The sequence below is a fragment of the Rheinheimera sp. 1928-s genome (assembly GCF_029269265.1).
Taxonomy (GTDB): Bacteria; Pseudomonadota; Gammaproteobacteria; order Enterobacterales; family Alteromonadaceae; genus Pararheinheimera.
Genome location: NZ_JARIXP010000014.1, coordinates 1 through 45661, shown reverse-complemented (window position 1 = coordinate 45661; position 45661 = coordinate 1). Strand labels below are relative to the sequence as shown.

At 46.7% G+C, this 45661-nt stretch carries 57 protein-coding genes; 39 read left to right on the top strand and 18 right to left on the bottom strand.

All coding sequences use genetic code 11. From position 1 onward, the window contains the following. Positions 1–473: 473 nt before the first annotated feature. Positions 474–1712 (top strand): site-specific integrase, encoded by a 1239-nt coding sequence (locus P3C17_RS20490; protein ID WP_300931156.1) that lies wholly within the window; start codon positions 474–476, stop codon positions 1710–1712. A gap of 83 nt (positions 1713–1795) precedes the next feature. Further along, a complete protein-coding gene (locus P3C17_RS20485) occupies positions 1796–2659 on the top strand; it encodes a hypothetical protein (protein ID WP_300931155.1) in 864 nt (287 codons plus the stop codon). Positions 2660–2917: 258 nt separating this feature from the next. Here the strand turns inward: P3C17_RS20485 and P3C17_RS20480 are convergent, their stop codons facing one another. From P3C17_RS20480 to P3C17_RS20425, 12 genes are read right to left on the bottom strand one after another with little or no spacing between them, the layout of a single operon-like run. Beyond that, a complete protein-coding gene (locus P3C17_RS20480) occupies positions 2918–3379 on the bottom strand; it encodes a hypothetical protein (RefSeq protein ID WP_300931154.1) in 462 nt (153 codons plus the stop codon). Next, entirely contained in the window at positions 3379–5049 is a 1671-nt protein-coding gene (locus tag P3C17_RS20475; RefSeq protein ID WP_300931153.1) for a DEAD/DEAH box helicase, read from the bottom strand. Before P3C17_RS20475 ends, P3C17_RS20480 begins: the two co-directional genes overlap by 1 nt. Continuing rightward, the gene (locus P3C17_RS20470) at positions 5046–5423 is read right to left on the bottom strand and encodes a hypothetical protein (RefSeq protein WP_300931152.1); all 378 of its coding nucleotides are present in this window, start codon (positions 5421–5423) and stop codon (positions 5046–5048) included. The genes P3C17_RS20475 and P3C17_RS20470 overlap by 4 nt, the downstream gene beginning before the upstream one ends. Then, entirely contained in the window at positions 5420–5623 is a 204-nt protein-coding gene (locus tag P3C17_RS20465) for a hypothetical protein (protein ID WP_300931151.1), read from the bottom strand. Before P3C17_RS20465 ends, P3C17_RS20470 begins: the two co-directional genes overlap by 4 nt. Further along, the gene (locus tag P3C17_RS20460; RefSeq protein ID WP_300931150.1) at positions 5620–7443 is read right to left on the bottom strand and encodes a DNA cytosine methyltransferase; all 1824 of its coding nucleotides are present in this window, start codon (positions 7441–7443) and stop codon (positions 5620–5622) included. The genes P3C17_RS20465 and P3C17_RS20460 overlap by 4 nt, the downstream gene beginning before the upstream one ends. Then, a complete protein-coding gene (locus P3C17_RS20455) occupies positions 7431–8279 on the bottom strand; it encodes a DNA adenine methylase (protein WP_300931149.1) in 849 nt (282 codons plus the stop codon). The genes P3C17_RS20460 and P3C17_RS20455 overlap by 13 nt, the downstream gene beginning before the upstream one ends. After that, positions 8276–9301: a phage N-6-adenine-methyltransferase gene (locus P3C17_RS20450; RefSeq protein WP_300931148.1), complete on the bottom strand. Its 1026-nt coding sequence runs from the start codon at positions 9299–9301 to the stop codon at positions 8276–8278. The genes P3C17_RS20455 and P3C17_RS20450 overlap by 4 nt, the downstream gene beginning before the upstream one ends. After that, entirely contained in the window at positions 9298–9510 is a 213-nt protein-coding gene (locus P3C17_RS20445; RefSeq protein ID WP_300931147.1) for a hypothetical protein, read from the bottom strand. The genes P3C17_RS20450 and P3C17_RS20445 overlap by 4 nt, the downstream gene beginning before the upstream one ends. A 1-nt stretch (position 9511) precedes the next feature. Beyond that, positions 9512–9889, bottom strand: coding sequence for a hypothetical protein (locus tag P3C17_RS20440; protein ID WP_300931146.1), 378 nt, complete (start codon positions 9887–9889; stop codon positions 9512–9514). A 2-nt stretch (positions 9890–9891) separates the two neighbouring features. Continuing rightward, positions 9892–10791, bottom strand: coding sequence for a recombination-associated protein RdgC (locus P3C17_RS20435; RefSeq protein ID WP_300931145.1), 900 nt, complete (start codon positions 10789–10791; stop codon positions 9892–9894). Next, entirely contained in the window at positions 10781–11119 is a 339-nt protein-coding gene (locus P3C17_RS20430) for a hypothetical protein (RefSeq protein WP_300931144.1), read from the bottom strand. The genes P3C17_RS20435 and P3C17_RS20430 overlap by 11 nt, the downstream gene beginning before the upstream one ends. Then, positions 11116–11442, bottom strand: coding sequence for a hypothetical protein (locus P3C17_RS20425; RefSeq protein WP_300931143.1), 327 nt, complete (start codon positions 11440–11442; stop codon positions 11116–11118). The genes P3C17_RS20430 and P3C17_RS20425 overlap by 4 nt, the downstream gene beginning before the upstream one ends. A 314-nt stretch (positions 11443–11756) precedes the next feature. Here P3C17_RS20425 and P3C17_RS20420 point away from each other — a divergent pair, with 314 nt between their 5' ends. From P3C17_RS20420 to P3C17_RS20410, 3 genes are read left to right on the top strand one after another with little or no spacing between them, the layout of a single operon-like run. Further along, positions 11757–12038: a hypothetical protein gene (locus tag P3C17_RS20420; RefSeq protein ID WP_300931142.1), complete on the top strand. Its 282-nt coding sequence runs from the start codon at positions 11757–11759 to the stop codon at positions 12036–12038. 18 nt (positions 12039–12056) lie between these two features. Continuing rightward, positions 12057–12563 (top strand): hypothetical protein, encoded by a 507-nt coding sequence (locus P3C17_RS20415; RefSeq protein ID WP_300931141.1) that lies wholly within the window; start codon positions 12057–12059, stop codon positions 12561–12563. Next, complete coding sequence (locus P3C17_RS20410) at positions 12556–12888, top strand: hypothetical protein (RefSeq protein WP_300931140.1); 333 nt, start codon at positions 12556–12558, stop codon at positions 12886–12888. The genes P3C17_RS20415 and P3C17_RS20410 overlap by 8 nt, the downstream gene beginning before the upstream one ends. On the opposite strand, the gene P3C17_RS20405 is transcribed toward P3C17_RS20410, so the two are convergent. Continuing rightward, on the bottom strand, positions 12889–13350 hold the full coding sequence (locus P3C17_RS20405; protein ID WP_300931139.1) for a hypothetical protein: 462 nt from the start codon (positions 13348–13350) through the stop codon (positions 12889–12891). A 175-nt stretch (positions 13351–13525) separates the two neighbouring features. Then, a complete protein-coding gene (bamE, locus tag P3C17_RS20400; RefSeq protein WP_300931138.1) occupies positions 13526–13912 on the bottom strand; it encodes an outer membrane protein assembly factor BamE in 387 nt (128 codons plus the stop codon). Positions 13913–14114: 202 nt separating this feature from the next. Between bamE and P3C17_RS20395 the strand changes: the two genes are divergently transcribed. After that, positions 14115–14321: a hypothetical protein gene (locus tag P3C17_RS20395; protein WP_300931137.1), complete on the top strand. Its 207-nt coding sequence runs from the start codon at positions 14115–14117 to the stop codon at positions 14319–14321. A gap of 764 nt (positions 14322–15085) precedes the next feature. Here P3C17_RS20395 and P3C17_RS20390 read toward each other — a convergent pair. Beyond that, positions 15086–15397 (bottom strand): hypothetical protein, encoded by a 312-nt coding sequence (locus P3C17_RS20390; protein ID WP_300931136.1) that lies wholly within the window; start codon positions 15395–15397, stop codon positions 15086–15088. A gap of 231 nt (positions 15398–15628) precedes the next feature. Between P3C17_RS20390 and P3C17_RS20385 the strand changes: the two genes are divergently transcribed. From P3C17_RS20385 to P3C17_RS20230, 32 genes are all read left to right on the top strand, one after another. Further along, a complete protein-coding gene (locus P3C17_RS20385; RefSeq protein ID WP_300931135.1) occupies positions 15629–16360 on the top strand; it encodes a hypothetical protein in 732 nt (243 codons plus the stop codon). Then, positions 16357–17130, top strand: coding sequence for an ATP-binding protein (locus P3C17_RS20380; protein ID WP_300931134.1), 774 nt, complete (start codon positions 16357–16359; stop codon positions 17128–17130). The genes P3C17_RS20385 and P3C17_RS20380 overlap by 4 nt, the downstream gene beginning before the upstream one ends. A gap of 205 nt (positions 17131–17335) precedes the next feature. Next, positions 17336–18550: a site-specific integrase gene (locus tag P3C17_RS20375; RefSeq protein WP_300931133.1), complete on the top strand. Its 1215-nt coding sequence runs from the start codon at positions 17336–17338 to the stop codon at positions 18548–18550. A 77-nt stretch (positions 18551–18627) separates the two neighbouring features. Next, complete coding sequence (locus P3C17_RS20370) at positions 18628–19101, top strand: hypothetical protein (protein ID WP_300931132.1); 474 nt, start codon at positions 18628–18630, stop codon at positions 19099–19101. Further along, the gene (locus P3C17_RS20365) at positions 19079–19375 is read left to right on the top strand and encodes a hypothetical protein (protein ID WP_300931131.1); all 297 of its coding nucleotides are present in this window, start codon (positions 19079–19081) and stop codon (positions 19373–19375) included. The genes P3C17_RS20370 and P3C17_RS20365 overlap by 23 nt, the downstream gene beginning before the upstream one ends. Next, complete coding sequence (locus P3C17_RS20360) at positions 19368–19619, top strand: helix-turn-helix transcriptional regulator (RefSeq protein ID WP_300931130.1); 252 nt, start codon at positions 19368–19370, stop codon at positions 19617–19619. The genes P3C17_RS20365 and P3C17_RS20360 overlap by 8 nt, the downstream gene beginning before the upstream one ends. Next, complete coding sequence (locus tag P3C17_RS20355; RefSeq protein WP_300931129.1) at positions 19616–19954, top strand: hypothetical protein; 339 nt, start codon at positions 19616–19618, stop codon at positions 19952–19954. The genes P3C17_RS20360 and P3C17_RS20355 overlap by 4 nt, the downstream gene beginning before the upstream one ends. A gap of 175 nt (positions 19955–20129) precedes the next feature. Then, positions 20130–20663 (top strand): hypothetical protein, encoded by a 534-nt coding sequence (locus tag P3C17_RS20350; RefSeq protein WP_300931128.1) that lies wholly within the window; start codon positions 20130–20132, stop codon positions 20661–20663. Positions 20664–20832: 169 nt separating this feature from the next. Continuing rightward, positions 20833–21312, top strand: a complete 480-nt coding sequence (locus P3C17_RS20345) for a lysozyme (protein ID WP_300931127.1) — start codon at positions 20833–20835, stop codon at positions 21310–21312. After that, positions 21312–21791, top strand: a complete 480-nt coding sequence (locus P3C17_RS20340; protein ID WP_300931126.1) for a hypothetical protein — start codon at positions 21312–21314, stop codon at positions 21789–21791. The genes P3C17_RS20345 and P3C17_RS20340 overlap by 1 nt, the downstream gene beginning before the upstream one ends. A gap of 129 nt (positions 21792–21920) precedes the next feature. Then, complete coding sequence (locus tag P3C17_RS20335) at positions 21921–22136, top strand: HP1 family phage holin (RefSeq protein WP_300931125.1); 216 nt, start codon at positions 21921–21923, stop codon at positions 22134–22136. 164 nt (positions 22137–22300) lie between these two features. Further along, on the top strand, positions 22301–22885 hold the full coding sequence (locus tag P3C17_RS20330) for a hypothetical protein (protein WP_300931124.1): 585 nt from the start codon (positions 22301–22303) through the stop codon (positions 22883–22885). After that, on the top strand, positions 22848–24701 hold the full coding sequence (locus P3C17_RS20325) for a terminase gpA endonuclease subunit (protein WP_300931157.1): 1854 nt from the start codon (positions 22848–22850) through the stop codon (positions 24699–24701). Before P3C17_RS20330 ends, P3C17_RS20325 begins: the two co-directional genes overlap by 38 nt. Next, positions 24701–24913, top strand: coding sequence for a gpW family head-tail joining protein (gene gpW, locus P3C17_RS20320; RefSeq protein WP_300931123.1), 213 nt, complete (start codon positions 24701–24703; stop codon positions 24911–24913). Before P3C17_RS20325 ends, gpW begins: the two co-directional genes overlap by 1 nt. Continuing rightward, complete coding sequence (locus tag P3C17_RS20315) at positions 24913–26472, top strand: phage portal protein (protein ID WP_300931122.1); 1560 nt, start codon at positions 24913–24915, stop codon at positions 26470–26472. Before gpW ends, P3C17_RS20315 begins: the two co-directional genes overlap by 1 nt. Next, positions 26465–27772: a S49 family peptidase gene (locus P3C17_RS20310; RefSeq protein ID WP_300931121.1), complete on the top strand. Its 1308-nt coding sequence runs from the start codon at positions 26465–26467 to the stop codon at positions 27770–27772. Before P3C17_RS20315 ends, P3C17_RS20310 begins: the two co-directional genes overlap by 8 nt. Further along, positions 27772–28119: a head decoration protein gene (locus tag P3C17_RS20305; RefSeq protein ID WP_300931120.1), complete on the top strand. Its 348-nt coding sequence runs from the start codon at positions 27772–27774 to the stop codon at positions 28117–28119. Before P3C17_RS20310 ends, P3C17_RS20305 begins: the two co-directional genes overlap by 1 nt. Further along, positions 28119–29171: a major capsid protein gene (locus P3C17_RS20300; RefSeq protein ID WP_300931119.1), complete on the top strand. Its 1053-nt coding sequence runs from the start codon at positions 28119–28121 to the stop codon at positions 29169–29171. Before P3C17_RS20305 ends, P3C17_RS20300 begins: the two co-directional genes overlap by 1 nt. 65 nt (positions 29172–29236) lie before the next feature. Further along, positions 29237–29824: a hypothetical protein gene (locus P3C17_RS20295; RefSeq protein ID WP_300931118.1), complete on the top strand. Its 588-nt coding sequence runs from the start codon at positions 29237–29239 to the stop codon at positions 29822–29824. Continuing rightward, positions 29824–30114 (top strand): hypothetical protein, encoded by a 291-nt coding sequence (locus tag P3C17_RS20290; RefSeq protein WP_300931117.1) that lies wholly within the window; start codon positions 29824–29826, stop codon positions 30112–30114. Before P3C17_RS20295 ends, P3C17_RS20290 begins: the two co-directional genes overlap by 1 nt. Continuing rightward, positions 30111–30749: a phage tail protein gene (locus P3C17_RS20285; RefSeq protein WP_300931116.1), complete on the top strand. Its 639-nt coding sequence runs from the start codon at positions 30111–30113 to the stop codon at positions 30747–30749. Before P3C17_RS20290 ends, P3C17_RS20285 begins: the two co-directional genes overlap by 4 nt. A 434-nt stretch (positions 30750–31183) precedes the next feature. Then, entirely contained in the window at positions 31184–31576 is a 393-nt protein-coding gene (locus tag P3C17_RS20280) for a hypothetical protein (protein WP_300931115.1), read from the top strand. Positions 31577–31578: 2 nt separating this feature from the next. Continuing rightward, positions 31579–32001, top strand: a complete 423-nt coding sequence (locus P3C17_RS20275; protein WP_300931114.1) for a phage tail tube protein — start codon at positions 31579–31581, stop codon at positions 31999–32001. Then, complete coding sequence (locus P3C17_RS20270) at positions 31992–32360, top strand: hypothetical protein (protein ID WP_300931113.1); 369 nt, start codon at positions 31992–31994, stop codon at positions 32358–32360. Before P3C17_RS20275 ends, P3C17_RS20270 begins: the two co-directional genes overlap by 10 nt. Positions 32361–32380: 20 nt before the next feature. Then, a complete protein-coding gene (locus P3C17_RS20265) occupies positions 32381–32668 on the top strand; it encodes a phage tail assembly protein T (RefSeq protein ID WP_300931112.1) in 288 nt (95 codons plus the stop codon). Continuing rightward, the gene (locus P3C17_RS20260) at positions 32649–34979 is read left to right on the top strand and encodes a hypothetical protein (RefSeq protein WP_300931111.1); all 2331 of its coding nucleotides are present in this window, start codon (positions 32649–32651) and stop codon (positions 34977–34979) included. Before P3C17_RS20265 ends, P3C17_RS20260 begins: the two co-directional genes overlap by 20 nt. Further along, positions 34979–35446, top strand: coding sequence for a hypothetical protein (locus tag P3C17_RS20255; protein WP_300931110.1), 468 nt, complete (start codon positions 34979–34981; stop codon positions 35444–35446). The genes P3C17_RS20260 and P3C17_RS20255 overlap by 1 nt, the downstream gene beginning before the upstream one ends. Beyond that, positions 35443–35925, top strand: a complete 483-nt coding sequence (locus P3C17_RS20250; RefSeq protein WP_300931109.1) for a DUF1833 family protein — start codon at positions 35443–35445, stop codon at positions 35923–35925. The genes P3C17_RS20255 and P3C17_RS20250 overlap by 4 nt, the downstream gene beginning before the upstream one ends. Beyond that, a complete protein-coding gene (locus P3C17_RS20245; RefSeq protein ID WP_300931108.1) occupies positions 35922–36302 on the top strand; it encodes a nitrite transporter in 381 nt (126 codons plus the stop codon). The genes P3C17_RS20250 and P3C17_RS20245 overlap by 4 nt, the downstream gene beginning before the upstream one ends. Next, on the top strand, positions 36299–39313 hold the full coding sequence (locus P3C17_RS20240; protein WP_300931107.1) for a host specificity factor TipJ family phage tail protein: 3015 nt from the start codon (positions 36299–36301) through the stop codon (positions 39311–39313). The genes P3C17_RS20245 and P3C17_RS20240 overlap by 4 nt, the downstream gene beginning before the upstream one ends. Before the next feature lie 64 nt (positions 39314–39377). Beyond that, the gene (locus P3C17_RS20235) at positions 39378–41669 is read left to right on the top strand and encodes a hypothetical protein (RefSeq protein WP_300931106.1); all 2292 of its coding nucleotides are present in this window, start codon (positions 39378–39380) and stop codon (positions 41667–41669) included. A gap of 8 nt (positions 41670–41677) precedes the next feature. Continuing rightward, complete coding sequence (locus tag P3C17_RS20230) at positions 41678–41935, top strand: hypothetical protein (protein WP_300931105.1); 258 nt, start codon at positions 41678–41680, stop codon at positions 41933–41935. Positions 41936–42053: 118 nt separating this feature from the next. Here P3C17_RS20230 and P3C17_RS20225 read toward each other — a convergent pair whose 3' ends face one another. Together P3C17_RS20225 and P3C17_RS20220 are read right to left on the bottom strand one after the other, a co-directional pair. Beyond that, on the bottom strand, positions 42054–42788 hold the full coding sequence (locus tag P3C17_RS20225; RefSeq protein WP_300931104.1) for a hypothetical protein: 735 nt from the start codon (positions 42786–42788) through the stop codon (positions 42054–42056). Positions 42789–42866: 78 nt separating this feature from the next. After that, positions 42867–43550 carry an SOS response-associated peptidase family protein gene (locus P3C17_RS20220; protein WP_300931103.1) on the bottom strand — a complete coding sequence of 228 codons (684 nt, stop codon included), beginning with the start codon at positions 43548–43550 and terminating at the stop codon, positions 42867–42869. A 490-nt stretch (positions 43551–44040) separates the two neighbouring features. Here P3C17_RS20220 and P3C17_RS20215 point away from each other — a divergent pair, with 490 nt between their 5' ends. Next, entirely contained in the window at positions 44041–44526 is a 486-nt protein-coding gene (locus P3C17_RS20215; RefSeq protein ID WP_300931102.1) for a hypothetical protein, read from the top strand. 441 nt (positions 44527–44967) lie between these two features. Here the strand turns inward: P3C17_RS20215 and P3C17_RS20210 are convergent, their stop codons facing one another. After that, a complete protein-coding gene (locus tag P3C17_RS20210; RefSeq protein ID WP_300931101.1) occupies positions 44968–45447 on the bottom strand; it encodes a hypothetical protein in 480 nt (159 codons plus the stop codon). Between the last annotated feature and the right edge of the window lie 214 nt (positions 45448–45661).

The following is a 45661-nucleotide window of genomic DNA, read 5'->3' as shown; positions in this document are numbered from 1 at the left end:
GTCTGCTCGGTAAGCTATAAAACTTAAATAAAAAGCCGCCAGAGATATAGCTAAAGACAAAAGCGAAATATTTTCAGAACTCATTTTAATCTCACACTTTAAGTTTTCTGCGGTAATAAGCTAATGATGTCAGATTATAGCTTCTGTGAATATGGTCTTAGTTTTGCTATCATGCCGCTTGCAGGATAAATTTTGTGTACCAAGCTGTGTACCAAATGGCTCTTAGTGGGGGTCATCTACTGGCACGTAAGGCGCATAAAATCTGCATTATACCATTCAACAACGTGGCCCTTGGTATAAGTCCCCCTCTGTATTTCACCTGTTTTCGCATTAGTTCATAAACTTCCATGTAAGCCACGCCAATTCTGGTGTTTTCAGTGGTTTTCACTCTTTATCATTTCACACCTTTTCATTGATCTATCACTTACTATCAGACAAACTGTGTACCAAATGTGTACCAAATCGGCTTTAACATGGCACTCAGCGACACCAAACTACGAAGCATTAGCGGCAAACCTTACAATGGTCCAGCAGAAATAGCTGACCGTGATGGGTTGTCTGTCCGGATATCACCTAAGGGTTTGATCACGTTCCAGCGTCGGTATCGCTGGCAGGGCAGTCCTGTACGGATCCGGTTCGGTAATTACCCAGATCTCAGCTTAAGTGAAGCCAGAGAGCGTAACGCCGCTGCTAAACGCAATGCAGACAAAGGTATCGATCCTCGCTTCGAAAAGAAAATTGGTACACAACTCAACCTTGGCCCAGTGACAGTGCGAATGGCCATAGACTATTGGTTAACTGAGTACGTCGATAAAAACCTTAAATCAGCAGGCAAGGTGAGAAAGTTGTTTGTTAACCACGTTTACCCGTTCATGGGTGAAGTGCCGCTGGAGAAAACTGAAACCAGGCACTGGATCGCAATGTTCAAAGATATGAAAGGTGTTGATGGAGAGCATGCGTCAGTTCAGGCAGGTATATTGCTTAGTAAGTTGAAACAGGCTTTACGTTTTTGCCGGGTTCACCGTTTTGCTGACTGCAGGGCCTTAGATGATTTGCGAGTTGCAGATATTGGCAAAAAGGAGAGTGTAGGAGAGCGCCGGCTGGTCGATTCAGAACTGAAGCTTCTTTGGCCATATCTGCACGAAACCAATTTAATCGGTGCCAGAAATCGCTTGGTTACAATTCTTGTGCTTCTATACGGTTGTCGTACAGTTGAGCTACGCTCTTCACTGAAATCGGACTGGGATTTAAAAAACAGAGTCTGGACGGCTTCGGATACAAAAGCAGGCCATACCGTTCGCCGCCCAATACCGGAACCGTTCATGCCATATATTCAGCGTTTAATTGATTTTTTCCCCAACTCGCAATATTTGGTACCCGTTGAGGACGCTTACAACAATGGTAAAGATAAACCTGTCAGCGGCCAAAGCCTCGTAAACATCACCAACCGGATTTCTGAGCATCTTGGTTTAGCTACTTGGGGCCTGCACGACTGCCGCCGAACGTTAGACACTTCGTTGTCGGAACTCGGCATTCCGCCGTATATCATCGAAAAAATGCTTGGCCACAAGCTTGCTGGCGTAATGGCTGTGTACAACAAACACGATTATCTAAAGGATCAGGAACACGCTTACATTACCTGGTATAACCATTTGCAGCTTTTAAACAAAGAGCAGAATGTTGTTTCGTTCAAAATCAACCGAGCTTCATAGTTTGTTTGTAACACAGTTTAATTAGATTGTCTGTCTAAGTGCCTATCTGATATTTTGGGGAAAACAATTTTAAGGAGCCAGGTATGGCGGGTGACGGTGGTAAAAAAATTAACGTTTCAGAACCTGAGGGGCCAATCGATAGCATATTAAGCTATCTCAAAGAGCGAATAGAGTCCCCGTTTCTTATGTCCTTCGTGTTTTCATGGTGTATTTTCAACAGGGATTTTTTGTTTTATTTTTATCTTAGCACTGACCATTACGATTATAGACTGCTCGCAAATTGGGATTATAGTTTTTGGTTACCTTTGCTGGTCAGTGTTTTGTTAACTTTGTTTTTTAGCTCTGTTTCGTCACTTTTATCAGGGTGGCGATATTTTTTTCTGAAACACTGTATTTCTTTCACAAAGAGAAACAAAGATGGTTTTGACACAGTCTATGCTCAAAATATAGAGCAGATGAAATTGGAGAAACTGCAATCAGAATACGCTGACCTTGAACGAAATCGTGATTCTCTATTTGCAAAAGTAAATTCTACAAGAGAGCAATATGAGCGAGTTGATTCGCTAAAACTGACGATGAATTTAGGGGAGCTAACTGTCTTTCTTCGAGATGCAGCCAAATTCGCAATTTTATACAAAATTGGAAGTTTTTCTGATTCAAAAAAATCGTCAGAGGTTAAGGTATTACCAAACTCGATTATAAAAGTTGCGATTTTAGATAAAACTAATCCGAACATTGAGATACAGAGTTTTGAAGGGACTACTTTTGAATTCATGACCAATGAAACTTTTTTTGATTGGAATGACGCTGACTCGGTTGACTGTATAGGTCGATTGTTGGCTACCTTAGCAAAAGACAATAACGTAATCTGTAATCTCAATAAACTTGGTCGTGTCAGGTGTGCGCTGATTGAATCTGTTGTATACGAAGATAATTCAGTTGAGTGACCACTCAGCCGCTACGCGGCGGTGGTCTTAATCAAGTCATCCTGTTTTAGTCTTTTGTTCTTCCGGTTTTCTTCCTCCCAGGCTAGTAAGGTACTCTCCAGCCATTTATTTGGTCGACCATCAAAGTCGGCGAGTGGGAAAGGGATTCCGTAGTCGTTTGTTCTTTGCCGCCGCCATAGCGTAGTTTCACTCCAGCCATAACGTGTACACACTTGGCTGGTCGTTAAAACATTGTGTTGGTTTGTGGACTGAGACATCTTAACCCCCAAGGTTTGGCAATAGTGGCGGCATCTTGCCAGTGCGCTGCGCTTCATCAATTTCTGGCAGCAGGCGTTGGCCTACTGTCTGGCCACCTGGTAGCACCAGGTGAGCCATGAACTCTTCTTCAAATGTGGTGATCCCGGCTTCAACTGCTTCCAGCTTTGCTTTAACTACCAGCGAAAGGGCACGGTACTTTTGCTTACAGGCCTGTTCCCACTCTTTGAGTGCAACTGACTCAGTGCGGGCTCGGCCTGTTTCGGAAGTCCAGAACTGTCGGTCGGCTTTATCTGGCAGTGGCACAGTGATCCGCACTTGACGGCCAGACATAACAAAACCGATAACAGCGTATTGGCCTGTCTTTCCGTACATGAATTGATCGGCGCCGTATCTGGCCAACACCTTTTCAATTTCCAACAGGCTGGCTGTTTGGCTAACTTGTGTGTCTTTTGCGTAGGCCATTATGCTGACTCCTTAACTGCTGCATTGCGACTGGCAAGGTAGCGTTCGGCCAGCGCTTGAATACGGGTTTTATCTGAATGCCTGGCTTCAAGCTGTTTGCCCGGGTCTATAATGCCAGTGGCTTGAGATTGTTTCAGGCCCAGCAGTTCAACCATCGGCGGATCTGAACCTTCATCAGTATTCAGGTAAACAGCAGTGATCTGCTCTTGCTGGCCTTCACGGTCCAAACGACCAATGATTTGCTCATGCACTTTAGGGGACCAGTCCAACTCGCCAAACAGTACGGTTGAACAACGGAACTGCAGGCCATCAAGGCCAGCGCCACTTCGCAGCGACATAATGAAGATGTTGGTTTCACCTTCAACAAAACGGCGCTTGGCTTCGTTTTTCTGTGCTTCAGATTCGCTGCCTGTGTACATAACAGGTTTGAATCTGGCCAGCTCCTTCAGCCAAATGTCATACACATCACGGTGCCAGCCCATCAGCATAAACGGCACTCCGTTTTCAGCCAGAATGCTGGCGTAACGTGCAACGCTGAGAGCCTTTGATACTCCGGTTGCATGGCGCAACAGCAGGTCCAATTCACGGCCAGCGCGGCCACGCTCCATAAAGGAGCCAGACACTGTTTTAAGCGCCAGCTGCCTGGCTAATTCGTCGATAGATTTAATGGCTTTTTCGTCTGCTTCGACATGTTCAATGATCGAATTAATTGGCGGCATCTGTTGGCCAACATCACGCTTAGTGCGGCGTAGCATTACGTTTTGTTCACGCAGGTAAGAACCCAACGCCTCAGGGTCTGCTACTTGCTTGTCGTCCTTACACCATTCACGGGTAAATTCGTCAAACGATCCTAAAAGTGAGCTGTCCAGAAACTGCATGATGTTCCAGATTTCGGCGCCATAGTTGTAAATAGGTGTGGCTGATAGCCCTAATTTGTATTGTGATGAATCAGATAGTAGTTTTGCAGCTTCGCCTTTGCCGCTCTTGGTACCGGTCCGCAGTTCCTGTATTTCGTCATATGCTACGGTTTTAAAGAACCCATCAGAAAAGGTATCTATCCAACCCAGTAGCTGACTATAGCGGTACAGATAAACGTCTGCTGGTGGCAGGCTGTATGGTTTGGTACCTTTAATTTTGTGAACCTTTAACGTAGTGAAGCTTTCTATTTTCTCTTGCCACTGCGCCTGTAAATGGGTTTGCATAACGACTGCAGCAGGCACTGTACCAGCTTCAAGTAAAAGTCCGGCTGTGGTGTAGGTTTTGCCAAGGCCAACATCATCACCCAGCAAAAGAGCCAACCGCGCCAGCGTTAAGTCTATCGCTTGACCCTGATACTGCCGGATCTGTTGCCCTTCTTTTAACCCATGGCGATCTGCAGGCTTATAATCAGGCCGCAGTATTACTTCCATCCGAGCCTGGGTGTTTTCAAAACTAATCCGGCCATTGTTCAGGCTGATGCTATCGCTACCTGACATCTGCATGGGGTAGCGCTGCTGGAACCACGACAGATCAGCACAGTGAGCTGAGTCGTTGGGAAAGGTGAATTCGCCGGATTGCCATTTAGGGATCCGTGGGAATAAGTGTTTCAGTCTTATGGCTACATGAGGCGGAATGGCTGTCATGATCCATTTGTTATCCACCAGGCTTAACTTACCGTAAGTTTTTATCATAACCAGCCGGCTCCCATCGATGATACAAAAGCGGGTTTACCTTCAATAAGTGCAGGTAACTGCATTGCTGTTGCTGTCAGTAGAACCACTGCGTCCACAGATTCATGTTTTGCATAGCGCTCAAGTTGGCGATAGATCCGGATGCGCTGCGCTTTGGCCTTCAACTCTAAAGCAACTTTACAGCCGTCAATCGTCAGGTAAAAATCAACGATATCGCTATCAGACAAGCGTTTTTCACGAACGAATGAATAGCCACTTTCAGTAAGTGCGGTTTCTAACTGGCTCTGAGCTTTCTTTTCTACAGTTGCATCCAGCCTCTGGTTTGAAAGCCATACCAGCAGAACAGATACTGGTGTTGTTTTTTCCAAGCTCATACAGCACCCCACGGGAAAAGCCGGAATACAAAAAAGGCAGAGCCGACACAGATGGCGATCACGCCATAAAATGTCCAGCGTTCAATGCTACTCAGAAAACGCCTGCTTTGGCTGATGCGTGAGTACTTGTGCATCCATATAGCGATAGCGCCGGCTACTAACATCAATATCAGGGCCACAGCCCAAAGGAATATGATCATGCTGCTTGCTCCTGTTTGCTGGTGCATAGTTCTGGTAGGTTCGCCCGGGTTAGTGCTTCGGCAAATACAGGTGGGACGGCATTGCCACAGCGAGCCACCTGAACTTTTTTAGATACCTTGTTACCTTTGGCATCTTGGTCAATTTTGTAATTTGCAGGGAATGACGTTGCTAAAAACAGTTCATCAGGATCAACCATTCTCATGAAAAGGTCCGTCATTATTCTGTTGCCGACAGAGATAAACTGTTTGCGTGGCTCTGGGATAATTACCTTTTCTTCGTCGGGGCCATACATTTCCATAAAACGAGCAACCCACCAAGCATCGAGTCTTTGCTGTTCAGTTAGTGGAGGTATATCTAACTGGCAGTTAACAGCAGAAAACCTATCTCTGGTTGTAACTGTGCCGAGTGGGTCATCAACAGACTGGGCTACACTGGAACCATAATATTTGACGAGTAGTGAACGGATTTCACCGAAATGATTACCGCCTGCAGTGATGGTGTCTAAAGGCTGGTCTAGTGACTGGCCGAGATTAGTACCTTTCATCTTTATAATGTGGCCAAAGACTAACGATTGATGAGCAATCGGGTCGTCAGGTGTAGGTATTGGCACCAGAACTGGCGCTGCCACATAGCTGTGTTGAGTAGCACAAAGAGTATTCATTGGGCTCTCTAATGACTTTGGATTTCTGGCGTATGCGGGTCCACCTATACCCATAGCAAAAGGTGCAAGTTGTGCGTTCACCAATGCAAAGTGACCACCTTTAACCTGAGCGCATATAGTCCGCATCGGTTCATCTGCTGCCATATTTCTCTGATTGCTTGCATTAGCATGTTCAGTAAGGAAAGGCGCAAGACCAGGTTTAACAAGACCATGTGCATCATGGGCAGCGACTATCGTGTTAAATGGTTCATCAATAGACTGTCCTCTAAAATGGTCACCGCCATGGTTGCAGGTAACGATAAAAGGACGTTCAGCATCAATCACAAATCGTTTGGTTCCCTTCGCTATCCGTTTTAGAGTGTTAAGAGCCAACCATTTTGGACGATCGAAAATAGAGGTGATTGGCCGGCTGAAATCAATACACTCAGCTGCAGTTCTGTAAGGCAGTAGTTTGCCTGATTTAACATCTACGCTATTTGGTGCGCCGTGAGTTGGCTCTGGCCATACAACAGGCCGACCATCACAACGTGCCACCATAAACAGACGTTTGCGGATAGTTGGGGCGCCATAGTCACAGGCGCGCAGCTCTTTGTATTCTACTTTATAGCCGAGGCCTTTGATTAATGGAGTTGGATCATCGATACCCAACACATCACAACACTCAGCCAAGCCCGGGTGGTCCGGTGAAATACCGTTACTCAGGATTGCAACGAATGCTTCAAATGTTTCGCCTTTACGCTTAGGGCATGGGTAAGCACGGCCTTCAAGGTCGACAACAACAGGGCCCCACGTTTTGAACTCTTCGACGTTTTCAAGCATCAGCACTTTTGGCCGAACAAGCAGAGCCCAACGCACACCAATCCAGGCTAAACCACGGATCTCTTTGTTCACTGGCTTACCACCCTTAGCTTTCGAAAAGTGTTTGCAGTCCGGCGACAACCAACACAGATCAACAGGACGGCCAGCGGTTGCTTGCACCGGATCGACATCAAACACAGATTCGCAGTAGTGCAGGGTGTTCGGGTGATTGGCTGTGTGCATGGCAATGGCGTCAGGGTCGTGGTTGATTGCGATATCCACAGAGCGGCCGATTGCCATTTCAATACCTGTGCTGGCGCCACCGCCACCTGCGAAGTTATCTACGATTAAGCCGCGCATTGTTCTGCTTCCTTTTCTTTTGCCGCAACTGCAGCTGGGTTGATCCAAAGGCATTCAGTGCGTAAGCCAGTACCACGGCCAGCACTCATTCGGGCCGTTGTTTTACTCAACTGCCAGCCTGGTAATAAGTCGTTATAGAGTTCACTTTCATAGCCGCTGATGATGACCATGCCTTCCAGCTGCTTCAGGCCTGAAAGCAAAACCTCATGATCTGCCACTGTCATTTCGTGGCGGTAATAGCGGTTTCTGCTGCACCTGGTTTCTGGTAGATAGGGCGGATCAACGTAGTGCAAAGTGTCCGGCGTATCGTGCGCTTGCATTACCTGCAGAGCGTCACGGTTTTCAATCAGTACTCCGGCAAAGCGTTTACCAAGTTCAGCCATGTGATCTGGATACTCAGCCCAAAGGTGCATGGCGTTGCCGTATTTGCGTTTGGTGTCTGTTCTGAATCCGGTATTGCCTGCTGTTCCAGCTGCTACACCAAAACCCATAGTGGCCCGAACTACTACACGTCTGGCTCGTTCAATCCGGCAATCACCCTCATAGGCTTGGCAAGCCAGTACAAACTCTTCTCTGCTGTATGGCGTTAATCTGCAGGCCCGTTCCAACTTCTGGTTGGTAGCAGGGTCACGCAACACCTGAAAGAAGTTTACGATTTCAGAATCAAGGTCGTTATACACTTCAGAGTAAGAGGGCTCTTTGCGCAGCAGTACGCCTGCAGCACCGCCAAAGCATTCGACATAGCATCTGTGTGCCGGAAAGTGGCTAATCACCCAGGGAGCCAGTCGGAACTTTGCTCCGTGATAGCGCATTGCTGGTTTTTTTAATGTACTCATGCCGCATCACCTTGTAAGTGATCAGCAGCGACTTCCTTCAGAGTTGCCACTACAGCCTGAATAGCTTCTTCATTTGATTTACCGGAAAGGCGCAGCGCATTAGCCAGAGCGCACAACTCTGCATAGAAAGCGTCATTGGGTTCACAGGGGCATTGGTCTAGCGCTGATTCAACGAGCTCAGTGACTTCAATAGGCCAGGTGTCGTTTAATACAGGTAAAGCCGGTTCTGATGCATAGTTGGATTGATCTGATGCAATTTCAGTATGGTTTAATACGTTTTTGGCTTGTTCTGATGCAGTTTCTGGCTGTTTTGTTGCGCAAACTGAGGTTTCTGTTTCAGCTGGTGCTGATAAACGTACATCAGCAATCTGTTCAGCCCGGGCGTTGATCATGTCTAAAAGCATGCGGCCAGTTGTGAAAAGCTGGTCACGGCTTAAGCGCTCCACGGGGCGGCGTTCCAGTTTCCAGTCTTTATCCCAAATGATCACTGCACTGGCAAAACCGCTTGAGGCTGGTTTGTCTTTTTTCGGATCACGTGGCTTGTACCAGCTCGGTGCTTTGAAACCGATGCGACCAGCAATAAACTGGATAAAGTCAGCATCTTCAGGCCACCAGCCCTCAGACGTTGCCACTTTGACCAACAGCATGATTTTGGCGCCCTGGTCGCGTTGAGCCCGGCACCAATCCAGAATGTTCTCCATACCAGTAATTGGGTTGTTTTCGCTATCCACCTTAGGGATTGAATAAGGGGGATTACCAAATGCAGCACCACTTAACTGACGAAGGTCGCCGGCTAAATCTTGCTGCAGTGCGTTATCTGCGGCCGTGTAATAGTTCGCCACCAGTGCATTGCAGTCGTCTGCAAAAATATCCAGCACAATAGGGCCAATCTTTGGTGCGAAGGTGTAGAACAGGCCCCATGCTATTTCTGGTGGAGTTTCCCACTGGTCGCCAATTTGTTTTAATTCGTGGTCTGGCTGCTGCTGAAGAGTGGCCAGCGCCTGGGCATATGCATTTGTCATTGCTGAACTTCCTTTACTTCAATAGGCCAGCCGACCCAGCTCACACAGCTGCGGGATTCAACCAGGCGGCCATCATTTACACGGCGGGTAACCATTTCTTCAGCACAGTACTCAGCATGAGTCGTAGCAGGGCGAGGGTAGACGGCCATTACTATTACCGCGGCGAATCCGGCAATGCCGATGGCAACTAATAGGTCAGGGCGTTTCATCCTAAAACCCCTTCAACTGGTAATCTTGGCCCGGCACAAACTGCACATAACGCTGCACGGTTTTGCTGCGGCCTTTTTTGTCTTTCGATACTGCTGGTGCTTTGATAAACACAGCGCACCGGATAAAGCCTTCTTTCTCTGCCATGGCTATGTACTGCTCGCACGTAGTCGGCATGCTGTATTCGGGGCTGACGCGAATGGGGGGGGTAGACTCAAGCAGCTTTGCTAAAAGCTCAGCTTCGACCACCTCAACGGCCGGAACCTTGGTTTTACCCTTGGTTTCCTTTGCCTTCTTCTGCGCTTTACCGACAACCGCCAGAGCCAGCTTATGGGCCTTCTCTTTCACTTTTTTAGGGTCGATACCGAATACAGCGAACATGGTTAGGCCTCCGGTTTTAAGTTGGCCAGAAGGCAGGTAAGGGTTTGCTTGAACTGACCGGACATCAGAATAAAGTCGGCATCCAGGCGGCCTATCACATCGTCCCAGCCCAGTTCTTCGTTGTCGCTGCAAAGCAGGTCATGGAATTTAATGCCGGTTAAGCTGCCGTCATCACGTACGGTAAAGCTGATTTTTTCGTCCTGCTCTAACTGCAGCTGCGTAACCAGCTTGTCTTGCAGGTGGCTTTGCACTTCATCAGCAGATAGCAGGTGGTTGATAAACTTGGCCTGTGCGCCTTCTTCATCCGGTGCTTTCAGCACGGCCGAACTGCCCAGCGTAATACCTGCCGGCAACTCTTTACCCTGCAGCCAGAAGTACATCTGTTGGTTTAACTGGTGGTTGTCCAGAAGCGGCATGGCTGGTAGTGAGCCAAAGGCCTTACGCAGAAGTGCCAGAAACTCTTCAGCCGTAGCTGCACTTGCTGTATCAACAATCAGCATGCTGGTGCTGCGGTCGTAGTACGCAGTGGTTACAGTCGATTTACTGAAAGCACGTGGCAGCAGGGTCTGGATCAACTCTTCTTTTAAGGCCTGTTTTTCTTTGCGGCTAAGTGGCCGGCATTTTTCTTGCTCCATAGCTTCAACTTTCGGCGCCAGTTCTTCATTTACCACAGGTGCGGGCAACAGCTTTTCCTGCTTTTTAATACTGAACACCATCAAATCGCCCACCTGGTGGCAATACTCTTTAGTGCCCGGGTGCATTGCAAAGCAGAAGCCCAGCTTTAAAGCTTCCTGTGAAGTGCAGGGCGCAAACTTGAAGGCCGCTAAGGCCTGTTCAATTTGCTCAGCATCAGTAGATAAGGCCTCGGTAATGGCGTATAGCCTGGCGTTTTTAAACCACATAATTCTGCTCCTGTGTAACGGCAGATAAGCCAGCTCTTGCGCCTTGAGCTATCAGCCAGTTGATTGCTTTTGGTGAAGGCCTGTAAGCGCCTTCGTGTGATAACAGCCAGCCTGATTCAGCGAGTAGGTTGGTTTGGTAAACTGCCTGGGCGTGACTGTGGAAAACACCCAGGCGTTTAATAGCGCCAATCCCCATCACCGACTCAGGGTGAAAGCAGTTCTGGTCTATCAGGTAAATGGCTGTGCGTTGCAGCAGCGTCAGTTCTGAATCTGTCTGCACGGTAAAAACCGAAGTAGGGCATAGCTGTGCTGTTTGAACTGCGCTCATGCACCACCTCTTAAGAACTGGTGAACGTTGGCCAGCGTGCTGGTGCGCAATACAGTGCAGTGCGTCATATCGTTGTTGATATGCAGAGCAAAGCGCCCATCCGTGCCAATAGTGCCCATATGGTCCATGTAATTAGCCTGAAACTCAGGGCTTGGCAGGGCGCGTTTGATTTGATTCAGCAGACGTTGCTGCGAGGCCTTCACCTTTGGATCTTGGCTCACATCAACGTAGGTACTCATAAAGCAGCGGAAGCGCAGGCTTAACAAATGCAGCTCTTCCATTGCGTGTTTGCGGCGGTGGGTGGTTTTTGTTAAGACTGACATACAACCTCTCTTATTTGAGATAATACCGTTGGTTTTTGCTAAATATACGCAAATATCTCAAATGTGCAACAATAAAATCTCTAAAATGAGATAAATAGCTGTTTTTTGTCTCAGTCATGAGATAATATGGATGTTATTGAATGGTTTCAGAACGGAATTGAGATTTTTCTGAGCGAAAAATGTACTTTATTAATCATAGAGTTAACTAAAGTTAAAGAAATATCAGAAGTTTATGATGTGTTAGTGCTGGTAATCTTGTCTCTATACTGAAAAAATGAGATGTATTTAGGTCAACATCTTAAAAGGAAGTGTGTATGAGTTCAGTAAACGCAACTGGAATTAAAACTTCTGTATTAACAGAAGGTTCCGTATCAACAGCGGCTGCCACAGCATCTGTAAAAGCAGAAGGCCAAGTAAAGACGCAGGCAGTATCTGCGGCTGATAAAGTCACTATTAGTGAAGAAGCTCGATTGTTGTTGGAAAACGCTTCTGTTGATGACACTGGTATTGAGCCACCGAAAGCTACAACTCTTGATACTGGTATCGAGCCGCCGAAAGCTACGGCTCGTGATACTGGTATCGAGCCACCAAAATAAAACGTAAGGTGCATCGCGATGTGGGGTGAGGTACAAAATCTTTTGATGAGCATTAGCAGTCTGACTTGGGTTATCTACCTTGTCGCAGCATTCATTGCTTTCTTAGCTCTAAATAATGTTTCATACCGTATAGCTGTAGGTGTCTGGCTATTGTCAGACCTGGTAAAGGTTGCTGTAACCCCTGCGATGTACTCCCTTTCTGAGGTTAGCAAGGAGATGACCAGGCTGATTTGGTACCCGTCTTTTATGCTAATGAGCCTGGTATCGATTTACTTTTTATATTTTCTACACAAAAAGTTTAACGTAGAACCTGAACCCGAATCCAAGGAGCTTTTTTTGTGTGTATTTATGCTGTTGTGTTTCAACTGCATGAGGTTTTTTGATCGGGTAATTTTCAACTTTGATTTAACCGGCGATATTTATAAGTTCGGTATACCAGCATTAAAGATATTGGCCGCTGTTGCAATTTTTCGCCATATTTGGTCTATTTGGAAGCGCGAACAAGGAGTGTTTAAAATTGGATAATCTAGTAGTTACCGGTTTAGTAGTTTTAATTTTTATACTGAGTGCTTTCTTTGGGTATAGATTTTTCACTTTCCGTAAAATAGCCTTAAGATCTATAGAGGATATAGCTATAGAAAAGCTCAATTCACGAGCTCACTATATTGCCATAGAGCTCTTAAAGGTCTACGAAATGCCGAATGATATGCGAAAGGTCACTGAGCTAGAGCGCTGCAATCAGATGCTAAATGATTACGGTTATAGCTTTAAAACTGAAGTTGAAGAATTGCTGAAAAAAGACGCCGTAGAAGGCAAAGTAAACGTAGTCAGAATTTCTCGCTGGAACTAATTAACTGGTTTTACTGGTGAGTTCAGTCCCAGTCTTTACTACTTCGAAACCAGCATTCTTCATGCTATAGACTGAGAAGTCGACAAGTGTCTGCATCGAAACTTCATTGTTTAACTGAGCCCATCTCAGTTGAGACAGGTCAACAAACAATTTTGCAAACATCTGTTCTAATTTTTCATGCTGTAGTACTGGGGCTTGGATTTCCTTCTCAGCATTAAGCAGGTTCTCAGTAAGTAGATCAACCGCATTTAAATCTCCGAAACCATCTAATAACCGCAAGCCTCTTACAATCTCATCCAATTTATCTAGCCTTAGTGATGCGCCATTTTTAAAACGAGACAGCATCGATTTATCAATTTGGATACCATTTTGCTTGCATAGATCACTGAACGCTGTCGGCGCTAAGTCTAATTTCTTCAATATATCAGCTAAGTTTTTAGCAACTATATCCTGAGTATTCATTCAAATGGCCCGCGTAAAATGCCTGAGATCAAATGCAATCACTTTTGCAACGTGTATACAAACATACACGATAATATCTCTAAAATGAGATTTATTAAACCTGAATTTAATTATCTGATAATTAAATGCATAAAAAAGTCCCGCATTGCAGGACTTTTCTCTAGTTCGTTCGGAATTAGCCTGAAAACAAGCCGTGCTTTGACTCAACAGCAGATTCAGAGAGGATATAGTTTTTTACAGTTCCTTTGTCATCGAACAAAACAGTAAGTGTTTTTTGAATGCCTGAAGAAGAACTATAAGCCCAGGCTGTGTAGATAAAATAGCATGAAGCGTTGCAGCTTTGCTCTGTAAACACATACTTCCACATTTCATTGCCACTATCATGAAACGTTGCATCAAGAGGATCACCAAACGTTGCTCTGACTTCTGCTTTGGTGGTTACACCCTTTACCAGCTTACTTTCTATTGATGCTTGGTCTTCTTTACTTATCTTCTCGTTGCCTACGCTTGAACAACCGCAGAAGATAAAAGCAGCCGCCAAAAGTAACATTAGTTTTCTCATCAAACTCTCCTTTTTTTAGTTTTTACACGTGCAGATTTCCTACTTGCAACGCCTGAGTACTTTACCTCTATTTGATAAACACTGAAATACGTACCTATTTAAACTCTGATCACGTTTAGACATTACAGCTTAACTTGATGTTGCAAAAATGAGATATTGATCTTAATATCTATCCAAATATCTTAAAAGTGAGATTTTAGCCTTGAGCACCGATGAACTGAGACAGAGATTAATTGAAATTCATGCTGGTCGTGGAAAGCTAAAGGCCCTCTGTGAAAAAGCTAACGTCGAATACAAGAACGTATGGAAGTTCACAAGTGATGCCGTAAAGAAAATAGACCTCGATATAGCAACAAAACTGATTGCTGAACTTCAGCGCCAATCAGAAAAAGAGGATGAAGCGGCATGAATTCAACATCACCAGCAGCTGACTCACAGTTAACGGATCTAACCGTACCTCTGCAAAGCTTCACATTGGACGTTATTCAGCAGCGTACATGCAACTGGTGCGGCAAGCCTGTACCGGAATCTACTTTGTTTTGTGGCGACATCTGCAGGAACGAAAACGAGCAGCAAGTTCGACTGAACGGCGGTTTTTGATTACCGGCATCGGTAAGTGCTTTTGTAAGAGTGCTTACCGATGCTGGTGCTGGGGGCTGATAGCAGATGCCTCTGCCAGTCAAACCTTCGGTACTGCGTCAACCAATCAAACTCAGGTGACATTGGTGTTAATTCGTGTTGGCAGCTTGGAAAGACAAGCACGTTATTCGCCACTAATCCGGCTAAGCGCACGGGGATCATTAGATGGCCGACTATCCGACTGGTAATGATGTAACCAGTCACTGGGAGGCACCCAGGGTGGCGAATAACAAACACTTCGGCGAAAGCCGATAAGCCAGATAAGCGTTGCCGGATAGTAGCGGAGTGCTGGTTAGTTTTTAATTTCCTCAACTTAATGTAGGTAACCCTAATGAAATCGAGTAGAGCCCTACACCGTATATTCAGCCGAAAATGCACCATATTCTCCACCTGGTGTTCGTATCTGGTGTTTATGTTCGGCTTTGTGCCTATGTTCCCACCACAGTCCACATTATTAGCCTGGTTGTTCATTGCCGCTACAGTGGTGCTTTTAGTCTTTACGGCTGCGTGGGCATACCTGCTGGAGCAAAACCTTCAATTACTCGAGGGTGAGAAGTGATGTTCAGCCATATCAGCCAGAACCTGTCTGGCATCGTCGGGCATTGTCCACAAGTCAAACTCTTCAGACATAGCAAAGAGAATGTCAGCCTGCGTCATGGCTTGTATTTGGCCGCGCGTCCAGTGGTGCTTTTCCATCAGAAAGTAGTGAACAGCATTCAGGCCTGTGTGTTTTTCATAGCCTTGCAGTGTTGCGAGGTGATCGCCAAAAATCGCCAGCGTATAGCCAATACGGGCTTCTTCCAGCACTTTGCGGTAAAGGTCAAGGTAATAGGGTTTGCGGTCCATATGCGCCTCCAGTGTGCATTGGGCGGCAACCTGCAGAACGGCGGCAGGTACGACTGCCAGAAAAGCGAAAGGCCTGCGTCAACAGGCCTATCCAGAACACTAACCACTACGACGAGGTTTTAATGTCCATGGTTAAAAATGTAACTGAAAACCCCACAAACCGCAAGTGCGTTAGCTTGCAGGCGAGTATTTGATATGGCCAGAGCAAGGAATATAAAGCATGCGTTCTTTATGAACGACGATCTGGCAGAACATAACTGCGCTTTGGGTCGATTGTTCTTTATTGGTCTTTGGACTCTGGCCGATTACAAAGGCGATCTCGAATGGCGAGCGGCCAAGATTAAGGCTCAGCTTCTGCCGTACGACGATACTGATGTGAAAAAACTCGCGATTAATCTCGATAAATCTGGATTCATTCGGTTTTACTCGGATGGCGATAAAATTTACCTAAACATAGTGAATTTCGAGAAACATCAGAACCCGCATAAGAACGAGCGTGAAGGCGGTACTGATGTTCCAGGTTACAACGAATCAATGCGGCAAATTATTGATTTAAATACACTCACGATTAATCGCGATTTCTCTGGATTAATTCCAGAGCAAGACGGAACTGCTCCTGCTGATTCCTTGATCCTGAATCCTGATTCCTTATCCCTGAATCCAGAAGATTCTGCCAAACAACCGGAGGCTGAACCTCCGGAAAAACAAAAGCGTTTTATGCCCCCTACGGTTGATCAGGTGATTGCCTACATGCAGGAAATTAATTGGGGCAACCCGAGTGAGGCCACGAAGTTTGTTAACTACCACACTACCAAGGGTTGGGTTGTTGGTCGAACGAAAATGAAAGACTGGCAGGCCGCTCTGAGGTACTGGAGAGACAACTCTGCGACGCCACCAGTTTCGCAGCAAGGCCGTTTTCCGCAAACGTTTGATAACCAAGTTTACGAAGGGGGTGACCTATGAGCCATTTGAATTTTGTGTCGAGTGTTCCGGAAAAGCCAGAGCAAGGCCACTGCTCAAAACACGGTGCTTTTGATTTCAGGTACCAGGCTATGGGTGATCGGTTTGTTGTGCTTAGCGCTTGCAGCTTATGTGCTGCTGAGAGTACTGCTCTTCAGGTAAAAATTGACGAGCAAAACGCTGCTAAAGCTGCGAGGGCAAGACTGGAACGCAGCAGGATCGAAGCTGGAGTTTCGCCGCGCTACTCCCAAGTTACATTTGCTGATTACAGGGTTGATACACAAGACCACGCTCAGGCTCTGCAGGAAGCCATGGATTTTACTCAGCGCATTAAAAACGGTGGCAATGGCAACTTGATCCTGAGTGGTCGGGTAGGTACGGGCAAAACCATGCTGGCCAGCGCCATGTTGAACGAATTGATGCCTCAGAAAAAGTGCCGGCTAGCTACGTTAAGCGGCCTGGTACGAGAGTTAAAGGATTGTTGGGGAAAAGGCGCAGCTATGTCTGAAAGTATGCTGCTGAAACAGCTGAGCGAACTTGATTTACTGATCATTGATGAAGTTGGCCAGCAGCGCGGTACCGAAACAGAAATTCTGTTTGTGTTCGACATTATCGACGGTCGCTACAAAAACATGTTGCCCACGGTGCTGATCAGCAACCTGGATAGAACAGGCATCCGCGAAGCTATTGGCGATAGGGCGTTTGACCGCTTACGTCAGGACGGAGGCAAAGTAGTTGCGTTTAACTGGGGCAGCATGCGGAGTGCCATTTGACCTTTGTGAATTTAGCTGCGGATCCGGCTTTAGCAGAGGCTGAGGCAGTAAACAAAGTGGCCTGTTTGTGGTTACACCATGAAAGGCAAAGAATGATGAGCCCACAGGCCATTGAAGCAAAGTTAAGGGCAATGCCGCCGTTAGAGCTCAGGCAGATGATGGCAGCATTAGAACGAAACAAAACGAAGTTTGAGCAGGGGTACTGATGCAGTCTTTATCTGTCGTTATATCTGATGCAGCTATCACCCGGCATGCAGCTGATGCTGATGTTGGCGAACTGCGTGATCAGCGTCAGCCCCTTGCGCTTCGGTACCGTTCTGGCCGTCAAAAGGCCACCTGGTACTTAGTGCAGTATCAAAACCGGATCAAGATACGTCACCGCCTTGGCTACTGGCCAACACTGAAAACCAAAGATGTTGTGGCAATGGTACCGGATGTACTGAGCAAGTTAAGTGCTGGCCAGACAGTGAAAACAGGCACCTTTGAAACTGTTGGTCAGTTGCTGGAGTGGTACCGCGACAGAACGGCCAAGGAAGTTACGAAATCGCCAGAATGGCGCAGAGCGGTAGAAAGTGCGATTGACGCTCATTTAATGCCGCTGCTTGGCACTTTGCCTGTTGGCCAGTTGACTAAAGCGGTGCTTGATACTCAGCTGATCCTGCCTTTGGTTAACTCTGATTTAAAACCGTCAACGATGCGCAAGTATTGGGGAACCTTAAAGACGGCCGTAAAGCTGGCTGCAAAGCTTGAGTTGCTGTCGGCTGACTATATGGCGGGAATGAAGTTTGTTGACCATGTAACGAAGCGGATCAAGCCGAAGGAAAGCCGGTTGCGTGTCACCAGTTTGCCGCTGGTGTGGGAGCAGTTGCAACGTGCTGCCGTGGATGGTTGGGCGCTGGTGTGGCTAATGCTGCTGTTTGGTACCCGCATTGGTGAGACCCGGCAATTGCGATGGTCTTACATCGATTTTACTGCAGGCATGCTGGCAATACCCGCCGAGATCACAAAGACCGATGTAACTCATGTTCTACCTATCACCGCACTGGCTAAAGAGTTTCTGGATAAGTTCAGGAGTATTCGCGAGTCATTCGGCATTTATTCCGATGTTCTATTTCCTGCTGGTACCGAGGCAATCAGTAGCCAGGCAGCACAGAAGCATATTCAGCTGGTAAGCAAAGGCAAATGGTCGGCCCACGATTTACGCAAAATGGCCCGTTCTGCATGGGCAGAGTTGGGCATTGATTACTGGATGGCCGAGCGCTTGCTGAACCATAAGCCTAAGGGATTGGATGCGGTGTACATCAAAACCGAGGCGTTATCTGAGCGGTTAAAAGCGGTGAATGTGTATCACGATTGGCTGATAAAACAGGGTTTAAATGTAGGCATAGTGCAGGCATTGAAAAAAGCAGTGAATGCTTAGCGGCCTTTGCTGGCAAGCGTTCCAGAGAATTCAGATTTTTCAGCTGTGGAAACATGCAGCTAACAAAAAAGGGGTAAATGATGCTGGTTGTAGGTATTGATCCGGACACCAAAAAGCACGGTGTTGCTGTAGTAAAGGCCGGCATCATTCAGCAGCTTTACACATTGGGCAATAAGTCGCTGATTGAGCTTCTGACCGACCTGGCACGGCAGCACCAACTGCGGATCAAGCTGGAAGATATCAACGCTTTTAAACCAGTGATCCAGCGAGCAGGGCAAAGCCGAAACCAAATGATGAAGATTGCTCAGAACATTGGCGCTGTGAAATATGCGGCTGAGCTTTTGCTGCAGGAACTTGCAGCAGTTGGTTTCACCGTTGAAATGGTTTTGCCATTACAGGGCGCCAGAAGCGGTAAACGGTATAAGTCAGATGCGTTTAACCGGCTAACTGGCTGGCATGGCAAAAGTAATGCGGATAATCGGGATGCGGCCATGATAGCTCTGTATGGTCAGCCGAAAGGAGGTGTCAGTGGCATTTTCACCGGCAACTGATCTGCAGCAGCTGGCCCTGCTATTTATAGCCACTTTTGGCAATGTGTTCCTGTTGGGTTTAAGCAGTCAGTTTGTTCGCGATCAGAAAATTGCACTGGCCTTTACCATCAGCTGGGGGATCACCTGGTGCCAGTTCCTGTTCGCCCGGATCTCAGCTAACACGACAGACGCTGATATGGCACTGTTCGTCAGTGGTTGGGGTGGCTCACTGGGCATTGTTGCAAGCATCCTGTTTTATCGTTGGTATCAGGCGAGGGTTGAGCGCCATGGTTAAAGAACGGGCCAATTTGCATGGTGGTTCGATAATCCGAGCGGCCAGAAAGCACAGAGGGTTAACACAAGATTGTGTTGCTGGACTTTATGGTGTGACTTCAAGGACCATCAAGAACTGGGAAAACAAGCACAGTGAGCCAACATTTGGCACCGTTCAGGCTATTTGCGAAGATGTTTGTAGAGTTGAGCTTATTGACGCCATCAGCATGGCTTTTGATGAACAAGAAAAACAGGTGGCAGCATGACCCTAAAAGAAGCACAGGCCCTGCTCAGAGCATGGGGAAAGTTCTGGAGAAGTAAGGAGTATGGTACCGGATATGGTGCTACATCTATCACTTATCAGATGATGCAAACTGGTCTTTTAGGGCAGGCAGGTAAATCTACTAAGCATTTGTTTAGTCATTTAAGCGATTCACTAAGCGTACCTAATTGGGTTCAGGAAATAGATTTTGTGATAAAATATCTAACAATCGAAGAAAAAAAAGTTATCCACTCTTTTTATGTCAAGAACGTAAAACCACCGCAATATTCTGATGTGATTCTTCAAAGGTTAGAAATTAAGTTAGCAGCTTTGTTGTAATTTATATAAGAGGTACCTGATGATAAGGAATTCACTGTTTAGTTTTAGTAGTCTGGCTGCCTTGGCGCCTTTGAGCTTAGCTGTATCTGTTTTCTATGACCTCGTTTATTTTCGTGTTTTTGGTTTAAGTCTAAGTGTAATACCCTCGTCTTTAAATTCACATTTCAAGAGTGCTTTGGATTTTGTAGTTTACGCAGTAGGCATGGTTTTCTTAGTAGTTTTGGCTTCAACCATCTTAGAAAATAACGAAAGAAAAATGGAAAATGCTATTGAAAATCATAGTGATAGTTGGGTTCATTTTTTGAAGGAACATGCTACTACCCTTATTTCGGCAGTATTATGTTTCGTTATTGCAACTGTTTCACCGAAGTGGCAAACAAATATTTTATACATATTCGCCTGTCATCAGTTTGTATTTTTTTTGCTCGTAGCGGGCAAGATCCGTCTTAGAAACGAGTTTGGTTCGACGGGACTAATATGGACCCATACGTTATTGACATTTGCGACGTTGCTGACTGCTTTCTCTGTCTATTCGGCTTTATCAATCAAAAATGAGACAGGACGTAGTCACATTACATTGGCCACATGTCAACAATGCTATCTAATGAGAGTTTACGATGATTTTTTTATGTTTTGGGATGCTAGTGATAGAACTGTAAAGGTAGTATCCAAAAATGAGATAAAAACACTAACAATACCTGTAAAGTGAAAATTTTTGCCTGTTTTTACCCTTAAAAATAGAGTACTTTTATCTAAGCTGGTCGGAAATGACTCAGTAGGAACCCGCTCACAAGGCGGGTTTTTTGTTGTCCCAATTTCAGTTAGCCTGTTGATTTAGCCCCAAGCGTTTGCCTGGGGCTTTTTTATTGGTGGATGCCATGAAAAGCCTGAAAGGTGCATTGTTAGCCGCTGGTATCAGTGGTGCTGTTGCTCTATCAGGTGCTGTACTTATTGCTCCGCACGAAGGCAAGGTGAACGAAGTCTATTTAGACCCGGCCAACATACTAACCAGCTGCTATGGCCATACAGGCAAAGAGCTAAAGCCAGGCATGAAGTTCAGTGATGACCAATGCCTGCAGCAGTTAGCAGGTGACTTGGTAGAGCACAACAAACAGCTTTTGTCTGTGGTGAAAGTACCGTTATCTGAAGGTGAGCACGCGGCTTATCTGTCGTTCGTGTACAACGTTGGCATTGGCCAGTTCCGCAAATCAACGATGCTGGGAAACCTGAACGAAGGTTTTCGGGTATCTGCATGCAACCAGCTGATGCGCTGGATTTACATCAAAGGCAAAGAGTCCAACGGATTACGCACACGCCGTGCTGCTGAGCGAAAGATGTGCCTCAAGGACTTACAATAATGAAGATGATGACACGTGCGTTAATTGCGGCGGCGGCTTTGGCTATTGGCTTGGGTATGGCTGTTGTTGTGCTTGATTCAGAGCTGACAGCACAGAACGCTGTTGTAGATAAGCAGGTTATTCAGCTTGCTAACAAGAAGCTTGAAGTGGATGGCCTGACCTCTGAAGTTAAAAATCTGAATGACCAGGCTCAGGCTGCAGTAAATGAACAATTGCTGGTTGCGGGCCTGAATACAGAGCACCAGCAATCAGAAACACAGATCAACGAACAGCACCAGGCTGTGATGATTAACAGTAACGAACTGAAGGTATCCGAACATGATCCTACACGCACGTGGGCTAACGCTGCTTTGCCTGATGCTGCTGGCCAGTTGCTCTACCAGTCCAGTCGAAGTGCGCACGGTCACGGTGACAAAGACAGTAACAGTGCTGCCACCGTCAAACTTTCTGCAATCGGGCTGCGCACTGCGGCCCTTTAACGGTACAACCAATCACGATCACCTGCAGTACACGCTGCAACTGATCACCGATATCAAGTTATGCGATACGGATGTGCAGCGATACCGCAAGTGGCGGGAGGCTCAAGTATGCAAACAGGACACAGAATCATGTCAGACAAAGCCGTGACATTTGCAAGCTATACCACTTCTGGAGGTTCGTTCTTTGTCGGCGCACTTAGCTTATCAGAGTGGGCAGCTATTGCTGGCATCATCGGTGTTGCTGCTACCTGGGGCCTGAACTACTGGGTGCAGAGTCGTCGCCTCAAGATGGAAGAGCGCGAGCATCAGGCCCGCATGGCCCAGCTTGAGAAGGGCAAGCCATGAAGGGTAGCAAAATCAACGATTTAAAAAAGGTACTGTGCCGCACCCCCTCGATCGCTGCGGGTGCGAAGCGCGCAGGCTTTCGTACATCGATCAATTTTTAGTTTTTAGGCCTTTTCGTTTTCGTGTTTCTGGAGGTGTGAAAAGCGTCAGCTCTGGGAGGCTAAGTGGCAACACAAAGTGAAGTAGCCGACTACCTTGGGGTGACAACTCGCACTATCCAGAACTGGGCCAGAACGCCTGGTTTCCCTGACTCTAAGGGGCGAGGCGGGTACGACATTAAAGAGGTCGTTCTGTGGCGGATCCGTCACTTAGAAAACCAAGTTAAGAATCAGTCAGACGCTCCAGCTAAAGGCGAAATAGACCCCCTTGAAATGATGCGTTTGGAGATCGAAGAGAAGCGCTTAAAGAACTCAGATCGACAGCTGATCATTAAAGAACGTCAGTTCAAGTTGGCGGTACATCTTCGCCAGTTTGCACCGATCCAATTACTGGCTGATGTGCTGACCAGAACAGCAATAGCACTAACGTCTAACCTCGATTCTCTTTTGCCGCGCATCAAAAGGGCATGGCCAGATATGCCAATTGAAGCTGTCGAGGCCATTAAACTCATAATTGCGCAGTGTAAAAATGAAGCAGCTGATATCCAAATTAACCACGAAGAGTTGGACTTCAGCGATTACATCGGCGATACGCCAGGGGCTGAGTCCCTTGATGACCAAAGTGCCGATGACAGCGGTCGAATGGGCTGATAAATATTTCTATCTGCCTGAGGGCAGTTCTCAAATTAGTGGTAAGTGGATCACTCAGCCGCTTCAGGTAGTGATGCTCAATTGCATGGGCAACGATGCTGTAAAAGAAATCTATGTTCAGAAGCCGACGCGGATCGGCTACACCAAAATGCTGTGCTGCGCTCTGATGTATCTGTCTGAGCATAAGCGCCGATCTAGTGTAGTTTACGAACCAAACGACAGATTAGCCAAGCAGTTCACGCTGGATGAATTCGACCCGGTGATCAGGGTAGTGCCTGTTATGCAGGAGGCCTTGCCTTACTGGCAGCAGACCAATGAATACAACAACGTAAAAAAGAAAGTTGGCGCTGGTTTTAGTATCGATATTCTTGGTGCAGATACACCGAACAACTTCCGCATGATGACCAAACAGGTGATCTGTGGTGATGAAATTGACGCCTGGAAGATTAACAGCGGCGAAGGTGACAACACTCGGGTTATGCGGGAGCGTATCCGTGGCGCAGCGTTTGGTAAAGCAATCTTTGGTTCTACGGCAACGACTGTTGGCCAGTCTACATTAGAACGCTTGATGGGGGATGCAGACGTTGTTCTGCAGATGCACCTGCCTTGTCCGCATTGTGGCGAGTATCAAATACTGGAATGGGGTGGTAAAGATACGCCATTTGGTATGAAGTGGGACCGCACACTACCTAAAGAACAAGCTGCGGCCACAGCCTACTACCAGTGCCGCCATTGTGAAGACCAGATCTACTATTCATCACTGACTAAGATGCAGGAGCTGGGCAAGTGGATTTGTTCAAACACCGGAACATGGACAAAGAACGGCATAGATTTCTACAACGCTGAAGGGCGCCGCACTAAAGCACCGCAGCGTGTTGGCTTTATGATATCCGCACTGTACTCACTCAATCTTACCGAAGGTTGGATAGAGTTGGTTCGAGAGTGGTTAGACATCAGTGGTGATGTCGACAAGCTGCAGGCGTTTTGGAACTTAACGCTAGGGTTGCTCTGGCAACCGCAGCATACAAAGCGCATTAATCACCAGCATTTGATGGGGCGAAGAGAATCTTACTCTGCTCAGGTACCGGATGAAGTTGTAATTCTCACTGGTGGAATAGATACCCAAGACAACAGGCTTGAGGCTTATGTCTGGGGGTTCTCCTGGGATATGCAGAAGTACCTGATTGCCCGTCAAATAGTGATGGGTGATCCACGTGATGATGCCTCTAAAATAAAGATGGAAGAAATCTGCAGGCGTGTTTATCGCAAAGCGAACGGTGAAGAGCTTAGCGTTAAAAAATGGTGCTGGGATATCGGTGGGCACAGGACTGAGGTTGTTTACGAAATGTCGAAACGCATCGGCATTCTGCATGTGATACCTGTTCGCGGGGCTAACGAATACGGCCAGCCGATTCAGCGAATGCCAATCAAGATCACAAAGCCAGCCGGTGTATTCCTTACCGCGGTAGGCACTGACACTGCAAAAGACCAGATTTACAGCGACATATCCCTGCCAGTTGGCGAGGCCAGATCGTTACATCTTCCCTTGGATGATGGCATCTGTCCTGAGGATGTCTGCATACAGTTGGTCTCAGAAGTCAGAAAAGCACAGAAAACCCGTAAAGGGATCGTATTTGCATACGACAACGAAGGTCGACGCAACGAAGCTCTGGACTGCCTAGTATATGCGTTGGCAGCACTTTATATATTGATTGAGCGGTTTGGCCTCAACCTCGAAGCGCTACGACAAGACAAAGTTCAAACAGAATCAACATCAAATAGTTTTGCCGAGCTCGGCAGACGAATGGGGAAATAATGGCTTCATCAACAGTAGAGCAGCTGGCCGAGGCCGAAGCCGCATTGCATCAACTGCGGATAGGTCAGCACATTGTAAGCATCAGTAAAGGCGGGCGCACGGTTCAGTTTCAGCAAACAAACAAGCAGGAACTGGTTGATTACATCGACGAACTGAAAGTGAAGCTGGGTTTAAAACCCCGCCGCCGGTCTGCTGCAAGGGTAAGCTTCTAATGGGCAGAATCATTGATGTAAATGGCAATCCTTTAGCAAGAAAAGCGTCTTCTTATACTCATGCAGGTGCCGGTTTTGGTGGCCAGTTGGCACATTGGAACCCAAGTTTAAAAAGTGCTGATGCAGCTCTCTTGCCACAGCTAGATGTGGCAAACGCCAGAAGTGATGACGTTCGCCGTAACAATGCGATGGCCAGAGGCGGTGTCCAGCTACATATCGATAACATGGTGGGTAACTTATTCCGGCCAAGTTATAAGCTGAACTGGCGTGTATTGGGTATGGAAGAAACATCAGCAAGAGCCTTTATCCGTGAAGCTGAACAGGCCTTTATTGAATATGGCGAGGATCCGGGCTGTTACATCGATGCTGAACGCAAGCGCACATTTACAATGCTCTGCCGTTCTATAACTGGATCTCATGTTAACTATGGTGAAGGTATGGCTTGCTTTGAATGGGCGCCTGATCGGCCATCATTGTTTAACATGTGTGTGAAGCTTGTTAGTCCTAAGCGGGTAAGTAACCCGCGTAGTCAGCACAACACAAATACTCTGCGCTCTGGGGTTGCAATTGACCGTCATGGGGCCGCTCAAGGCTATTGGGTTGAAGAGTCTGACTACTCAGAATATGGCATGCAGCCAGCTAATAAATGGTCATTTGTTCAACGCGAAACAGCCTGGGGCCGGACTCAGTTTGCTCACGTGTTTGAACCCTCTGAACCAGGTCAAAGCCGTGGCGAAAACCTGTTTCTAACGGTGATGTCACAGCTACACAGCTTGGATAAGTTGCAACAAACCAAGCTGCAGAACGCTATCGTCAATGCCATGTATGCAGCAACCATAGAATCAGAGCTGGACTCAGAGCAAGCGTTCCAGTTGATCTCTGGTGGCAAGGACTCAGTTAAAAACCTGCAAAACTGGATGATGCAGTTAGCCGACTATCACGACTCAGCCAACATCAGAATGAACGGGGTGAAAATTCCCCACCTGATGCCAGGCGAAAGCCTGAACCTGACGCACCCATCAAACTCAGACAACGGGTTTTCAGACTTAGAAACCAGCATTTTGCGTTACATTGCAGCTGGTCTTGGCCTGAGTTATGAGCAACTTGCCAGAGATTTCAGCAAAGTGAACTACAGCTCAGCCCGTGCCAGTATCAACGAGTCGCACCGCTACTTTATGGGTAAGCGCAAAGTTATCCCATCGCGTTTTGCCAGCATAGTTTTTGCCAATTGGTTAGAGGAGGCCTTACATCGCAAGATATTGGTGCCGCCAAAGTCCCGGTTTAACTTCTATGAGCGACGTGCAGCCTGGACAAATGTCGCATGGATAGGCCAAGGCAAGCTGGCCATTGATGGCCTTAAAGAAGTGAAGGAAGCGATACTGCGTATTGAGGGCCGTTTGTCGACCTACGAAGACGAACTTGCGTTAATGGGTAAAGACTATCAGGAAGTGTTTGAACAGCAGTACCGCGAACTGCAGGAAATCCAGCGGCTTGGGTTACCGACCCCAAGCTGGGCGCAAATGGGCGCATTAACCCAGGACACCTCTACCAATGAATAAGTTAAACATCCTATCAAGGGCCTGTAATCAGGCCCTTTTTATTGAGCCCAATTACGCTGCCACATTTTTCAGCGTGCTCTGTTTAAAAGCCGGTGTTGGGCAGCTCGTTACCTCTACAGGTGAAGTGATGGATGCCGATGGGATGCAGCAGCTGATCAGCAGCTGGGATAGCAAACCAAGAGAACGGCCATATCGGGTTTATGAAGGTGTAGCAGTACTGCCAGTTAGTGGCACCTTATTGCACAAATACGGCTATGTGCAGCCATATTCAGGCGCTACAGGCTACGACGGTTTGATCACGCGCCTGTCAGCTGCAATTAATGACCCAAGTATCGAAGGGATCTTGCTGGATTTCGACAGCCCAGGTGGTGAAGTGGCCGGCTGTTTTGACACAGCCAACCTGATCCGTGAGTTCAGCAAGGTAAAACCGATCGTTGGCCTGTGCTACGACACCATGTGCAGCGCTGCTATGGCTCTGGGCTCAGCCTGTACCGAACGCTGGATAACCCAAACAGGTCGAATTGGCTCTGTTGGTGTGCTGGTTGCGCACTACAGCTACGAAAAAATGCTGGAACAAGAGGGGATGGAAATCACCTTAATTCACAGCGGTGCACACAAAGTCGACGGCAACCCCTACGAAAAGCTACCTAAAGACGTCCGGAGCAAAATTCAGTCAGAGATCGACACGACACGTGATCAATTCGCCCAGTTGGTCTCTGAGGGTATTGGCATGCCGAAAAATGACGTTATGGGCACTGAAGCTGCTGTGTATACAGGCCAGTCAGGCGTAGCCATAGGCTTTGCCAATAGAGTTGTAAACGGGCATGAAGCAGTACCGCTCATGCTGGAATTTGTAAAAACCAAAAAAAGAGGTGGGTCAAACATGACTACTGCAACCGCGGCAGATGCCGCAAGCTCGGTCGCCGCGGTGGCCGGTTCAGAAGCTCCTGCAACACCTGCAGTAAACGCTACTGATCTGCAAGCACAAGAGCGGGATCGCATTAGCGCGATTCTGCAAAGTTCTGAAGCTGAAGGTCGTGCCAGCGCTGCGCAGCACCTGGCTTTAAAAACGTCTATGTCGGCTACTGAAGCAATTACATTGCTGGCTGTCACGCCAAAAGAACCAGCCAAAGCTGAAGAACCGGATACCTCTGTTGCTATGGCAACAGCTCTGGATCAAGCCATGGCTAAAACCCCGCAACCCAATTTACAGGTAGCAGATGGCGACCAACTTTCTGCTGAAGATCAGAATGTTGCCCGCTTAATTGCTGCAGGTAACTATTTAAAAGGTAAAGCGTAATGAATGAATCCATTTCATTTACTCAGTGGAAGACCGGACATCGTCTGATCACCACTAACACAGTCACTCTGGCTTCAGGCCAGGGTGTGCTGCCAGAAAAAACGCCATTAGGCCAAAACTCTACTACTGGTGCTTACCATAAGTGGGCACCAGCGGCTAACGATGGTACGCAAAAAGCTGTAGCTGTCTTGATGGCTGAAGTCGATGCAACTACATCGGTCCAAGCCAATGTATGGGATGGCGGTTCATTCAACCCTGAAATGGTTGCATGGCCTGTCGGTGCAACTGCTGCGCAAAAAGCTACAGCATTTGTGGGTACTCCAATTCAGTTAAAAGGAGCTGAGTAATGCCAGCAGCAATTTTCACCCCAAAAGAGTTGATTGCAGCGCGTAAAAATAAGCAGCGCGTTAGCTCACTGTTTCGTGCCATGTTTTTCAAAACGGTAGTGCCATTCCAAACCAAAGAAATCTACCTCGACAAAGTGAACCAGAACATACCGATTGCGGCATTTGTGTCACCTATTGTTGAAGGTAAGGTGATGCGCCTTAACGGCTACAAAACCCAGAAAATCACACCAGCCTTGCTAAAGCCAAAGCATGAAGTCGACGTAGAGAACACTCAACTGCGTTTGGCCGGTGAGTCTTTGGACACTCCGTTAACCCCAGAGCAGCGCCGTGATGCAATCATCATGCAAAATTTTGATGATGAAGAAGTGGCGATCAACCAGGCGCTGGAATTTATGGCGGTCGAATGCGTCATGAACGGTGCTTACACTATCAAAGATGATACCGGTGCAGAGCTGCTGCAAGTTGACTTTGAACGCAGCGCCAACAATAAGAAAGTGTTGTTGGGTGCTGAAAAATGGTCAGCGATTCTCTTAGCTGGTGGAGCCGCAGCAGAAGCTTACGACCCGTTCAAAGACATTGAAGATTTAGCTGATGAAATGACCAATGGTTGTGATGTTGCAATTCTGGATGGCACAGCCTGGTCACTGTTCCGTCAGTTCAAAACTGTCAAAGAAAAATTGGAAACACGTCGCGGTTCTACTTCAACTTTGGAAACGGCACTGAAGGACCTTGGAAAAGATGTTTCTTACAAAGGCAACATCGGTGATACCTCAATTGTCGTTTACCGTGGTCACTACAAAAACAAGGCTGGTGAAAAGGTTCGCTACATGCCTGATGGCTCTATTCTGCTGGCGCACTCAGCCGCTGAAGGCGCTGAGTGTTATGGTCAGATCCCGGATGCAAAATTATTGGCAGAAGGCTTAGCCAACCAGCGCATGGCATATAAGCACTGGATCACTGATGGTGACCCGTCTGTTGAATGGCAGCAAACGCTCACAGCTCCGGCTATGGCGTTAATGGATGCAGATGAATTTGCCGTACTGATTGTTTAATTCACTTGCCGTTCTGATTGTTTAACCCGTCACTGGCTGGCTTCGGTCGGCCCTTGGAAAATCTTATGAAAATTAGCAAAACAACTCCGTTAGAGGAATTGCTCCCTTACTTCGCGGAGCTAGCATTGTCTCGTGGTTTAGATGAACAGCCCCCAACAGACAGGCAGGAACTTGTTGCAAGGATCAAAGAGCTTGAAGCCTTGCCTGTAAAAAATGCTGAAGGTGATGATTCAGAGTCTGGTACCGAAGGTGCTGCCGCTGGTGATGGCTCAGAGTCTGATACCGCAGGTGCTGCCGATGGTGAAGGTTCAGCGTCTGGTACCAAAGGTGCTGACGATGGTGATAGCTCAGAGTCTGATACCGCAGGTGCTGCCGATGGTGAAGGTTCAGAGTCTGGTACCGAAGGTGCTGCCGATGGTGATGATTCAGAGTCTGGTACCGAAGGTGCTGCCGCTGGTGAAGGTTCAGCGTCTGGTGCCGCAGGTGCTGCAGCTGATAGCGATGTGAAGCTAGTGAATATAAAGCCACTGTGCTCAATTCGCTGCAGCCATGGCACGGAGCGTTACAACATCGATGGCAACAGCAAATCAGTAGCGGTGCCAGAGTCGCTGGCCAATGACCTGGTAGCTGGCAAATACGCTGTGTTGCTGTGATGAACATAGACGAATTGTTAAGCAAAGCCGAGCAGCTGGATAACCAGCTGTTTGGCGAGCTTATCTCTTGTGCTCAGCCTTCGCTTAGCTTCACAGGCAAGGTGGAAGACGTCCCGTTAGAGTTTCAGCAAGCCATGAGTGCGCAGATGCGAATAGAGGTAAGCCGTTCGCAATTGCCGCAGAAGCTTGATCGCCGAGCTCAGTTAACACGGCAAAAGACAGGTGATGTTCTGACGGTAGTGAGCTGTATTCCAGCAGATAGCGATTGGATTATACTGGTGGCAGTATGACAAAAGCTTGGACGCCACTGATTGAAGTTGAAACCAATGAAGCGATAAAGAAGGCACAGCGGATCCTGTCAGAATTAAATAACAAACAACTGATTTATGCTCAGCGCCGGATTTTAAAGCGGCTGGCTCTAAAGGCTTCCACTGCCACAGCAAGAGAAACAGCAAAAGAAGAAAAAATGCCGGTAAAGCTGATGCGGGAACGGCTGAAATTAAGTCACCTAAACGTAGGGGACAACTCTGCAGCTCAGGTTCGTGTGTTTAGAACCAATGTACCAGCGTCAAGGTTGGGTGTGGCCAGAACGCAATTGGCAAAAAGAGGAAAGGCTACGACATCAGAAGTAACCAGATCGGCAAATGGACAGTATGCAAAGCGCGAAATCTCCGGACAAACGTCTATCCGGGTTGGTCGCCGTGTTTTCCATAACGTCTTTATGCAACAACTTAGATCTGGCAAGTGGCAAATACTGCGGCGGTTATCTGACAAGCGATACCCCATAGAAGTGGTTACAGTGCCAATTAATAACACCATAACCAATCAGGCAACAAAGCAGTTTCAAAGAGCTGTGGGTACTGAGTTGCCAGAGCAAATGCTACGTGAACTTGCATATAGGATAAGCAAGGTAACTAATAGGTAGTTTGTTTTGATTTAAGAGAAAAAATCGGCTAAAAATGAAACAGCAAATTGGTTTTTATGTCATGTTCTCTTAATTGAAACGACTGTAAGTATAAGGAATTGAAATGGACCTCACTGAAAAATCCCGGATAATTTCGTTTTTCTTTACCCTGTTCTTAGGGCCTTTGGGCTTGTTATACGCATCTCCAATAGCGTCGCTGCTACTTATTCTCGTTGCTGTATTAACTTTCAGCACAGTTGTTGGGCCGATTTTGTGTTGGATTATGGCTATATGTATCGGCGATCATATGGTTTACAAACACAACAAAAGTATAGAAGTTTTAAAGACGATGATGGCAAAGAGTTGATGTCGTAATAGGTATAGTCAATGTTCAAAAATAACCCGCTTCGGCGGGTTTTTTTATGGCGGAAATTAACGGATAAGAAAGGTGAATAATGGCTGATTACAACCACAGAAAAGCCTTCAGAAAAGCCTTAAAAACACTTCTACAGCCTCATTATTTGAAAGTGATCGACTTTAAAGAATCGAAAATCGACACAGTACAAGGCGAGGTTTTAGCTGTCTTTTACATAGACACGGGCCAGTTTGAACAGGGGCACAACCTGACTGACGATCAGTTCATGGTAGTAGTCGAGCTCTGGACTGATTCCCGCGAAAACCCAGCTGATGATCTTGATGATGCGGCAGCAAAGCTTTTAGAGCTTACTGAACTCCATCAAGGGCTTGCAGGTTGCACTTGGTTACCCGTTGATTACGAATACATTTATGACCCGGATAGTTTTATCGGTGTCTATGAACAACGTTTTATTGTCCAAAAGGAGCTATAGCCATGTCGCTAGGCAAATTTACGAAATACCGACTGAAAGTAGGGGAAACCTTTGTAGAAGTTGCAGATGTAATTGCAATGACGCCTATTATGCCAACGCGTGAGACAGAAGACGTTACTCCGTTTGGCGGTGAGGAAGACAACGATTGGCGGGAGCACGAGGGTGGTTTGCGTGAGCCAGGTGAACAAGAGCTTACAATTCGCTACCTGGATGCAGCTAACCCCGGATTAGACGCTTTAATTTCAGCATTTAACACAAACACCAAAGTTGAACAGCAGCTGTGTTATCCGCTGACGGCCAAACCCGGTCATCAGTACAAAGCTGTTGTGGTCAGCGTTAGTACTGAAATACCGATCGAGAAAAAGCTTCAGCGCAAAATTAAGCTGAAACTCTCCGGTAAAATTGAGGATATCACATGGGTTTAGCTCAGTACTTGAATAACAAAGAGGTACCAGTTGGACCAAAGACTGTACTGGTTTTTGAAATGGCAGCCTCAGACCGTGTTGCGGTGGTCGACACAGTGACTCAGTTCTTTGATTTACCCAAAGAAGATTTCACACGCGGCCACGAGCTTACTATTACCGCGTTGGTCATCCAGCGCAGTGTTCGCAATGAAGATGGTGAGCTTACCTTCACCGAAGAACAGGTGCGGGATATTCCAAAGTTATTCAGCAGAAAAGCTATGCAGCAGATTTTTGATGTTGCATGTGAATTATCTGAACTGGAGTTCTTGCTGGGAAAGCCTCAAGCCGGCTCCACCTCAGAAACCAGCCAGACCGAGTAAACGCATATAGATTAGCGGCTTTGCTCGGTGAAAGGGACGTAGATCACATGCTGTCACAACTGTCTGCAAGCCAGTTCAGCGAATGGCAGCAGTACTTTGAGATTGAAACACCCATTACAGCTCAGATCTTTGACCGACACATGAGCCAGTTAATTAGTATGTATTACAACAACAATAGGTCCTCCAACGCACAGAGTTTGAGCCCGGCTGACTTCAGGTTGTTTGACAGACACAAAGTCATAGAGCAGACCCCTGAAGAAATGTACCAAATGATGAAAGGTATCCAGAGTGTCCAACAAAATAGCTGACTTAGTATTCATGCTGAAAGCCAATGCAGACCAATATAGTGCTGCATTTGGGGAAGCCTCTGAAAGCACCAAAAAGTTTGCAAAAGAAGTTGAAGACAGCTCTTTGAAGTCGTCATTAAGTTTGAAAAACATGGCTTCGTTTGCTGGTGGCGCCGGACTGGCTTTGGTCGGTATGGCAACCGGGCTTTCAACGGCCATCATGGATGCAAACCGTGAAATAGCCCAGATGAACAACTTGTCTGCATCGCTTGGCATAAACAGTGAGCGTTTTCAAAAGCTCACTTATGCTGCCGAGCAGATGGGTGTTCCTATGGAAGAATTCGGCGATATGCTGAAGGATGTTTCTGAGCGTATTACAGAGCTGGCAGAGATTGGCACCGGCGAAGCGGTGGACATGTTCGAAAAAATGAACATTGATGTGCGTGAATTTAGAGGATTGGCGCCAGACGAAATGTTCATTAAGATGACCGAAGCGCTGGGCACACTCGAAAGTAAGCAAGAGCGCAACTTGTTCCTCCTGCAGATCGCTGGTGATACTGGCCAGCGTTTATCCAAAATTACAGACGACAATGGCCGGAGTTTTATTGACCTGGCGAACAGCATGGAAACTACGTCTGGCGTCCTTTCTGAATCAATGATTAAAGAGTCAGAAGAACTTAACAAAAAGCTCAAAGAAACCAGCCAAATTGTAGATACATCTCTGAGAAATGCTCTTATTTCAGCAACACCTTTAGTAAAAGGTATGGCCGATCTTTATGCTGATTGGGCGCAAGATGTCGCGTTGATGTTTGACAAAATGCGCGAAAACCCTCTGACAGACAGCGGATTGGCCAACGCCATCCTCAACGATCAGGATGCCGTCAAAGAATTAAAAGCCGAACTGAAAGACCTGCAAAACGGCAAAAAATACGGCTTTGACTGGAGTCGGTTTACTACAAATCAGCAAGCCATTGAAGAAGTAAAAGCTGAAATTGACGAAGTAGGTAATAGATTAGAGGCCAATACTAAACGTTACCGTGAAATGCGGGGTTTCGAAGCGCCAGCGGCTTCAGGTTCAGAGGTGAAGGCTCAGGGCGGTGAAAGCTCTGCTGGTACCGGCTTTATTAACACAACAACGGCCAAGTCTGAGCTTGAAGCCAGAAAGCAACAGTCACAGTCCCTGCTTGATCAAATGGATCTGCAGTATGCCAGTGAGCGTGAAAAGCTTGAAACGGCCAGTAAGCAACGCCTTGAAAAGATCCAGCAACTGTATGTCGACGAGCAGGGCCTTGCACGACTTGGCTATAAGACTTTGGAGGAAATGCGAAAAGCATATTCTGAAAAAGAATTGGCTGACCTCGACAAGCAAAAAGCTGAGCTGGCAGAGCGGCAAACTAAGGCGGTTTCTGACGGCTTAGATCGGATGTTCGACATCGAACAGGCCTACGCAGACAAAGCAAAACAAGATTTTGAGCAGGTTAAATGGATAGGACTGGACTATGAGACTGAAGAAGCTCAGATCCAAAGTTACTACGACCGACAGGCTGAAATTGTCCGTAAATACTATGAGCAAGTCGGCGGCATTACTGAGTATGGTGAAAATCTTTTACTCGACATAAAAAAACGCGCGGAAGACGAAAAACAAATGTATCAGCTGCAGAACGCACAGCTGATAACCAGTAATTCGGCCTCAATGTTTGGCAATCTGGCAACGATTGCTGAGAATTTTAAAGGTAAACAGAGCGGCATTTACAAAGCTTTGTTTGCTGCAAGCCGAGCCTTTGCCATTGCGGATATCGTTATTTCTACCGCTCAGGGTGCAATGCGTGCTTATCGTGACAACCCGTTCCCGCTCAACTTAGTTGCATCAGGCGCAGTAATAGCAGCTGGTGCTGTGCAGCTTGCTACTGTCAGAGAATCACAGGTACCTGGTTATCAGGCTGGTGGCTACACAGGCAACAAGGGTGTGAACGAAGTTGCTGGTGTTGTGCATGGTAAGGAGTTTGTATTTGATGCCGCAGCGACAGCCAGAATTGGTGTTACCAAGCTAGATAGGATCCGGCGTGGCATAGATGAAGACACCGATAGTTACGATTTGAACGCTAATGTAGCAACACAGTTAAACTCAGGCTCAAGGAATAGTGTTTCTATATCGATGCCAATGACAATCAACGGCAACCCGGACGATAAAACCCTGCAGCTGATTAAAAAGGCGGCCAATGACGGTGCGGCTATGGCTTACCAGAAAATATCCGGCGATTTAGCCACTGGCCGCGGTGATGTGAGTAAGGCGGTGCAGGGTGGTTGGTCGGTTAGCAGAAGGAAGAAATAATGGCCGATTTGCCGGAATACCCACACGACTTGCTTCCGTACCCTCTGCGCGACGGCTATGGATTAACACCAGTAAGCCCTTTGATGCGTACCACTATGGAAAGTGGCCGTGCAAAGCAGCGCCGCCGCTATAAAAACACACCTACGCAAGTCGATGTAAGCTGGCAGTTCACCCAACCCGGACAGGCTCAGCTGTTTGAGGCCTGGTATTCAGGTGTTTTGCAGGATGGCGCCAGTTACTTTTACATGAAGCTGAAAACCCCTTTGGGTATTCAGCACTACAAATGCCGCTTTGTTGATATTTACGATGGCCCTTTGCTGGTATCTAACTTTTGGCGCTTTACCGCCACTTTAGAGCTATGGGAGCGGCCGATGGTGGATCCGGCATGGGCCATCTATTACCCAGCTGCAATACGCTACAACAACGTGATCGACTTGGCATTAAACAGGGAGTGGCCTGAGGCATGACGGTATTAGACACTCTGTATGTAAGTGGTGGCCCAGAGGTGATTTTTACCACGTTGGAGTTCAACGACGGGGTAAAAAACTTCTTTCTGGTTGAAGGCTACGACGAACTGACCGCAGCACTGGAAGATGGCAGCATAAAAACCTTTGAAGCCTACCCAATGCAAGTCGCTCAGCCAGCACGTAATGCTGATGGCACTCAGGATTTGCAAATAGCACTGTGTAACATCACGGGCCTTGTAAGCACCCATTTGCGCGAAATGATCGCAGGCAATCGCACAGGCCTTGTGACTATACGTGTGTATACAGAACACGATTTAAGCGCACCAGCTGAGCGACCTTTTACCCTGACAGTAAAGGGTGGCAACTGGACGCCAATGCAGGCAGACATAGTCGCCGGCTACATGAATATTTTAGATACAGCCTGGCCACGCAAGCTGTACACCCCCAACGAATACCCGGGCTTACGGTATATATCATGACGGTGAATGTTGAAAGCTACCTCGGCGCAAAATGGGTTGAGGGTGGCCGCGTTTGGCCTGAAATTGACTGTTACGGCATTGTGCTTACAGTGCGTGAAGACCTGCAGTTGCCGCCTTGGCCAATTTTTGACGGTGTGACTAAAAAAAACGGCATGCACGAAGCCGCCAGTAGCCACCTTGCCAATTTACCTCAATGTGAACCCTATGAAGGTGCTGTGGCCTGCTGCTACAAAGCCAGTTTGATGGTGCATGTAGGTATTGTGGTGAATACGCCAACAGGGCTTGCAGTACTCGAGTGCAACCCTGGCACGAACGTGAGTTGTGTACCGCTGGGCCGCTTTAAGCGTAAGTTTTTACGGGTGGAGTTTTACCCATGATTAAAGTGTATCCATCACGCCATCCAATTAACGTATACCCAGGCACTGGCCAGCCGCTGGAATCCCACTCGGTGCACTTTAGTATTACGCTGGCAGATTGGCTGCAGCGCAATGTGAAAAACTTCGATTTGGCCAAGCCGAAGCACCCGATCAGCATTGACGTAAATGGCATAACTGTGGAACCAGCCGACTGGGCTCAATACAGCGTAACACCTGCCGATGATGTGCGGATTTATCCGGTACCACGGGGCATTGAAACAGCTGCTTTAATGTGGATATCCATTGCAGTACTGGCTGTTGCCGTTGTCTATACGCTTTCGGCTATGCCCGACGCCTTGGGTGGCCAAGAGGCTGGTAATCAGCTGAATACCAGCACGGCAAAGGCTAACAGTGTGCGGTTGTACGAGCCTATTCGTGAAGTTTTAGGGCGGGACAAGGTGTTTCCGGACTATTTAGTTCAGCCTGTTACCCGTTTTTATGGGCCGCGCGATGTACGAACGCAAATGTTTTTAAGTGTCGGTATTGGCCAATTCAGCCTACCCGCAGGCGGTAAAAAAATTGGCTCTACGCCGTTCTCCGCATTTGGTGATGATGTGCAGCATACCGTTTATCCACCTGGTGCAGATGTATCAGCAGATGAACGGTCAGAAAACTGGTATTTGTCTCCAGAGGTAGGATCCAGCAAATCAGCAACTGCTGGCCTTGATTTAGGATCACCTGTTGAATTTTCGGCATCTTCTGCAAGTGGCCTGGCGCTGGCCGACAGAACCATATCGCTGGTAGGGAATAACGCCAGCATAAATACCAACTGGATTGTGGGTACTGTGATTAAGCTGGTTACTCCAAACAACTACATAGTTGATGCACTGGACGGCTACAGCACCATTTCAGGCCCGTTAGATGATGTAGAGCCTTTTGTGGGCATGCTGGTAGCACTGGCAACACCAACAGAAGATCTTGAACTGGTGGTGGCTACATACGCGCCTTACATTCCGCCAGTACCGGGCGTGGGCGGTTCGCCTTCGTCAGTACTGGCCAGTGCGCCACCCACAACGTACGATTTTGAAACCAGCTCAGCCAGTTGGTCGATCACATTCAATGGTATGACGCGCTCTCTGGCGCTGATCGACAACTACATTAGCATGAGCGGCTTAACCTCTGAACTTACGTCTCAGCTGGCTGGAATGGGGTTAGTAGCACAAAGCAGCGCGGGTAACCTGCAGATCATCGAGCCGTCCAGCCCATATCAGGGCGGGGTTATCAGCCAAAGCGGTGCGCCATCTGCCATTTTTGGCACACCAACTTATTCTGCAGGCACAGCGTCAACAGGCGGTACGCCGGAGCAGTTGGCGAAAATAACACTGGAGTACGACAACGGCACCGCATTTAGCGGCTTGCCAGTTGGCCAGCTGCGCCTGGCGCTGGGTTACCGTGGCGATCAGTTTGTTATTACCGACATCGACGATTTAACCATTAGCCTGAACCGGCTTACTGCCAGCGGCACTGTCGACAGTGGTTGGTCTGGCTTTGCTAACCGCACCTTGCTCGATTTTTCGCTGAATGCCAAAGCCTCTTTGTCCGACAACTGGATAGGCCCATTTGTGGTGTGCCCGGAAGGAGAAGTGATCGACCGAATGGAGTGGGATATGTTTTTCCCGCAGGGCATTATTCACGTCGATAAAAAGGGCCGCGACCGCGAATACCGAGCCATTGTGCGGGTGGAATGGGCTGATGTTGAAACCGGCGTGTGGACTGGCATGACCAAAGTCTACAAGGGCATGACCCGCGACGGTTTTGGAGTAACTGAGTATCAGGATTTTCCTACTCCTATCCGGCCTATGATGCGTATGCGCAGCATCGAGTACAACGACTGGTCAAACAGCACTGACAAAGTTCAGTGGTTTGGCTTGCGCGGCCGGTTACTCGACAGGCCCACTGCATACAACGACATCACCAGCATAGCGATCACAGTACGCACTGGCGACAGGTTGTCTGCTATGTCCGATCGTAAAGTGTCTTTGGAAGCCATCAAGCTTTATGAAGATGGCGAAAACCAGAGTATTTACGGTGCATGGCGCTACATTTGCGAAAGCGCAGGACTTACGCTGCCAGAACTGGACGCAGAGACAGTGCAATACCTACAGAGCCAACACTACACGCCCCGTGGTGAAACCTTCGATTACAGCTTTACTAAACAAGTCACGGTAAAAGAAGCGCTGCAAATGGTGTTGGGTGCCGGTATGTCGACACTGGTGCTGGATGATGGTTTGGTGTCGGCCGTGCGTGAAGGTGTGCAGGCGCCGCGTGGCATGCTTACACCGCATGATCAGGAGTCTGAACTTAAAATATCCTTCAGCGCCCCAGGGCCTGACGACTACAGCGGGGTAGACGTGAAGTACATCGACCCAGTGACGTTCAGCGAAGAGATCGTAGAGTGTCGGCTGCCGGGCTTAACAGCTCTGAAGGTAGAGACAGTCACGCTGGACGGCGTGAAATCACGTACCAGGGCATGGCGCATTGGCATGCGTAAGTTGATGAAGTACCGCCTGCAGCGTTTAACGGCAACGACAAAAACTGAAATGGATGCGTTGGCTTATCGCTACCTTGATTTACTGATCATGAGCAACGACATACCAGGCGATCAAAACATCAGCTGCCTGGTGGAAGCCATCGACATTAGCGGCGGCACCGCAATAGTGACAGTAAGCGAACCGCTGGACTGGTCATTTCCTGCACCGCGCTGCTATATCCGCAGGCAAGACGGAAGCTTAACCAGCTTGCTGATCCCGGCAGAAATTGACGAATACAGACTCAGCCTTCCTGCTGAATTCATCGACTGGAAAACCGACTGGAGCATAGAACCACCGCGGCTGCTGTTCTGCTCTTCAAGTAGCGTTGGGTATCCCATGCTGATCGAGTCGATTGACCCGGACGAAAACCGCCGCTGCAGCGTAAAGGGCCTGAACTACACGCCAGACTTATACCAGTTCGATAACAGTCTGCCTGATTAATACCTAACCAAATACCACTAAAAACCCGCTTCGGCGGGTTTTCGCATTTACATGGGAAGAAACTATGAAATTCAACACGCGCAACCCTGTTGGTACTGAAGGTTCAAGCGATCCGCGGGATATGTTTGATAATGCGGGGAATTTGGATTTAGCGCTACAGTCCGACGCGCCATCATGGAAGGATCGTTTCGGTGTAGATAGACCCACCTATAAAGAATATGAAAGACAAACTGAGGCGGTAATAGACCAAATCGTTAGTGATGGTGCAGCGGCAATTGATACGCTGATCATGGTGAGCGCCGGTGACTTTTTTACAGGCACAGTGGTAACAGCCAGAAACCAAACCGTGTTGTGGTCGACAGATCATGGTGGTAACGGCCACGAATTCCGCTGGGCGGGAGCATTAAACAAAACTGTACCTGCAGAATCTTCCCCATTAACAACTGGCGGCATTTATCCGGATGGCCAGTGGATAGATGTGGGTGTTACGCAGTTGCGGCGTGATCTGGCTCCGGTTGCAGGCATAAAGCATCTGCGGAAATTACCTAACATTCGTCAGACCACGTTGTCATTTCATGACGGTTTAGGTGTAGGTGATGGCGACTATATTTGGTTACCTGGTGCGGACCAATCTGAGCACCTGCAGCGCGGCCCAAATGGTGGAATATTGTGGGCAAGTGCAGCACTGGATTTATACGACGGCACGCGGGCAACACTACCGGCGCTGTTGAATTGGATTGGTACTGGGACTGGATGTTTTGAACTACTAGAGAGCGGAAACCCACACGTTACAATGTTTGGCGCGGTTCCTGACTATGAACCAAGCACAAAAACCGGCACAGATAACGCACTTGCATTCAATAAAATGATGCAGTCTTTTCCCGTTACTGAGGCAAAAGGGGATGGTAAATATCTGGTGCTCAGTGAAATAGCGCCAAACAGAAAGTTTTTATTTAATGCTGAAGGAGCAACGATATGCCAAAGGACGAACACAGAACCGCTATTTAATTTGAACGGTTGCTCAGGGAGTCAAATTCACTTCGGTGACTACACAAATGATGCAGATATTGAAGAATACGATATAGACAACGCCAGGCTGATCTTCGCTAGCCAGTATGTTGAAGATATCTCTATCTACAACGCTAAAATCGTAAAGACTTTCCAGCAAGGGATAAACTTAAATCACTCCAGTGCAAGGATAAATATTGTTTTATGCCACATTGAAGAAACTGCTCGGGATGGCGTTTTTTTGCTAAATAGCGTCGATGCAAAGGTTTCTCTTTGTACGTTAAAAAATACTGGTGACGACTCAATTGCCTTTGCTGGGCAATCTTTTAACGCTATCGCATCATCTAATACTATCACTGGTGCTGGCTCCTATAATTTAGGGGGCTCAGGTATACGGTTTAACCGATCCGGTGTTGCTGTAGGTAATACTATTACTGATAGCGATCTCTTTGGAATAATAGCAGCCGACAATTCAGTGGACGCGACAGCCAAACCAGAGAATTTAAAGTTAATTGGTAACACGATAAAAGGAATTAATAAAACGGGCACAGTAACAGCTGGTATCGGTTTTAAAAACGTCATCAGCGTTGAGTGTATAAGCAACGACATCGAAATGCCTGACAATGAGGCCCACGCATACCGACTTTATGGTGCTACAAAATCAGGCGAAATTTCTATCTCTGGAGGTAAAATTAAAAACGCAAAGTCAGTTATGTACGTAAGGGAAAGCGGTGCAGAGTCTATAGAGATTTCAGCAGTAAAAGCAAAGTTATGTTCAGACTTTTTCTTTTTAGAGGCTACGGGTCAAATAGATATTCTTGAGTTAACGGGTAATACTTCAGACGACACTGCAAATGCGGGTTACTTCAGAACGTTAAAAGTTAGCGGTCAACCAGCTGCAACCGTATTAAAACTGATTACAAAAAATAATAAACTAAAGAACCCGCATGCCGTTCCATTCCTTTTCGATAATGACACCATCATTAACCTTGTTGAGTCTACTAACGACCAATGGGCTACCAATGTTTACCAAGATTTTGCTAATGGTGCCTTTGTGTCTGAAATGTACATAGACGGAAGGATGGGCGACCGAATATCAGCTCAAGGACAAATCACATTTAACGCAACAAACAGCGATTTGATTTCTTTTGGCTCTCAGCCTTTATCCAGAGTGCCTTTGAAGTCAGAAATCACGCTAACTTTAGAAACATCTTTGGGTTCTGCTACCAGCCATAAGATTGATTTTGCGGATAGTTATAATTTCAGGATCTATTTGAATAGTGCGCCAGGCCAGCCTGTAACATTTAGCTGGAAGGTAAAAATGTACGATAAACGTAAAGTAAAATGAGGTGAGACATGGCTTTGTGTAAAACGGTTAACTTCAAGGGCATTGCTGTCAATGAAGCTTATATACGGGTCAGCCAGTATCAAGGTAATAAGCAACAATTAAACTTCACAGTGACATACCATAAGGATGCAGATACGGAAGCTTTTGACGTCAAAACCTTCGAAACTGAGTTTGATTTAAGTGGTGCTAATCCTTTAATCCAGGCATATGCGTTTTTGAAACTCCAACCTGATTTTGCTGGTGCGATAGATTTAGACCCAGACTAGCAAATCAAATCTTTATCAATTTCAAAAATCAAAGACATTTATTGTGCTAGCAGTTGTGGCAGTTGCATTTGAGAGCGAAAGTACATCTCTATTCTTCAATCTTTCGTACATGGTATTGTCATACCTGTGTTACTTTTATCGACATACCTTGGCGCCCCTCCACTAGCATGTCAATCAAATCTCTAAGGTCATGTCCAGGCTCACCATATGCAATACTTACTATAGTCAATAACCAGATTACAGTTTTTCGTTTACCTTTATCTGAAATCTTGTTCATGTTACTCATGTGATTGGTCATTGTGGTGTGGATTCCTTCGATATAATCAGTTTTTAACATACGAAGAGTCGGTCTGATTACATCAAGAACGTTTTGACCATATTCGATTGCTTGCTCTTTATTTGAGAGTTTCCCCTTGTGAATGACGCTATTACGTAACTGGACTTTTTTATCGCTTAACAACGGTGGATTTTTTCCTGTTTCTTGGAGATAGAGAAACATATAAGCGCCCAATTGCCTCTCAGACTGGTTCGATACACTCTTCCATAGCTCTTGTATTGTATTCCAGTCATGACCTTTGGAGGCGCATACAACTTTAATAAAAAATTCGTAAAACCGCTCAAGTGCTGAAGTAAATGAAGATATAGCCTCGCGGTAGTATCCATCTATAATGGCTTCAGCGCCAATATCAAAAAGAATTTCAAATCCATGTAGTTGTAAATGTGTAACTGATGTGTGCCCATTCGGGCATTTGAATTCGTAATGCCCATCGTCTGATATATCAACTACGGCAGAGTGTATTTCACTCGGTACGTTTTCTTTTTCACAGGTAGGGCAAGTTATTGACACTTTCACAATTTACTCTCCAGATTATGAAGTTAATAAGCATATCGTTGTTTTGCGTTGATTGTCGCTTACTTATCAGTAATGTTTTTAGTCTGATTTTATAAAAACTGGCTCGCTAATTTCGTCAAATATGCTCGGTTTATCTATTCGTATAGCGTTTAAATCTACCGGAAGGTTTGGTACTAGAAAATTTTCGAATTTATCAATGCAACGATCTATCGTTAACCACGAATCAAACACATTCGGTGACAGCATTAGTGGGCTAGCTTTGCTGTGGTAGGGTATTAGCTTTGGATGTGGAGGGAGCGTAATCACAGAACAGGAATAAGTCAGTTCGCCAGTCTCTTTGTTTAACCAGGTGCGATACAGTCCACCCAGTGCTAGGCCGCTTTTGCCAATAAAGTCGGTGTACTGGTTTTTCCCATTCACAACTTCGGTTTCACCAAATCCAGCTGCTGGGATTATGCAGCGTTGAGTCCTAAACGCAGCATAGCCAGCGCTGCCTTTCACGTTCAGTTTGTCATACCTGGTATTAAAGCTGGTGTACTGGCTAGGTTTGTATCCGTGTTCAGCTTGTTCCAACAGTAGCCACCAAATCGCATCCTGTAAGCGGCGCTGACCGTTCTGCTCAACCACAATGCTGATCTTGTTCGTTGCCCGGATAAACCGACTTGTACGAAGCGGCATTGCCTGATCTTGCAGGTTAATACCAAGCTGGCCACAGAGATCTATTACTTCAGGGCAATCAATAACGTTTAGTCTTCCGCACATTTGCGCACCTACGAAGCTTGTCAAAAACCTAACTTAAACCAATAATGACTGTATTTAAATACAGTGGTATGAATTTATGCCTTGGTACATTTCAGTCCAAACCCGCAAGCTGGTTCTGATCAAAGATAACAGGGAAATTCAGTGTGTGGTATTTCAGCGATCACGCTCCAACCCGCGCATGTGTTTTTTAAACTGGGCGGCAACAAGCCACGACCACCAAAGGCCTTTGCCGTTTACCTACTATGAGAAGGATATACCTAAGCGGATCGCCGAGGCGGGTTTGACGTACGAATGGAGCCCAGTGCAAAACCAATATGAGTATTACTGTGAAAAAGGTCCAGAATGATCGGCTGTAACTGTTCATTATGTGTGCTATAAAATGATTTTTCAGAACTTTAATATCATGACTTGTTCTCCTGTTAGGGTAAAACTGAAATTTCAAAAGCGCGTTCAGAGTAAATGAGTGTAGAAATTCAAATTAGGCACAGGTATGAATATGGAAGAACATAACATGGGAAATTTTGACCATCGCCAATTTCTTGAACTTCAGGATCGAATAATAGTTCATTTGGCAGGTTTGTATTATGAAATGGCAAATAGCGATCCTCTTGATGGCCGTTACCAAGATTATGAGGCATATGCAAATGAAACCAATGGAGGTTTCTATGAGCACAAGCTCGCTGCAAATATGGGTTTTGATGCTTCATCTGGATCCCCACCAAATTTTAAAGAGGCTTGTAGGTCCTTGATGGAAAATGGTTATGTTCGCAGAACAGTAAGAAATCCAGAATTTAAAGAGTTAGGAATTTGGCCAACAAAAAACGGTCTTGCAAGAGCTGCATATTTAAGTTTGCCATTTCATCGGAGACTGTTAATTCAAATTCGTAATAAACTCCCAGAAATACTTACTTCGATAATTACAACTGTTATCACATTAGTCATTACATGGTTTTTCGGCCTGTTCGACATGTCTTGAGGAAACATAGCAGGTACTTCATTTAATGTACTTGCAATGTAACTACTAAAAAACGGTGATCTTTGGCATCAGCCATTATCTAGTTGTAGATAACATTTCTAATGTAAAACGCTGCGGAGTTGTATGAGAAAACATTCTGGGACAAATTTGGGGCGGAACGGAGTCCGCTTTAGTCCTTTTCTGACCATAAGCATTGCTGCAGATCGCAGTCAGCAAAGGACTGTGGCGGACTGGTAGAACCATAAGAGAGGGTTCGAATCCCTCGTTATGAGGTGGATCTTTCTTTGGAAAAACGATCATGTAACTCATTGATCTGTAATGAGCGAATTGTATAGTTTTGAAGTGGTTAAAATCAGGTGATTTTCGATTTGTAACAATGATTTATCGTCAATAAGGCATCACCTTGACATGGTGAGGTTTAAAATTCTTACGTATATTTTTCTACTTTTTATGCTTTCTAAAAAATCGACGAATCTTCTCATGCCACAATTTTATTGTGGTTTTAATTTTCCCCTGCCCAGGCCAAGGAGCATAGTGAAGACCACCAAGCGCATCTTGAACGAAAAGCATATGCTCGAACCATTCTTTATGGTCCCTTACGCTCAATCCTTTAAATGAGTGTGGTACTACATGTGACTTAGCCTCACCAACATCTAACTTCTCTCCACCGTTAGCGTTAAATGGCACCCAGAATGATTGGCCGTCAGGTTTGGTAATTCGCACGAACGATAGAGATACCGGCCTCTTTCCGTGATTAGACACTGATATAACAGCATCAAAATTGCCTAAGTTTGAGTGATCTTCAAAAAGTGTGGCTCTTACTGAAACAACAGCTTTGTCTGCTCGGTAAGCTATAAAACTTAAATAAAAAGCCGCCAGAGATATAGCTAAAGACAAAAGCGAAATATTTTCAGAACTCATTTTAATCTCACACTTTAAGTTTTCTGCGGTAATAAGCTAATGATGTCAGATTATAGCTTCTGTGAATATGGTCTTAGTTTTGCTATCATGCCGCTTGCAGGATAAATTTTGTGTACCAAGCTGTGTACCAAATGGCTCTTAGTGGGGGTCATCTACTGGCACGTAAGGCGCATAAAATCTGCATTATACCATTCAACAACGTGGCCCTTGGTAT

Excerpts from the sequence above, each read along its gene's own strand:
- P3C17_RS20305 (WP_300931120.1), top strand. The coding sequence starts at position 27,772 with ATGAATGAATCCATTTCATTTACTCAGTGGAAGACCGGACATCGTCTG.
- P3C17_RS20415 (WP_300931141.1), top strand. The coding sequence starts at position 12,057 with ATGTGGGGTGAGGTACAAAATCTTTTGATGAGCATTAGCAGTCTGACT.
- P3C17_RS20435 (WP_300931145.1), bottom strand. The coding sequence starts at position 10,791 with ATGTGGTTTAAAAACGCCAGGCTATACGCCATTACCGAGGCCTTATCT.
- P3C17_RS20465 (WP_300931151.1), bottom strand. The coding sequence starts at position 5,623 with ATGATCATATTCCTTTGGGCTGTGGCCCTGATATTGATGTTAGTAGCC.
- P3C17_RS20340 (WP_300931126.1), top strand. The coding sequence starts at position 21,312 with ATGAAGATGATGACACGTGCGTTAATTGCGGCGGCGGCTTTGGCTATT.
- P3C17_RS20285 (WP_300931116.1), top strand. The coding sequence starts at position 30,111 with ATGACAAAAGCTTGGACGCCACTGATTGAAGTTGAAACCAATGAAGCG.
- P3C17_RS20220 (WP_300931103.1), bottom strand. The coding sequence starts at position 43,550 with ATGTGCGGAAGACTAAACGTTATTGATTGCCCTGAAGTAATAGATCTC.
- P3C17_RS20425 (WP_300931143.1), bottom strand. The coding sequence starts at position 11,442 with ATGTCAGTCTTAACAAAAACCACCCACCGCCGCAAACACGCAATGGAA.
- P3C17_RS20210 (WP_300931101.1), bottom strand. The coding sequence starts at position 45,447 with ATGAGTTCTGAAAATATTTCGCTTTTGTCTTTAGCTATATCTCTGGCG.
- P3C17_RS20245 (WP_300931108.1), top strand. The coding sequence starts at position 35,922 with ATGACGGTGAATGTTGAAAGCTACCTCGGCGCAAAATGGGTTGAGGGT.
- P3C17_RS20405 (WP_300931139.1), bottom strand. The coding sequence starts at position 13,350 with ATGAATACTCAGGATATAGTTGCTAAAAACTTAGCTGATATATTGAAG.
- P3C17_RS20240 (WP_300931107.1), top strand. The coding sequence starts at position 36,299 with ATGATTAAAGTGTATCCATCACGCCATCCAATTAACGTATACCCAGGC.
- P3C17_RS20370 (WP_300931132.1), top strand. The coding sequence starts at position 18,628 with ATGATGCTGGTTGTAGGTATTGATCCGGACACCAAAAAGCACGGTGTT.
- P3C17_RS20420 (WP_300931142.1), top strand. The coding sequence starts at position 11,757 with ATGAGTTCAGTAAACGCAACTGGAATTAAAACTTCTGTATTAACAGAA.
- P3C17_RS20355 (WP_300931129.1), top strand. The coding sequence starts at position 19,616 with ATGACCCTAAAAGAAGCACAGGCCCTGCTCAGAGCATGGGGAAAGTTC.
- P3C17_RS20475 (WP_300931153.1), bottom strand. The coding sequence starts at position 5,049 with ATGATAAAAACTTACGGTAAGTTAAGCCTGGTGGATAACAAATGGATC.
- P3C17_RS20445 (WP_300931147.1), bottom strand. The coding sequence starts at position 9,510 with ATGAAACGCCCTGACCTATTAGTTGCCATCGGCATTGCCGGATTCGCC.
- P3C17_RS20230 (WP_300931105.1), top strand. The coding sequence starts at position 41,678 with ATGGCTTTGTGTAAAACGGTTAACTTCAAGGGCATTGCTGTCAATGAA.
- P3C17_RS20360 (WP_300931130.1), top strand. The coding sequence starts at position 19,368 with ATGGTTAAAGAACGGGCCAATTTGCATGGTGGTTCGATAATCCGAGCG.
- bamE (WP_300931138.1), bottom strand. The coding sequence starts at position 13,912 with ATGAGAAAACTAATGTTACTTTTGGCGGCTGCTTTTATCTTCTGCGGT.
- P3C17_RS20315 (WP_300931122.1), top strand. The coding sequence starts at position 24,913 with ATGGGCAGAATCATTGATGTAAATGGCAATCCTTTAGCAAGAAAAGCG.
- P3C17_RS20270 (WP_300931113.1), top strand. The coding sequence starts at position 31,992 with ATGGGTTTAGCTCAGTACTTGAATAACAAAGAGGTACCAGTTGGACCA.
- P3C17_RS20450 (WP_300931148.1), bottom strand. The coding sequence starts at position 9,301 with ATGACAAATGCATATGCCCAGGCGCTGGCCACTCTTCAGCAGCAGCCA.
- P3C17_RS20485 (WP_300931155.1), top strand. The coding sequence starts at position 1,796 with ATGGCGGGTGACGGTGGTAAAAAAATTAACGTTTCAGAACCTGAGGGG.
- P3C17_RS20490 (WP_300931156.1), top strand. The coding sequence starts at position 474 with ATGGCACTCAGCGACACCAAACTACGAAGCATTAGCGGCAAACCTTAC.
- P3C17_RS20390 (WP_300931136.1), bottom strand. The coding sequence starts at position 15,397 with ATGGACCGCAAACCCTATTACCTTGACCTTTACCGCAAAGTGCTGGAA.
- P3C17_RS20455 (WP_300931149.1), bottom strand. The coding sequence starts at position 8,279 with ATGAGTACATTAAAAAAACCAGCAATGCGCTATCACGGAGCAAAGTTC.
- P3C17_RS20280 (WP_300931115.1), top strand. The coding sequence starts at position 31,184 with ATGGCTGATTACAACCACAGAAAAGCCTTCAGAAAAGCCTTAAAAACA.
- P3C17_RS20480 (WP_300931154.1), bottom strand. The coding sequence starts at position 3,379 with ATGGCCTACGCAAAAGACACACAAGTTAGCCAAACAGCCAGCCTGTTG.
- P3C17_RS20460 (WP_300931150.1), bottom strand. The coding sequence starts at position 7,443 with ATGCGCGGCTTAATCGTAGATAACTTCGCAGGTGGCGGTGGCGCCAGC.
- P3C17_RS20375 (WP_300931133.1), top strand. The coding sequence starts at position 17,336 with ATGCAGTCTTTATCTGTCGTTATATCTGATGCAGCTATCACCCGGCAT.
- P3C17_RS20430 (WP_300931144.1), bottom strand. The coding sequence starts at position 11,119 with ATGAGCGCAGTTCAAACAGCACAGCTATGCCCTACTTCGGTTTTTACC.
- gpW (WP_300931123.1), top strand. The coding sequence starts at position 24,701 with ATGGCTTCATCAACAGTAGAGCAGCTGGCCGAGGCCGAAGCCGCATTG.
- P3C17_RS20335 (WP_300931125.1), top strand. The coding sequence starts at position 21,921 with ATGTCAGACAAAGCCGTGACATTTGCAAGCTATACCACTTCTGGAGGT.
- P3C17_RS20215 (WP_300931102.1), top strand. The coding sequence starts at position 44,041 with ATGAATATGGAAGAACATAACATGGGAAATTTTGACCATCGCCAATTT.
- P3C17_RS20310 (WP_300931121.1), top strand. The coding sequence starts at position 26,465 with ATGAATAAGTTAAACATCCTATCAAGGGCCTGTAATCAGGCCCTTTTT.
- P3C17_RS20235 (WP_300931106.1), top strand. The coding sequence starts at position 39,378 with ATGAAATTCAACACGCGCAACCCTGTTGGTACTGAAGGTTCAAGCGAT.
- P3C17_RS20290 (WP_300931117.1), top strand. The coding sequence starts at position 29,824 with ATGAACATAGACGAATTGTTAAGCAAAGCCGAGCAGCTGGATAACCAG.
- P3C17_RS20300 (WP_300931119.1), top strand. The coding sequence starts at position 28,119 with ATGCCAGCAGCAATTTTCACCCCAAAAGAGTTGATTGCAGCGCGTAAA.
- P3C17_RS20295 (WP_300931118.1), top strand. The coding sequence starts at position 29,237 with ATGAAAATTAGCAAAACAACTCCGTTAGAGGAATTGCTCCCTTACTTC.
- P3C17_RS20255 (WP_300931110.1), top strand. The coding sequence starts at position 34,979 with ATGGCCGATTTGCCGGAATACCCACACGACTTGCTTCCGTACCCTCTG.
- P3C17_RS20470 (WP_300931152.1), bottom strand. The coding sequence starts at position 5,423 with ATGAGCTTGGAAAAAACAACACCAGTATCTGTTCTGCTGGTATGGCTT.
- P3C17_RS20440 (WP_300931146.1), bottom strand. The coding sequence starts at position 9,889 with ATGTTCGCTGTATTCGGTATCGACCCTAAAAAAGTGAAAGAGAAGGCC.
- P3C17_RS20325 (WP_300931157.1), top strand. The coding sequence starts at position 22,848 with ATGACCAAAGTGCCGATGACAGCGGTCGAATGGGCTGATAAATATTTC.
- P3C17_RS20275 (WP_300931114.1), top strand. The coding sequence starts at position 31,579 with ATGTCGCTAGGCAAATTTACGAAATACCGACTGAAAGTAGGGGAAACC.
- P3C17_RS20385 (WP_300931135.1), top strand. The coding sequence starts at position 15,629 with ATGAACGACGATCTGGCAGAACATAACTGCGCTTTGGGTCGATTGTTC.
- P3C17_RS20250 (WP_300931109.1), top strand. The coding sequence starts at position 35,443 with ATGACGGTATTAGACACTCTGTATGTAAGTGGTGGCCCAGAGGTGATT.
- P3C17_RS20345 (WP_300931127.1), top strand. The coding sequence starts at position 20,833 with ATGAAAAGCCTGAAAGGTGCATTGTTAGCCGCTGGTATCAGTGGTGCT.
- P3C17_RS20380 (WP_300931134.1), top strand. The coding sequence starts at position 16,357 with ATGAGCCATTTGAATTTTGTGTCGAGTGTTCCGGAAAAGCCAGAGCAA.